This window comes from Mycobacterium sp. IS-836 (assembly GCF_001954275.1).
Lineage (GTDB): Bacteria > Actinomycetota > Actinomycetes > Mycobacteriales > Mycobacteriaceae > Mycobacterium.
This window is the reverse complement of the sequence record NZ_MBEU01000032.1, coordinates 1-57,671: the sequence shown is the minus strand read 5'-3', so window position 1 is coordinate 57,671 and position 57,671 is coordinate 1. Positions and strand designations below refer to the sequence as shown.

50 protein-coding genes and 1 pseudogene (1 of these 51 running past the window's edge) are annotated in these 57,671 nt (G+C 68.1%); 24 read left to right on the top strand and 27 right to left on the bottom strand.

Annotation, left to right across the window (positions count from 1 at the left end):
• Positions 1-2,208: the 3' portion of a bifunctional diguanylate cyclase/phosphodiesterase gene (locus A5747_RS10575; RefSeq protein WP_083700309.1), read on the top strand. Its footprint begins 1,758 nt before the window's first position; 2,208 of the gene's 3,966 nt are visible here — the last part of the coding sequence; the start codon falls outside the window, past its left edge; its stop codon occupies positions 2,206-2,208.
• Between the two features lie 4 nt (positions 2,209-2,212).
• On the opposite strand, the gene A5747_RS10570 is transcribed toward A5747_RS10575, so the two are convergent.
• From A5747_RS10570 to A5747_RS10560, 3 genes are all read right to left on the bottom strand, one after another.
• Complete coding sequence (locus tag A5747_RS10570) at positions 2,213-3,244, bottom strand: LLM class flavin-dependent oxidoreductase (RefSeq protein ID WP_076123783.1); 1,032 nt, start codon at positions 3,242-3,244, stop codon at positions 2,213-2,215.
• Positions 3,245-3,382: 138 nt separating this feature from the next.
• Positions 3,383-4,501 (bottom strand): FAD-binding protein, encoded by a 1,119-nt coding sequence (locus tag A5747_RS10565; RefSeq protein ID WP_076123781.1) that lies wholly within the window; start codon positions 4,499-4,501, stop codon positions 3,383-3,385.
• A complete protein-coding gene (locus A5747_RS10560) occupies positions 4,498-5,325 on the bottom strand; it encodes a uracil-DNA glycosylase (RefSeq protein ID WP_076123779.1) in 828 nt (275 codons plus the stop codon). The genes A5747_RS10565 and A5747_RS10560 overlap by 4 nt, the downstream gene beginning before the upstream one ends.
• 70 nt (positions 5,326-5,395) lie before the next feature.
• Between A5747_RS10560 and A5747_RS10555 the strand changes: the two genes are divergently transcribed.
• Both A5747_RS10555 and A5747_RS10550 read left to right on the top strand, forming a co-directional pair.
• Positions 5,396-6,637, top strand: a complete 1,242-nt coding sequence (locus A5747_RS10555; RefSeq protein WP_076123776.1) for an MFS transporter — start codon at positions 5,396-5,398, stop codon at positions 6,635-6,637.
• Positions 6,638-6,656: 19 nt separating this feature from the next.
• Positions 6,657-8,024, top strand: a complete 1,368-nt coding sequence (locus A5747_RS10550; protein ID WP_076123773.1) for an FAD-binding oxidoreductase — start codon at positions 6,657-6,659, stop codon at positions 8,022-8,024.
• Between the two features lie 84 nt (positions 8,025-8,108).
• On the opposite strand, the gene A5747_RS10545 is transcribed toward A5747_RS10550, so the two are convergent.
• Together A5747_RS10545 and A5747_RS10540 are read right to left on the bottom strand one after the other, a co-directional pair.
• Positions 8,109-8,921, bottom strand: coding sequence for a class I SAM-dependent methyltransferase (locus tag A5747_RS10545; protein WP_198938164.1), 813 nt, complete (start codon positions 8,919-8,921; stop codon positions 8,109-8,111).
• A 2-nt stretch (positions 8,922-8,923) separates the two neighbouring features.
• Positions 8,924-9,394: a GbsR/MarR family transcriptional regulator gene (locus A5747_RS10540; protein ID WP_076123768.1), complete on the bottom strand. Its 471-nt coding sequence runs from the start codon at positions 9,392-9,394 to the stop codon at positions 8,924-8,926.
• Between the two features lie 98 nt (positions 9,395-9,492).
• On the opposite strand from A5747_RS10540, the gene A5747_RS10535 reads away from it, so the two are divergent.
• From A5747_RS10535 to A5747_RS10525, 3 genes are all read left to right on the top strand, one after another.
• Positions 9,493-10,734 carry a cytochrome P450 gene (locus A5747_RS10535; protein WP_076123765.1) on the top strand — a complete coding sequence of 414 codons (1,242 nt, stop codon included), beginning with the start codon at positions 9,493-9,495 and terminating at the stop codon, positions 10,732-10,734.
• On the top strand, positions 10,734-11,309 hold the full coding sequence (locus A5747_RS10530) for a TetR/AcrR family transcriptional regulator (protein ID WP_076123763.1): 576 nt from the start codon (positions 10,734-10,736) through the stop codon (positions 11,307-11,309). The genes A5747_RS10535 and A5747_RS10530 overlap by 1 nt, the downstream gene beginning before the upstream one ends.
• Positions 11,310-11,545: 236 nt before the next feature.
• Positions 11,546-12,091, top strand: a complete 546-nt coding sequence (locus tag A5747_RS10525; RefSeq protein WP_083667217.1) for a PPE family protein — start codon at positions 11,546-11,548, stop codon at positions 12,089-12,091.
• Between the two features lie 12 nt (positions 12,092-12,103).
• Here the strand turns inward: A5747_RS10525 and A5747_RS10520 are convergent, their stop codons facing one another.
• The gene (locus A5747_RS10520) at positions 12,104-13,243 is read right to left on the bottom strand and encodes an acyltransferase (protein WP_076123759.1); all 1,140 of its coding nucleotides are present in this window, start codon (positions 13,241-13,243) and stop codon (positions 12,104-12,106) included.
• Complete coding sequence (locus tag A5747_RS10515) at positions 13,240-14,928, bottom strand: DEAD/DEAH box helicase (RefSeq protein ID WP_076123757.1); 1,689 nt, start codon at positions 14,926-14,928, stop codon at positions 13,240-13,242. Before A5747_RS10515 ends, A5747_RS10520 begins: the two co-directional genes overlap by 4 nt.
• 136 nt (positions 14,929-15,064) lie before the next feature.
• Between A5747_RS10515 and A5747_RS10510 the strand changes: the two genes are divergently transcribed.
• Positions 15,065-15,658, top strand: coding sequence for an LppP/LprE family lipoprotein (locus A5747_RS10510; protein ID WP_076123755.1), 594 nt, complete (start codon positions 15,065-15,067; stop codon positions 15,656-15,658).
• Positions 15,659-15,715: 57 nt separating this feature from the next.
• Positions 15,716-19,120 carry a TM0106 family RecB-like putative nuclease gene (locus A5747_RS10505; protein ID WP_076123753.1) on the top strand — a complete coding sequence of 1,135 codons (3,405 nt, stop codon included), beginning with the start codon at positions 15,716-15,718 and terminating at the stop codon, positions 19,118-19,120.
• On the opposite strand, the gene A5747_RS10500 is transcribed toward A5747_RS10505, so the two are convergent.
• Complete coding sequence (locus tag A5747_RS10500) at positions 19,117-20,955, bottom strand: DHA2 family efflux MFS transporter permease subunit (protein ID WP_076123751.1); 1,839 nt, start codon at positions 20,953-20,955, stop codon at positions 19,117-19,119. The two genes, A5747_RS10505 and A5747_RS10500, sit on opposite strands and share 4 nt — an antisense overlap.
• Before the next feature lie 251 nt (positions 20,956-21,206).
• On the opposite strand from A5747_RS10500, the gene A5747_RS10495 reads away from it, so the two are divergent.
• The 3 genes from A5747_RS10495 (at position 21,207) to A5747_RS10485 (ending at position 26,742) form a co-directional block, all read left to right on the top strand.
• The gene (locus A5747_RS10495) at positions 21,207-21,974 is read left to right on the top strand and encodes a hypothetical protein (protein ID WP_369805050.1); all 768 of its coding nucleotides are present in this window, start codon (positions 21,207-21,209) and stop codon (positions 21,972-21,974) included.
• A gap of 173 nt (positions 21,975-22,147) precedes the next feature.
• Positions 22,148-25,837, top strand: coding sequence for a multifunctional oxoglutarate decarboxylase/oxoglutarate dehydrogenase thiamine pyrophosphate-binding subunit/dihydrolipoyllysine-residue succinyltransferase subunit (locus A5747_RS10490; RefSeq protein WP_076123747.1), 3,690 nt, complete (start codon positions 22,148-22,150; stop codon positions 25,835-25,837).
• A gap of 74 nt (positions 25,838-25,911) precedes the next feature.
• The gene (locus tag A5747_RS10485) at positions 25,912-26,742 is read left to right on the top strand and encodes an SDR family oxidoreductase (RefSeq protein WP_076123744.1); all 831 of its coding nucleotides are present in this window, start codon (positions 25,912-25,914) and stop codon (positions 26,740-26,742) included.
• A 3-nt stretch (positions 26,743-26,745) separates the two neighbouring features.
• Here the strand turns inward: A5747_RS10485 and A5747_RS10480 are convergent, their stop codons facing one another.
• From A5747_RS10480 to A5747_RS10470, 3 genes are read right to left on the bottom strand one after another with little or no spacing between them, the layout of a single operon-like run.
• Complete coding sequence (locus A5747_RS10480) at positions 26,746-27,627, bottom strand: glycine betaine ABC transporter substrate-binding protein (protein ID WP_076123742.1); 882 nt, start codon at positions 27,625-27,627, stop codon at positions 26,746-26,748.
• On the bottom strand, positions 27,624-28,814 hold the full coding sequence (locus tag A5747_RS10475) for an NADP-dependent malic enzyme (protein ID WP_076123741.1): 1,191 nt from the start codon (positions 28,812-28,814) through the stop codon (positions 27,624-27,626). Before A5747_RS10475 ends, A5747_RS10480 begins: the two co-directional genes overlap by 4 nt.
• Before the next feature lie 48 nt (positions 28,815-28,862).
• Positions 28,863-29,852 (bottom strand): malate dehydrogenase, encoded by a 990-nt coding sequence (locus tag A5747_RS10470; RefSeq protein ID WP_076123740.1) that lies wholly within the window; start codon positions 29,850-29,852, stop codon positions 28,863-28,865.
• 195 nt (positions 29,853-30,047) lie between these two features.
• On the opposite strand from A5747_RS10470, the gene corA reads away from it, so the two are divergent.
• On the top strand, positions 30,048-31,151 hold the full coding sequence (corA, locus tag A5747_RS10465; RefSeq protein ID WP_076123798.1) for a magnesium/cobalt transporter CorA: 1,104 nt from the start codon (positions 30,048-30,050) through the stop codon (positions 31,149-31,151).
• Between the two features lie 98 nt (positions 31,152-31,249).
• On the opposite strand, the gene A5747_RS10460 is transcribed toward corA, so the two are convergent.
• The 6 genes from A5747_RS10460 to A5747_RS10435 are packed head-to-tail and all read right to left on the bottom strand — an operon-like array spanning position 31,250 to position 36,664.
• On the bottom strand, positions 31,250-31,852 hold the full coding sequence (locus A5747_RS10460; protein ID WP_076123739.1) for a suppressor of fused domain protein: 603 nt from the start codon (positions 31,850-31,852) through the stop codon (positions 31,250-31,252).
• On the bottom strand, positions 31,849-33,018 hold the full coding sequence (locus tag A5747_RS10455) for an ABC transporter ATP-binding protein (protein ID WP_076123738.1): 1,170 nt from the start codon (positions 33,016-33,018) through the stop codon (positions 31,849-31,851). The genes A5747_RS10460 and A5747_RS10455 overlap by 4 nt, the downstream gene beginning before the upstream one ends.
• A 4-nt stretch (positions 33,019-33,022) precedes the next feature.
• A complete protein-coding gene (locus tag A5747_RS10450) occupies positions 33,023-33,847 on the bottom strand; it encodes a carbohydrate ABC transporter permease (protein ID WP_076123737.1) in 825 nt (274 codons plus the stop codon).
• On the bottom strand, positions 33,840-34,679 hold the full coding sequence (locus tag A5747_RS10445; RefSeq protein ID WP_076123796.1) for a carbohydrate ABC transporter permease: 840 nt from the start codon (positions 34,677-34,679) through the stop codon (positions 33,840-33,842). Before A5747_RS10445 ends, A5747_RS10450 begins: the two co-directional genes overlap by 8 nt.
• Before the next feature lie 38 nt (positions 34,680-34,717).
• Positions 34,718-36,118, bottom strand: a complete 1,401-nt coding sequence (locus A5747_RS10440) for an extracellular solute-binding protein (RefSeq protein WP_076123736.1) — start codon at positions 36,116-36,118, stop codon at positions 34,718-34,720.
• A gap of 18 nt (positions 36,119-36,136) precedes the next feature.
• A complete protein-coding gene (locus A5747_RS10435) occupies positions 36,137-36,664 on the bottom strand; it encodes a general stress protein (RefSeq protein ID WP_076123735.1) in 528 nt (175 codons plus the stop codon).
• A 108-nt stretch (positions 36,665-36,772) separates the two neighbouring features.
• On the opposite strand from A5747_RS10435, the gene A5747_RS10430 reads away from it, so the two are divergent.
• The 5 genes from A5747_RS10430 to A5747_RS10410 all read left to right on the top strand — a co-directional run bounded on the left by A5747_RS10430 (position 36,773) and on the right by A5747_RS10410 (position 41,914).
• Positions 36,773-37,345: a DUF4190 domain-containing protein gene (locus A5747_RS10430; protein WP_076123734.1), complete on the top strand. Its 573-nt coding sequence runs from the start codon at positions 36,773-36,775 to the stop codon at positions 37,343-37,345.
• Between the two features lie 62 nt (positions 37,346-37,407).
• Complete coding sequence (locus A5747_RS10425) at positions 37,408-38,718, top strand: magnesium transporter MgtE N-terminal domain-containing protein (protein ID WP_076123733.1); 1,311 nt, start codon at positions 37,408-37,410, stop codon at positions 38,716-38,718.
• On the top strand, positions 38,715-39,257 hold the full coding sequence (locus A5747_RS10420) for a DUF1003 domain-containing protein (RefSeq protein ID WP_076123732.1): 543 nt from the start codon (positions 38,715-38,717) through the stop codon (positions 39,255-39,257). The genes A5747_RS10425 and A5747_RS10420 overlap by 4 nt, the downstream gene beginning before the upstream one ends.
• Positions 39,258-39,384: 127 nt before the next feature.
• Complete coding sequence (locus A5747_RS25235) at positions 39,385-40,722, top strand: lytic transglycosylase domain-containing protein (RefSeq protein ID WP_083700306.1); 1,338 nt, start codon at positions 39,385-39,387, stop codon at positions 40,720-40,722.
• 34 nt (positions 40,723-40,756) lie between these two features.
• Complete coding sequence (locus A5747_RS10410; RefSeq protein ID WP_142245519.1) at positions 40,757-41,914, top strand: Mrp/NBP35 family ATP-binding protein; 1,158 nt, start codon at positions 40,757-40,759, stop codon at positions 41,912-41,914.
• Between the two features lie 4 nt (positions 41,915-41,918).
• On the opposite strand, the gene tatB is transcribed toward A5747_RS10410, so the two are convergent.
• The 4 genes and pseudogenes from tatB to sigE form a co-directional block, all read right to left on the bottom strand.
• Entirely contained in the window at positions 41,919-42,314 is a 396-nt protein-coding gene (tatB, locus tag A5747_RS10405) for a Sec-independent protein translocase protein TatB (protein WP_076123730.1), read from the bottom strand.
• Positions 42,315-43,829 (bottom strand): S1C family serine protease, encoded by a 1,515-nt coding sequence (locus A5747_RS10400; protein ID WP_076123729.1) that lies wholly within the window; start codon positions 43,827-43,829, stop codon positions 42,315-42,317. It abuts the gene before it with no gap.
• A 132-nt stretch (positions 43,830-43,961) separates the two neighbouring features.
• The gene (rseA, locus tag A5747_RS10395; RefSeq protein ID WP_076123728.1) at positions 43,962-44,354 is read right to left on the bottom strand and encodes an anti-sigma E factor RseA; all 393 of its coding nucleotides are present in this window, start codon (positions 44,352-44,354) and stop codon (positions 43,962-43,964) included.
• Positions 44,355-44,481: 127 nt separating this feature from the next.
• Positions 44,482-45,245: pseudogene (sigE, locus tag A5747_RS10390) on the bottom strand (RNA polymerase sigma factor SigE); the annotation flags it as partial.
• Positions 45,246-45,448: 203 nt separating this feature from the next.
• Here sigE and A5747_RS10385 point away from each other — a divergent pair.
• The 6 genes from A5747_RS10385 (at position 45,449) to A5747_RS10360 (ending at position 51,810) form a co-directional block, all read left to right on the top strand.
• Complete coding sequence (locus tag A5747_RS10385) at positions 45,449-46,123, top strand: O-methyltransferase (protein ID WP_076123726.1); 675 nt, start codon at positions 45,449-45,451, stop codon at positions 46,121-46,123.
• An 85-nt stretch (positions 46,124-46,208) separates the two neighbouring features.
• A complete protein-coding gene (locus tag A5747_RS10380) occupies positions 46,209-46,847 on the top strand; it encodes a TetR/AcrR family transcriptional regulator (RefSeq protein WP_076123725.1) in 639 nt (212 codons plus the stop codon).
• Positions 46,837-47,778, top strand: coding sequence for an ABC transporter ATP-binding protein (locus tag A5747_RS10375; RefSeq protein ID WP_076123792.1), 942 nt, complete (start codon positions 46,837-46,839; stop codon positions 47,776-47,778). The genes A5747_RS10380 and A5747_RS10375 overlap by 11 nt, the downstream gene beginning before the upstream one ends.
• Positions 47,775-49,418, top strand: coding sequence for an ABC transporter permease (locus A5747_RS10370; protein ID WP_142245518.1), 1,644 nt, complete (start codon positions 47,775-47,777; stop codon positions 49,416-49,418). Before A5747_RS10375 ends, A5747_RS10370 begins: the two co-directional genes overlap by 4 nt.
• 13 nt (positions 49,419-49,431) lie before the next feature.
• On the top strand, positions 49,432-50,106 hold the full coding sequence (locus tag A5747_RS10365) for an isoprenylcysteine carboxylmethyltransferase family protein (RefSeq protein WP_076123789.1): 675 nt from the start codon (positions 49,432-49,434) through the stop codon (positions 50,104-50,106).
• An 18-nt stretch (positions 50,107-50,124) separates the two neighbouring features.
• Positions 50,125-51,810 carry a CocE/NonD family hydrolase gene (locus A5747_RS10360; RefSeq protein WP_142245517.1) on the top strand — a complete coding sequence of 562 codons (1,686 nt, stop codon included), beginning with the start codon at positions 50,125-50,127 and terminating at the stop codon, positions 51,808-51,810.
• A gap of 1 nt (position 51,811) precedes the next feature.
• On the opposite strand, the gene glgC is transcribed toward A5747_RS10360, so the two are convergent.
• Positions 51,812-53,026 carry a glucose-1-phosphate adenylyltransferase gene (glgC, locus tag A5747_RS10355; RefSeq protein WP_076064043.1) on the bottom strand — a complete coding sequence of 405 codons (1,215 nt, stop codon included), beginning with the start codon at positions 53,024-53,026 and terminating at the stop codon, positions 51,812-51,814.
• 175 nt (positions 53,027-53,201) lie between these two features.
• Between glgC and glgA the strand changes: the two genes are divergently transcribed.
• The gene (gene glgA, locus A5747_RS10350; RefSeq protein WP_076123722.1) at positions 53,202-54,365 is read left to right on the top strand and encodes a glycogen synthase; all 1,164 of its coding nucleotides are present in this window, start codon (positions 53,202-53,204) and stop codon (positions 54,363-54,365) included.
• Between the two features lie 25 nt (positions 54,366-54,390).
• Here the strand turns inward: glgA and A5747_RS10345 are convergent, their stop codons facing one another.
• From A5747_RS10345 to folP, 5 genes are all read right to left on the bottom strand, one after another.
• Positions 54,391-54,558: a DUF3117 domain-containing protein gene (locus tag A5747_RS10345; RefSeq protein ID WP_003406247.1), complete on the bottom strand. Its 168-nt coding sequence runs from the start codon at positions 54,556-54,558 to the stop codon at positions 54,391-54,393.
• Positions 54,559-54,724: 166 nt separating this feature from the next.
• Complete coding sequence (locus A5747_RS10340; RefSeq protein ID WP_076123788.1) at positions 54,725-55,306, bottom strand: DNA-3-methyladenine glycosylase I; 582 nt, start codon at positions 55,304-55,306, stop codon at positions 54,725-54,727.
• A 5-nt stretch (positions 55,307-55,311) separates the two neighbouring features.
• On the bottom strand, positions 55,312-55,680 hold the full coding sequence (locus A5747_RS10335; protein ID WP_076123721.1) for a DivIVA domain-containing protein: 369 nt from the start codon (positions 55,678-55,680) through the stop codon (positions 55,312-55,314).
• A gap of 33 nt (positions 55,681-55,713) precedes the next feature.
• Positions 55,714-56,655 carry a glucosyl-3-phosphoglycerate synthase gene (locus tag A5747_RS10330; protein WP_076123720.1) on the bottom strand — a complete coding sequence of 314 codons (942 nt, stop codon included), beginning with the start codon at positions 56,653-56,655 and terminating at the stop codon, positions 55,714-55,716.
• Entirely contained in the window at positions 56,652-57,527 is an 876-nt protein-coding gene (folP, locus tag A5747_RS10325; RefSeq protein WP_076123787.1) for a dihydropteroate synthase, read from the bottom strand. Before folP ends, A5747_RS10330 begins: the two co-directional genes overlap by 4 nt.
• Positions 57,528-57,671: the final 144 nt, after the last annotated feature.

Genomic DNA, 57,671 nt, shown 5'->3' with positions numbered 1-57,671 from the left:
AGCGCCGGGCACAGCGTCTTCTCCAAATCCGCGTACGCGGCGTTGAACCTTTTGGCGGCCGCGGTGATTGCCTCTCGCGCGTATCGCGTGCCGGCCGACCGTTTGGGCTGGGCCCTGATCGCGGCCGGCATGGCGGTTTCGGCGCTGGGTGACGTCATCTACGACCTACGCGTGCCGGACGGTCAGTCACCCTCGGTGGCCGACCCGGAGTACGTCCTGTTTTACCCGTTGGTTTATGCCGGGCTCGTCGTAGTCATGCGGGCGCGCCTGACGCGGGTGCCGATCCCGATCCGGCTCGACGCGCTGGTGTGCGGGCTGGCCACCGCCGCGGTGGCCGTGGCGCTGTGGACGGGCCCCATCCACGCGGCCGCGACCCGCGCACCGGCAACCGTACTCATGGGCCTGATCTATCCGTGCGGCGACCTGGTGCTGCTGGCCCTGGTCGCCGGCATGCTGCCGATACTCGGGTGGCGCAACGGATTGCGTTGGGGCCTACTCGTTTTGGGCTTTATCGGTTTCGCTGTCGCGGATACGGCGTATTTATTGCAGACCTCCGAGGGCACATACCGGGTCGGCAGCGCGCTCGACGCCCTCTGGCCCGCAGCGTCGCTACTGGTGGCGACGGCGAGCTGGACCCCGAGGTCGTCCGTGGTGCCGCTACCGCGACGCGGGCTTAGCTACTACGCCATGCCGGTGGCGTGCACGGTCGCGGCGCTTGCGGTCGTCGTCTTGAGTCAGCACTCCCGCCTGGCGGCCACCCTCGCCGCGCTGAGCCTGATCGCGGTCACCGCGCGGTTTTCCGTCACCTTCCGCGACGTCAGCATGCAGGCCGAAAGCCACAAGCTGGCGATGACCGACGAGCTGACGGCGCTGCCCAATCGGCGATCGCTGGCGACGGCCCTCACCGCGCTGGCCGACTCCGTGCGGACGGGACCCCAACCGACAAACTCACCGGAACTCCCTCCGGCACTGAGAACCCCCTCACGCCAAGCGCTTCTGATAGTGAAGCTCTGTGACTTTCACAAGATCACCGGCTCGATCGGCCGCCACTTCGGCGACGAACTGTTGTGCCGCGTAGCGGATCGAATTGAGAAGAGCGTCCGCCGCGAGGACGTGGTTGCCCGCACCGGTGATGACGAGTTTGCGATTCTGCTTGCCGATGGGCCCGACGTCATTGCCGTTCGCGCACAGGCAGGTCGCCTACTCGAGGCGTTGAGCGAGCAGTTCGCGCTGGATCCGATGACCGTGCAAGTCGACGCGTGCATCGCGATCGCGCTGTACCCGGACCACTGCGACCACCCACAGGAGCTGCTGAATCGGGCGGAAACGGCCATCCCGCAAGCCAAGACCGCCAATAGCAAGATCGCGGTGTATGAGCCGGCGTTCGAGCTGTATCGCGACAACGACCCCAACCTGATCGACGAACTACGCGCGGCGCTGTTCGACGGTGACGAACTGACGCTGTATTACCAGCCGAAGATCAATGCGCGCGACGGCAGCGTGCACAGCGTCGAGGCGCTGCTACGCTGGCACCATCCCACCCGCGGATTACTGCTACCCGAGGAATTCCTGCCCGCCGCCGACCGCGCCGGCCTGATGCGAAAGGTGGCCAACCGCACGCTCAATCGCGCCCTCGAACAGATCCGGTCCTGGCGTGGGCAGGGCATCGCGCTCGCCGTCGCCGTCAACCTCTCGACAACGAACCTGCTCGACCTCGACCTGGTCGGCACCATCGAGAGGCTGCTGCAGACTTACGGCCTGCCCCCCGACGCCCTGATCATCGAGATCACCGAGAGTGCGCTCGTCGATTCGGCACGATCCCGAAACACCGTCGCCGAGTTGCAACGCCTCGGCGTTCGCATTTCGATCGACGACTACGGCACCGGGTGGTCGTCGCTGGCACGCCTGCAGGACGTCTCGGTCGACGAGCTGAAACTCGACCGGATATTCGTGGCGCGGCTGGCCCAAGACCCGCGATCGGTCGCCATCGTGCGCTCCACGGTGGCCTTGGCGCGCAGCCTCGGAGCCGACCTGGTCGCCGAGGGAGTCGAAGACGAGATCACGCTCAGCGCGCTGCGGCGGTATGGCTGCACGATCACGCAGGGCTTCGTCCACAGCCCGCCACTGCCCGCACCCGAATTGCGGCGGTGGATCGCCAGCCACGCACCCGGTTCGGATTCGAAATCCGAAGCGGGAGTGAGCGACTGATCGGCTAGAAGAGCTCCTTCGCCAGCAATTCCAGGGTCGCCACGCGCGCCGGCGCGGTCTTGGGATCGGTGCCGCGATGGGCCGAGGCGACCGGGTTGACCATCACCTCGTCGACGCCGAACCGTTCGGCAAGTGCCCGCACCTGTTCGGCGGCCTCTGCGGGCGCACCCAGCACGGCACGCTGCAGGCCGCTTTCCACGATGCGCTGCTGCTGCGGTGTCAGCTCCGCGACTTGAGCTTCCTCGACCAGGGGCACCGGCCCAAGCGGCTGCCCGGTCCGTAGCTTCGCCATCATCTGGAGGTTGGGCAGCATCAACGCCGTTGCCTCGTCGCGTGTTTCGGCGACCGCGGCGTTGACCGTCAGAAACGTCACCGGCTCCGCCGCGAGGTCGCTGGGCCTGAACCGGGAGCGGTAGAGCTCGAGCGCCTCTTCGGTTCCCTTGCCGGAGAAGTGATGGGCGAACACGTACGGCAGCCCCTTGGCGGCGGCCAGATGCGCCGAGTACATCGACGATCCCAGCAGCCACAGTCGCGGTTCGGTGGCGGCGGCCGGGGTGGCCTTCAGCGTGTAGTCCCCGGAACGCAGTGGCACCCGCACTCCGCGCGCACTCATCAGTGCCGCCACGTCGTCGAGGTATTCGGGGAAGTGCTCGATGTCTTCCTCGCCACGGCCGCCGCGCAGGGCATACGACGTCACTGGGTCCGACCCTGGCGCCCTGCCGATGCCCAAGTCGATCCGACCCGGGGCGGCCGCCTCCAGCAGCGCGAACTGCTCGGCCACCGCCAGCGGCGCGTGGTTGGGCAGCATCACGCCACCCGACCCGAGGCGCATCTGTGAGGTCTGCGCGGCCAGGTAGGCGATCAAGACCGGCGGGCTGGTGGCCCCCACCGACGGCATGTTGTGGTGTTCGGCGACCCAGTAGCGGGTGAAACCCAGACGATCGGCGGATTGCGCCAGCGCCACGGTGGCCGCCAGCGCATCGGAGGTCGTCTGGTCGGTGCGCACCGGGACGAGGTCGAGGACGGAAAGTCGCACGATGGCGTCAACGCATGCGGGCCGGCGAACGTTCCCGGCTCAGGGCTGTTGGGTGTGACCACAGGGCGGGATTTTGGCCGATTTGTCGCCCAGGCTGCACACTCAACGCCGTCAGCGGAGATCGTTGACGTCGCACGCTCAGTAGTCCTTGAGGGTGAGCGAGTTCACGATGTTGTCGAAGACGTCCTGCGGGATCGGCGCACCGCCGGGGATGTTGTCGATCACCAGCCACTGGTTGCGCTTGACGTAGTCGTGAAACTCCTTGTGGTAGTTGGCAAAGCCGAGTTCGTAGTCCTCGCCCGCCGCGGCGAGCTCACCCGCCAGGACGTAGGCGCCCAGCAGCGCGACGCTGGTGCCCTGGCCCGACAACGGCGAGCAGCAATACCCGGCGTCGCCGACGAGGGCCACCCTGCCCTTCGACCAGCGGTCCATCTTGATCTGCGCCATCTCGTCGAAGTAGAAGTCCGGAGCGCTCCGCATGTACTCCAGCAGCTGCGGGCGCACCCAGCCGTCGTCGGCCATCCGCCGTTCCAACTCGGCGAGCTGGGCCTCGGTGTCGCGGTAATCGATCCGCAGGTCGGGATCCATGAAGCCGACCATGGCCCGGGCCTCGGAGTTGTCGCGCGCGCTGTAGAGGCCGACCATGGTGGAGTCGCCGTAATGCCACCGCTGCCAGTAGTCGAGGTCCAGGAAGTTGGGCACGGTGAAGATCGCCGCGTGGGTACCCAGCCGCTCGATGAATTGCTCCTCCGGGCCGAAGGCCAGTCGGCGCACGTTGGAGTGCAACCCGTCGGCGCCGATCACCAGGTCGAAGCCGCGCGCGGCGGCGCGCTCGAACGTCACCGCGACCGAGGTGCCGTCGTCCTCCAACGCGACGATGCTGTCGTCGAACAGGTATTCGGTGTTCAGTTGGGTTGCCTCGTAAAGCAATTCGACGAGATCGTCGCGCAGCAGTTCGATGTCGGGGTTGGCGATGAGCCCGCCGGTCGGCGTCGATTCGGTGTCCTGGGACAGCTCGTTGCCGTCGCGGTCGACGACGGACGCGCCCCTGATGCGGGTGCGGCGGTGATCGGCGGCGGCCCGCAGCGCCATGCGTTCGAGCACGCTCAGGGCCGGGCCCCGCACGTCGATGGCCTGACCGCCCGGCCGCAGCCCAGGATGGCGTTCCACCACGGTTACCGAATAGCCATGGTGCGCAAGCCAATACGCCGCGGTCGTGCCGGCCACGCTGGCGCCGGACACCAGAATATCGGTCACTTGATTCCTGCCAGCCTCTTCGCGTGGGTGAAGACGTCGTCGAGCATTACCGGAGTCAACCTACCGGTGAACATGTTTTGCTGGCTGGGGTGGTAGCAGCCGAGCAGACGCACGCCGGACGGCAGCGTCGCGACGGCCCCATGCCCGAACCGCGGTTTGCGCATCCCGGCCACGCCGGGTAGCCGCAGCGCGATCTGCCAGGCGAACCCGCCCAGGGCGACGACGACGCGCACATGGTCGGACACCAAACGCCATTCGGCATCCAGCCAGGGCCAGCAGGCGTCCCGTTCCGCGGTGGTCGGCGCGTTGGCCGGAGGTGCGCAACGCACGGGTGCGGCGATCCGAATTCCGTTGGCCCGCAAGCCGTCCGCGGCGTCGACGCTGGTCGGTGAATTCACCAGCCCGGCGCGATAGAGCGCCGCGTAAAGCTGATCCCCGGACCTGTCGCCGGTGAACATGCGGCCCGTCCGGTTGGCGCCGTGCGCGGCGGGCGCCAGCCCGACGATCAACACCCGCGGGCGTTCGGATCCCCACCCCGGCACCGGGCGCCCCCAATAGGGCTGGTCGGCAAAGGCTCTGCGCTTGATGACGGCGACATCTTCCCGCCAACTGACCAGCCGCGGGCAGGCACGGCACACGCTGACCACCGCATCGAGCTCCGGTATCGAAGCGGCCCGGGCGGCCAGCGCCGAAACCTGCGCGGCGTCGGCGGCCACCGGGGTCCGCGGGGTGGCCGGGTCGCCCGGCCAACCGCTGCCGGGCGCGACGGGAGAGCCGAACGCCTGGCCGGTATTCGGATGGGCGAGCACATGAACATCCTGCATTCACGCGGTGCGACCGAAAAATTCGGTCGCCCTAAATGCGGCTTTGGCATAAATTCAGCCGCGATATCCCATGAAAAGCAGCGGCCCCGCGGTTCTGATCCTGTTCGCCACGCTGATGGCGGCGGCGGGAACCGGCATCTCGATCGTCGCGTTCCCCTGGCTGGCGTTGCAACACAACGGCAGCGGGCGGGCAGCGTCCATCGTGGCGGTGGCGATGACGCTGCCGCTGGTGCTGTCCACGCTGGTCGCAGGCACGGCCGTCGACTCGTTTGGGCGGCGCCGGGTGTCGCTGGTCTCCGATTCGCTGTCCGGCACCGCGGTGGCCGCCGTGCCGCTGATCGCCTGGTTTTTCGGTCCGAGAGCGATCAACGTCGTCGACCTCGCGGTGCTGGCCTTCTTCGCGGCCGCTTTCGACCCGGCGGGGACCACGGCGCGGGAGTCGATGCTGCCCGAGGCCGCCGGCCGGGCGCGCTGGTCGCTGGACCGGACCAACAGCATCTACGAGGCGATTCAGAACCTCGGGTTCATCGTCGGTCCGGGTATCGGCGGTTTGATGATCGCCACGGTCGGGGGCGTCAACACGATGTGGCTCACCGCCGGGTTGTTCGGGTTGTCGATCCTTGCGATCGCGGCGCTGCGGCTCGAGGGTGCCGGCAAGCCACACCACGCGACCCGGCCCACCGGGCTGGTGTCCGGCATCGCCGAGGGGCTGCGATTCGTCTGGAACCTGCGGGTGCTACGGACGCTCGGGGTGATTGACTTGTTCGTCACCGCGCTGTACTTGCCGATGGAAAGCGTGCTGTTTCCAAAGTATTTCGCCGACCGCCACCAACCGGCGCAGCTGGGTTGGGCGTTGATGGCGCTGGCGATGGGTGGCGTGGCGGGCGCGCTCGGCTATGCGGTGCTGTCGAGATTCATGCGGCGACGCGCGGCAGTACTGACCGCGACCCTCACCTTCGGTGCGGCAACGGTCGGAATCGCGTTCCTGCCGCCGTTGCCGGTGATCCTGGCGCTGTGCGCGGTGACCGGCGTGGTCTACGGGCCGATTCAGCCGATCTACAACTATGTGATGCAGACGCGGGCGCCGCATCATCTGCGCGGTCGAGTGGTCGGCGTGATGACGGGGCTGACCTACGCCGCCGGCCCGTTGGGCCTGCTGGTGGCGGGTCCCCTGGCGGACGCCGCCGGACTGAAGGCCACGTTCTTGACGCTGGCGGTGCCCATCCTGTTGATCGGGCTCGTCGCCTGCGGGCTGCCGTCGCTGCGCGAACTGGACCGCGCGGCGGAGTTCGCTGTCGAACCCCGACCTTGAAACGGCCTAGGATCGGGCCGTGAACTCGGATGCGCTGGCCGGCCTGATCGCCGGGCTGCCCGACGGGACCGTCGTCACCGACCCCGCGATTACCGAGGGCTACCGCCAGGACCGCGCCTTCGACCCATCGGCCGGCAAGCCGCTGGCCGTCGTCCGGCCACGCACCACCGAAGAGGTCCAGACGGTGTTGCGCTGGGCCACGACCAACCGGGTGCCGGTGGTGCCGCGGGGAGCCGGCAGCGGGCTGTCGGGCGGAGCGACGGCGCTGGACAACGGGATTGTGCTGTCGACGGAGAAAATGCGCGACATCACCGTCGATCCGGTCACCCGCACCGCGGTATGCCAGCCCGGGCTGTTCAACGCCGAGGTGAAGAAGGCCGCCGCCGAGCACGGCCTGTGGTATCCGCCGGATCCGTCGTCGTTCGAGATCTGCAGCATTGGAGGCAACATCGCGACCAATGCGGGCGGACTGTGCTGCGTGAAGTACGGCGTCACGACCGACTACGTGCTGGGCATGCAGGTGGTGCTCGCCGACGGCACCGCGGTGCGCCTGGGTGGCCCGCGTTTGAAGGACGTAGCCGGCCTCTCACTGTCCAAGCTATTCGTGGGCAGCGAAGGCACGCTGGGCGTCATCACCGAAGTGACGCTGCGGCTGCTGCCCGCCCAGAACGTGTCGAGCGTGGTGGTAGCCACCTTCGCGACGGTGGAGTCGGCGGTGGACGCGGTCCTCGGGGTCGCCGCGCGGCTGCGCCCGTCGATGCTGGAGTTCATGGATTCGGTGGCGATCAACGCCGTCGAGGACACCCTGCGCATGGACCTCGACCGCGGGGCGGCCGCCATGCTGGTGGCCGGCTCCGATGAAAGGGGGCGCGCGGCATCCGACGACGCCGAGGTGATCGCCGCCGTGTTCGCGGAAAACGGTGCAACGGAGGTGTTTTCGACCGACGACCCGGACGAGGGCGAGGCCTTCGTCGCCGCTCGCCGGTTCTGCATCCCGGCGGTGGAGGCCAAGGGCTCGCTGCTGCTCGAAGACGTCGGCGTGCCGCTGCCGGCGCTGGGCAAGCTGGTCACCGGGATCGAGCGCATTGCCGCCGAACGCGAGTTGATGATCTCCGTGATCGCGCATGCCGGCGACGGCAACACCCACCCGCTGATCGTGTACGACCCCGCCGATGCGGCCATGACACAGCGCGCGCACCTCGCATTCGGCGAGATCATGGACCTCGCCGTCGGCCTGGGCGGCACCATCACGGGTGAGCACGGTGTCGGCCGGTTGAAGCGGCCGTGGCTGGACGGCTACCTCGGGCCCGAGGCAATGGAACTCAACCGGCGCATCAAGAAGGCGTTGGACCCGCTTGGCATCCTGAATCCCGGTGCGGCGATTTAGCTTTCGGTGTACCGACTGTGAATCTGGCGACGCGTTCGCGGCGTGTCGCGTCGTGAAATTCACGCTCGGCGGTTGGGGCGGGGCTCAGAACGCGAAGCGGTTCAGCACGTCGTAATTGCCCAGCGGCGTGGCGTTGACCAGCCGCCACAGCAGGCGCAGCGGTGCCGACGGTATGCGCTCGTAGAGCGCCCCCACGGCGGACTGCTCGAGGAAGCGCAGCCGCGGGTTCCAGCGCTCGAGTTCGCGGGCGTCGCGGATGCCCCACTTGGTGATGCCCTTGGTGAGCACCTTGGACAACCGCGGCCCCATCGGCGAGGTCGTGTCGAAGAGGAGCTCGCCGCTGCCGAACCGGTCCGTGAGGCTCTGCAGCAGCATGCGCACCTGGGGCTCGGTGATGTACATGACGAGACCCTCGGCGATCATCAGCATCGGGCGATCCGTCGGTATCTCGCCGAGCCAGTCGTCGGTCACCGACGAGCCGATCATCCGGTAGCCGTCGCGGTCGTCATACAGCTTGCGCCGCAACGCGATCACGTCGGGCTGGTCGACGTCGAACCACCGCACGGTTTCCGGCGGGTGCAGCCGGAACGCCCGGGTGTCCATGCCGCACCCGAGGTGCAGCACGACAGCTTCGGGATGGCGGCGCAAGAAGTCGGCGCTCCAGTCGTCGAACTGTTTGGCGCGCATGGTGACCAGGTACTGATTCGATCCGGGGTGCATGGCGCGGCGCATGCGGGCCCAGTCGTATTCGATGCGGTCCATGGCCTCAGCGGCCGCCGTGTCACCCAGAATCGGTGCTGGCGAACGGCTTTCGTATGCCCGCAGGTACAGCGTGCAGAGGTTCGTCCATTCCACCGACCCCCACCGCACGTCGCGGAAGTCGACTTTGTCCGTCATCGTCATGACTTTCTCTTTCCCTCCCGATATTCGGTCCACATCCGCATCAACTGGTCGCGATAGTCCCGGGTGCAGAACTCGCAGAAATCGCGGAAGTCCTCGACGCGCTCCCGCTGCTCGGCGCGGTCCTCCCCCAGCACCGACAGCGCGAAGTCGGCCGGCTCGATACCCAGACGCATCAGTGATAGCTGCGTTTCCATCACGCTGGTGAACCCGCCCGGCGTGACCCGGTAGAGGTGTTGACGGTTGGGGCTTGGCAACCGCTCGACCATGCCGCCTTCGAGCAGCTGCCGGGCGACGGTACTGATCGAGGCCTTGCTCACCGACAACGCATCGGCCAGCTGGCCCAACGACTGCTGCGGGGGATCGCAGATCAGTAGCCATCCGTATATCCGGCCCATGGTGCGGGTGGCGCCGAGGAGCTCGAAGAACAGCCCCATGCGGTCGACGAACTCGGCCTCTTCCGGTGACATCGCACTCCTCCTTGTTCAGTACGAACTGAACGTACTGTACATGGGTTGCCGCTGACCGGCACGTTGACATCAGCGTTGGAATGCCTTACATATAAGACATGTCGGTTGATCTGTCTCATAACGCACCCGCTGCGTTCCGGCTCGCCACCGCCGACACCTGGCCCAACCCCTGGCCGATGTACCGCGCGCTGCGCGACCACCACCCGGTGCATCACGTCGTCCCCGAAGGCGGACCGGATCGCGACTACTACGTGCTGTCCCGGCACGCCGACGTCTGGGCGGCGGCCCGCGACCACGAGACGTTCTCGTCGGCGCAGGGACTGACGGTCAACTACGACGACCTGGAAATGATTGGGCTGCAGGACAATCCACCTTTCGTCATGCAGGACCCGCCGGTGCACACCGAGTTTCGCAAGCTGGTGTCGCGCGGTTTCACGCCGCGGCAGGTCGAGGCCGTCGAGCCCAAGGTGCACGAGTTCGTCGTCGAGCGCATCGAGAGGCTCCGCTCCGACGGCGGCGGCGACATCGTCACCGAACTGTTCAAGCCGCTGCCGTCGATGGTCGTCGCGCACTATCTCGGCGTGCCCGAGGACGATCGGGCCCAATTCGACGGCTGGACCCAGGCCATCGTCGCGGCGAACACCACCGAAGGCGGCGTCAGCGGCGCGCTGGAAAGCGCAGGCGATGCCGTCGGGTCGATGATGGCCTACTTCACGCGGCTGATCGAACGGCGGCGGACGGAACCCGAGGACGACACCATCTCGCACCTCGTCGCCGCCGGAGTCGGCGCCGACGGCGACATCTCCGGCACGCTGTCGATTCTGGCCTTCACGTTCACGATGGTCACCGGAGGCAACGACACCGTGACGGGGATGTTGGGCGGGTCGATGCCCTTGCTGCACCGGCGCCCCGACCAACGGCGACTTTTGGTCGCCGACCCGGCGCTGATCCCCGACGCGGTGGAAGAACTGCTGCGGCTGACCTCGCCGGTGCAGGGGCTGGCGCGCACGGCCACGCGGGACGCGGCGATCGGCGACACAACCGTCCCGGCCGGCCGCAAAGTGTTGCTGCTCTACGCGTCCGCCAACCACGACGAACGCCAATACGGTTCGGACGCAGGCGAACTCGACGTGACCCGCCGCCCACGCAACATCCTGACTTTCAGCCACGGGGCGCACCACTGCCTGGGCGCGGCGGCGGCGCGGATGCAATCGCGGGTCGCGCTGACCGAACTGCTGGCCCGCTGCCCGGATTTCGAGGTGGACGAGTCCGCAATCGTCTGGTCCGGCGGCAGTTACGTCAGGCGCCCGCTGTCGGTGCCCATCACGGTGAAATCCTGATGCCCGACTGGCTGGCCTCGCACCGCAGCGAGGCGGCGGCGGACCGGATACTCGATGCCGCCGAGGAGCTTTACACGGTGCGCGACCAGGCATCGATCGGCATGAACGAAATTGCCCGTGCCGCAGGCTGTTCCCGCGCGACGCTATACCGGTACTTCGAGAACCGCGACGCCCTGCGCACCGCCTACGTGCACCGCGAGACCCGCCGGCTCAGCCGCGCGATCGCCGACGAGATCGACGGCATCGAGGATCCGCGCGAACGCCTGATTGCGAGCATCACCGCCACGTTGCGGATGGTTCGCGACAGCGCGGCATTGGCGGCGTGGTTCGCCGTCACCCGCCCCCCGATCGGCGGCGAGCTGGCCGAAAAGTCGGAGGTGATCACCGCGTTGGCCGCCGCGTTCGTGAGCTCGCTCGGTCCCGAAGAGCCCGCAGTCGTCGAACGCCGGGCCCGATGGGTGATTCGGGTGATCACGTCGCTGCTGATGTATCCGGGCCGCGACGAGGCGGACGAACGGGCGATGATCGAGGAGTTCGTCGTCCCGATCGTCACGCCGGTCGGCGCCCGTCACTAGTCGTCCACCCACGCGAGGACGCGGCGCCGCGCAACTATACCTATGTCTACTAGGGCTTTTTCGTCCAAACCGCTTTCTTGGGCGGCGCCGCAGCGCTATGTTATGGCCCATCGAGTTGTCGCAGAGCGATCGGTGGGGAGCAGACCAGGAGTCGAAGCGCGGGTGTCCGTGTGCGCACACGACGACGCGCTGCTACCGATAGCCAGCCAGCCGGCGCCACTCAGGAAGGATCGATAGTGACTTACCCGTGTTTGCCGCCCGAAATCAATTCGGCACGGATGCAAACCGGTGCGGGGCCGGGGCCCATGCGCGCGGCCTCATCGGCCTGGAGTGGGCTCGCCGGCGAATTGCGGTCGGCGGCGGACTCGTTTGCGTCGGTGACGTCGAACCTGTCGAGTGAGACGTGGCAGGGACCCGCGGCCGCAGCGATGGCGGCCGCAGCCGCGCCCTATGCCGCGTGGCTGAGCGCGGCGGCCGGGCATACCGAACGGGCCGCCGCCCAGGCCGCGGCAGTGGCGGCCTCGTTCGAGACGGCACACGCCGCCACCGTGCCCACGCCGGCGATCGCGGCCAATCGCGCTCTATTGGTGACGCTGGTGAGCACGAACTTTTTGGGGCTGAACACCCCGGCGATCGCGGCTACCGAATCCCATTACGACGAGATGTGGGCCCAGGACGTGACCGCCATGGCCCATTACCACGCCGGTGCGTCGTCGGCCTGGGCCGGGATGGCTCCGCTCACGCCGCTGCAGGCGAGGCTCCCGCAACTCGTCGCCACCTAATACCTAACCCGGTCAGTCGCGCACCCGGGTGAAACGGTGCAGCAGCCAGGCCAAGGGGATGGTCAGGGCCAGCGTCGCGACGTAGAGATACAGCATCGAGCCGGTGTAGACGTGGGCCCGCACCACATAGTCCATCGCGAACTCCATGGTCACCAGGTGGATAAGGAAGATCTCGTAGGAGATCTCGCCCAGCCACACCATGGGCCGGCTGGCCAGCAGCCGCGCATACAACCCCTGGTTACCGAGGGCCAACGGTGCCACCGCCAACACCGCGATCACGGCGTAGAAGCACGTCTTGTACAGCGCCTCCCCCAACGTTGCCGGTGAGGTGGTGGGCGCCCCCGCGATCGGGGTCGAGACTATGAAGTAGCAGATGACCGCCAGCGGTATTGCCACGAACGCATAGCACCGCACACCCATCCGCTGCAGCACCGTCAGCAGCATGCCGCCCAGGAACCAGGCCAGGTAGGTCGGTAGCCACAGCCGGGCGCCGTCGGGAAACCAGTGATCGGTATGCACCAGGACCAGCCATGCCGGGCTGAGCAACGCCATCGCCGCCAGCGCGCCGACAACCAGCCTCGGCTGCCAGCGCCGCCGCGAGACGAGCACCAGCAGCACGTAGGCCAGCAGGGGCAGCACCACGTAGAAGGCCGCCTCCACCGCCAGGCTCCACATCTGGGTCAGGCCCTGATGCAGGTACTTGCCGAGGTAGCCGTCGGTGTAGATCTGCGTCAGGGTGAGATTGCGCACCAGGCCCGTCCACGAGTGCCCGGGATTCGGTCCCGCCTCCCGGAAGTGGTACAGCACATAGGCAATCAGCACGGTGATGACGTAGGCGGGCATGATGCGCCGAACCCGGTGCCAGGCATAGCGACTCAGCGAGGGCGGCGGGCCATCGGTGGCGGCCGATTTGACCCACGGGCGGAACAGCAGGAAGCCGGACAGCACGAAGAAGATCGGAACGCCGATCTCCATCCGCGAGCCGACCAGACCCCAGTACCCGTGGGTGTACTTGCCGGTGGTGTAGGCGGCGTGGGTGCCGACGACCAGGAGGGCGGCGACCGCGCGGATGCCGGTCAGCGACGCGACTCGGTCCACATGGGCGACCTGCTCGAGCCCGCCCTGGGCGTCCCTCTCCTCGGACAGCGTCATCCGGCGCGTTTCTTGCGTGGTTTGGTCTTGCCGGAGCCTCGATCCGGCCGCAGGTCGATCAGCACGCCCGAGATACGCGTGCGTTCAAGCTTTTTCACGGTCGCCTTCGGCAATCTGGCCGGCAGCTCCACCAGGGAGAAATCCGGGCCGATCGCGATGTGGCCGAAATCGCTGCGGTGCAGTCCGCCCTCGTTGGCGATGGCGCCGACGATCGCGCCGGGGCCGATCTTGTGACGCTTGCCCACGGAGATGCGATAGGTGGCGAAATCCCGTGTCTGCCATGGCTTTTCGCGGCGTTCCCGACGCTCCTGACGCTCGCGCCGCTCGGGCGGCGGTTCGGGTGCCATCAGGAACTCCTCGCCGTCGCGCGACTGCAGGGCCAGCGCGGCGGCGATGTCGGCCATCGGGACGTCATGCTCGCGTTCGTAGTCCTCGACCAGCTTGCGGAACAGCTCGATTTCCGGACCGCCGAGGGCGCGGGTGATGGAATCGCCGAATTTCGCTACGCGCTGCGCGTTGACGTCCTCGACGGTGGGCAGCTCGGTCTCGGTGAGCGTTTGGCGCGTTGCCTTTTCGATCGCCTTCAGCAGGTGGCGTTCGCGCGGCGCGACGAACAACAGCGCGGTTCCCGAACGCCCGGCCCTGCCGGTGCGTCCGATGCGGTGCACGTAGGACTCGGTGTCGTGCGGGATGTCGTAGTTGAGCACATGCGATATCCGCTCCACGTCCAACCCGCGCGCCGCCACATCGGTGGCGACCAGGATGTCGATGCCCTTGGGGCCCCCGTCTCGCAGCGCGGCTATCGTCCGCTCGCGCTGCCCCTGCGGGATGTCGCCGTTGATGGCGGCCGCGGAAAAGCCTCGGGCGCGCAGCTTTTCGGCCACCTCCTCGGTCGCCTGCTTGGTGCGCACGAAGACGATCATCGCCTCGAACGGCTCCACCTCGAGCACCCGGGTGAGCGCGTCCATTTTGCGTGGCCCGGCCACCTGGATGTAGCGCTGCGAAATGTTCTCGGCCGTAGCGGTTTTCGCTTTGGTGGTGACTTCGAACGGATCGTGGAGGTACTTGGCGGTGAGCTTGCGGATCGGGGCCGGCATGGTCGCCGAAAACAGCGCGACCTGTTTGTATTCCGGTGTTTCGGACAGGATGCGCTCGACGTCGTCGGCAAAACCCATGGCGAGCATCTCGTCGGCCTCGTCGAGCACCAGGTAGTCCACCCGCGACAGGTCGAGCGTGCCGCGTTCGAGGTGGTCGATGATGCGGCCTGGCGTTCCCACCACCACGTGCGCGCCGCGCCGCAGTCCGGCCAGTTGCACGCCATAGGACGACCCGCCGTAGATCGACAGCACGTTGATCTTGGGCAGCTGCGCCCCGTAGCGGCTGAACGCCTCGGCCACCTGCAGCGCCAGTTCCCGGGTGGGCGCCAGCACGAGGGCCTGGGTCGCGTTGCTGGTCACGTCGATCTTGGACAGGATCGGGATTGCGAACGCCGCCGTCTTGCCGGTGCCGGTCTGCGCCAGCCCCACCACGTCGGAACCGGCCATCAGCGCCGGAATCGTCGCCGCCTGGATGGCGGTCGGTGTCTCGTAGCCGACGTCGGCGATCGCCCGCAAGACGGAGGGATGGATCTGCAGGTCGGCAAACGTCGTAGAAACAGCCTCGGGCGAGCTGTCGGGGAGGGTCATCGTCCCTGAAGTCTAGTGGTGACCGCGAGCTCAGCAGCGCTGAGCGTGGCGGGTCAGCACCAGATAGCGGCGGTGAGGGCGAGGTCAACCTTGGGCGCGGCATGCCTGCCACACCGTCGAGCCCGATGACGGTACGGTGCGCGATGTGTGGTCGCTACCCTGCCCTGCCGAGCCGCTGTCCGCCCTGTCCGTCGCGGTGGTGCTCGGCGCGGCGTTGACGGGCTGCGGCACGGGCGACTCCACGGTCGCCAAGACCCCGCAGGCAACGACAACCACGCCGGCGGCACCCTCTACCGCACCCGGCCAGGCGCCAGGGGCGACAGCGTCGCCCGGCGGCGCACCGGCCGACCCGTGCGCGGTCAACCTGGCGTCGTCCACCATCGCGAAAGTGGTCTCCGAGTTGCCTCGCGATCCCCGCAGTCAACAGCCCTGGAGCCCGGAGCCGCTTGCCGGCAACTACAACCAGTGCGCCCAGCTGTCGGCGGTGATCATCAAGGCCAACACCAACGCCATCAACCCCACCACCCGGGCGGTGCTGTTCCATCTCGGTCAGTTCATCCCGCAGGGCGTGCCCGACACCTACGGTTTCAACGGCATCGATGCGGCGCAGACCACCGGCGACACCGTCGCGTTGACCTATCCCGGCGGCATCAACGGCTTGAACACCGACGTGCGATTCCACTGGAACGGCAACGGCGTCGAGCTCATCGGGAACACCCCCGGCCACTAGGCAGATCGCTAGCCCGGCACCGCCGGATTGTCGGTCGCCTCACCTACAGTTGCTGCTGTGTTCGTCACCGGCGACAGCATCGTCTACAGCGCATCGGATCTCGCGGCCGCCGCTCGCTGCGAGTACGCATTGCTGCGCGATTTCGACGCGAAGTTGGGCCGCGGCCCCGCCGTCGTCGTGGAGGACGAGCTGCTCGAACGCACGGCCGCGTTGGGCCAGCGGCATGAGCAACGCGAGCTCGACCGCCTGCGCGCGGAGTTCGACGATGCGGTCGCGATCATCGGCCGTCCGGCCTACACGCTCGAAGGGCTGACCGCCGCGGCCGAGGCGACCCGGCGCGCGATCGCGGACCGCGCCCCGGTGGTGTATCAGGCCGCGATGTTCGACGGCCGCTTCGTGGGATTCGCCGACTTCCTGGTCTCCGACGGCGAGCGATATCGCCTCGTCGACACCAAGCTCGCCCGCTCCCCCAAGGTCACCGCGCTGTTGCAACTGGCCGCCTACGCCGACGCGCTGACCAGCATGGGGGTCTCGGTCGCGCCGGACGCCGAACTGCGGCTGGGCGATGGGTCTGTCGTGCGCTATCGCATATGCGATCTGATCCCCGTCTACCGGTCCCAGCGCGCCCTGCTGCAACGCCTGCTCGACGAGCACTACGCCGCGGGCACCGCGGTGCGCTGGGAAGACGAACGGGTGCGGGCATGCTTTCGTTGCCCGCTGTGCGAAGAACAAGTGCGCGCCACCGACGACCTCCTGTTGGTTGCCGGCATGCGAGTAAGCCAGCGGGACAAGCTCATTGACGCCGGCGTCACCACGGTCGCCGAGCTGGCCGAGCACCGCGGGCCGGTGCCCGACCTGGCGCCCGGCGCGCTGGCCAAGTTGACCGCCCAGGCCAAACTGCAAGTCCTGCAACGCGACACCGGCATACCGCGATTCGAGATCGCCGATCCCCAGCCACTGGCGCTGTTGCCCGAGCCCGACCCCGGCGATCTGTTCTTCGACTTCGAGGGCGATCCGCTGTGGACCACCGACGGGCACGACTGGGGTCTGGAATACCTCTTCGGAGTCCTGGAAGCCGGGCCCACCGGCACGTTCCGGCCGCTGTGGGCGCACACCCGGGTCGACGAACGCAAGGCACTGACCGATTTTCTGGCGATGGTGGCCAAGCGCCGCAAGCGTCGCCCCAACATGCACATCTACCACTACGCGCCGTATGAGAAGACCGCGCTGCTGCGGCTGTCCGGGCGGTACGGAGTCGGCGAGGACGAGGTCGACGAGCTACTGCGCAGCGGGACGTTGGTCGACCTGTATCCATTGGTGCGCAAAAGCATTCGGGTGGGCGCTGAATCGTTTGGCCTGAAGGCGCTGGAGCCCCTCTACATGGGTGCGCAGCTGCGCTCCGGAGATGTCACCACAGCCGCGGATTCGATCACGTCCTATGCCCGGTACTGCGAGCTGCACGACGCCGGCCGCGTCGACGAAGCCGCAACCGTGCTCAAGGAGATCGAGGACTACAACCACTACGACTGCCGGTCGACACAGGAACTGCGCAACTGGCTACTCGTACGCGCGTGGGAAGCCGGCGTCACACCCGTTGGCGCGCAACCCGTTCCCGACGGCGCCGCCGTCGAAGACCACGACCAGTTGGCGGTGGCTTTGTCGGCATTCGCCGGCGACGCCGCCGTCGGCGACCGCACCCCGGAGCAGACCGCGGTCGCGCTGGTCGCCGCCGCACGCGGCTACCACCGGCGCGAGGACAAGCCGTTCTGGTGGGCGCATTTCGACCGGTTGAACTTCCCGGTCGAGGAGTGGGCGGACAACACCGACGTCTTCGTCGCCGACCACGCGGCGGTGGACGTCGACTGGCACCTGCCCCCTCGCGCGCGAAAACAGCAACGACGAGTCCGGCTGCGCGGCGAGCTCGCACGCGGCGACCTGATGACCAATGTCTTCGCCCTCTACGACGCCCCGGCCCCGCCGGGCATGACCGACAACCCCGACCGACGGGCGGCCGGGCGGGCCGAGGTCGTCGAGGCCGACGATCCCGCGCTGCCCACCGAAGTGGTCATCCTCGAGCGAGTGGGCAATGACGGCAACACCTTTCACCAACTGCCCTTCGCGCTCACCCCCGGCCCACCTGTTCCCACCGTGGCGCTGCGCGAATCGATCGAATCGAGCGCCGCCACGGTGGCCGCCGGGCTGCCGCGACTGCCGCGCACCGCGATGATCGACGTCCTGCTGCGCCGCGCGCCCCGAACCCGCAGCGGCGCCCCGCTTCCGCGTGGCAACGACACCGCCGCCGACATCACCGCGGCGGCGCTGGACTTGGACGCGTCGTACCTCGCGGTCCACGGGCCGCCGGGGACCGGCAAGACGTACACCGCCGCCCAGGTGATCAAGCACTTGGTGACGCACCATTCCTGGCGCGTCGGCGTGGTGGCGCAATCGCACGCCACGGTGGAGAACCTGCTGGACGCCGCGATCGACGCCGGGCTGGAGCCCACCCGGGTCGCCAAGAAGCGCTATGACCGCCACGCCCCGCGCTGGCAGGAGATCGACAGCGGCGACTATGCGGCCTTCGTCGCCAGCTCCGCGGGATGCGTGATCGGCGGCACCGCATGGGATTTCGCCAATCCCGCTCGGGTCCCCCATGGCGGCCTGGATCTGCTGGTCATCGACGAGGCGGGCCAGTTCTGTTTGGCCAACACCATCGCCGTGGCACCGGCGGCCGCCAACTTGCTGCTCCTCGGCGACCCGCAGCAGCTGCCCCAGGTCAGCGAGGGCACGCATCCGGAGCCGGTCGACACGTCGGCGCTCGATTGGCTGGTCGACGGCCATCGCACGCTGCCCGACGAACGCGGCTACTTCCTGGACCGCTCGTACCGGATGCACCCGGCGGTCTGCGCCGCGGTCTCGGCGCTGTCCTATGAGGGCAGGCTGCATTCCCACGCCGAGCAAACCGCCGCGCGGCGGCTGGAGGGATATCAGCCCGGCGTCCATGTGCTTCCCGTTGCCCACCAAGGAAACTCGATCGAAAGCCGCGAGGAGGCCGACGCGATCCTCGCCGAGATCCAGCGTCTGCTCGGGGCCGCGTGGACCGACGAGCGCGGCACCAGGCCGCTGAGCGCCGCCGATGTGCTGGTGCTCGCGCCGTACAACGCCCAGGTGGCGCTGGTGCGCCGGCGGCTGGCGTCGGCCGGTATGGGAGCGGTCCGGGTCGGAACCGTTGACAAGTTCCAGGGCGGGCAGGCGCCGGTGGTCTTCATCTCGATGACGGCCTCATCCGTCGACGAAGTGCCGCGCGGAATCTCGTTCCTGCTCAACAGGAATCGGCTCAACGTCGCCGTCAGTCGGGCACAGTACGCGGCTGTGATCGTGCGCTCGGAGCAGCTGACCGAGTACCTGCCCGGCACGCCCTCCGGCCTGATCGACTTGGGCGCGTTTCTGGCCCTGACGGGCTAGCGACCGGACGAATGCCGACCGTAGCCAGTGGGGTCGTCGTCCCGATCGGGACGGTAGTGCTGTCGTCGCGGGGCCTCGCCGGCGGACTCGAACGGCCCGGACTCGAATGGCGCAAACTCGGCGACGGGACGGAAGCTGCGTCCGATGTCGACATGAGAGCCGTTGTGCGCGAAGCCGATAGGTTGTGCGCGCGGCGCAGCTATCGGCGCCTCCGGCGCGGGCGTGATGCCCGGTTCGCGGCGAAGGATGAACTCGACGTAGTCGTCGTCATCGTCGTCGTAGTCGTGGTCGATGAGGTCCTCATCGGCCAGTGCCGGCGACGCGAAACCGGCCAGGAACAGCGCGGCAACGATCCCGAACAACGCGATGAACGCGGGCAGCAGCAGCGATTGCGACATCGCGGCGGAGAACGGCTCGCGGAGGAAGCCGGGCAGCTGCAGGGTGATGGCACCCTCCGAGGCATCACCGGTGGTTGCCCGCGCGGGCATCTGGGCACTGATCCGCCACGTCATGAATGCGGCCATCGCGGCGCTGCCGAGCACCGCGCCGAGCTGGCGCACCGAGTTGTATACGGCGGAGCCCGCGCCGGCCAGATGCCCCGGCAGGTTGCGCGTCGCGGTGGCGGTCAACGGCGACCACACGAACGCGCTGCCGATGCCGATGACGCCGAACGGCAACAGCAGCCGCCAGATCGGCGTGTCTGGGGTCATCTCGAACACCAGCCACGTCAGCCCGATCGCCACCATCGAAAAGCCGAAGCCGAGCACGGGCCGCGGGTGATATCGGTCGACCATCACGCCCGCGAACGGCGCCAGCACGCCGTTGGCGATCGCCACCGGCGCGATCACCAACGCCGAGCGCGTGGGCGAGAGCCCGCACACCGCCTGCGTGTAGAACATCAGCGGCAGCATCGTGGCCGTCGACGCGAACGCGATGACGGCCGCCCCGGCGTTGCAGAGGCTGAAGTCGCGGTCGGCGAAGATGTCCAGCGGTATCAGCGGCTCGCGCGTGTTGACGGCCTGCCAGTAGACGAAGACCGACATGCATCCGACACCGGCGACGATCGTCGCCCAGATCCACGGTTGCCATCCCGCGGCCTGGCCCTCCTGCAGGCCGAAGACGATCAGGAACATGCCGATCCCGGACAGCGCGACACCGATCAGGTCGAATCGATGCGCCTCGGTCGGCAACGCGGGCACCAGCCACAGCGCCATGCCCAGCCCGATGACCCCGATCGGGACGTTGACGAAGAAAATCCACTCCCACCCCAGGCCGCCGACCAGCACTCCGCCGGCCAGCGGGCCCACCAGCGTGGCGACGCCCGCGGTGGCGCCCCAAAGGCTGACCGCGACACCGCGCCGCTCCGGCGGGAAGATCCGGGTGATCGCCGACAAGGTCTGCGGGGTGAGCACCCCGGCGCCGATGCCCTGCACCACGCGGGCGGTGATCAGCATGGCGACGCTGCCGGACAGCCCGCACCACAGCGACGCCGCCGTGAACAACGCAAGACCGGCCAGGTAGAGGTTTTTGGTGCCGAACCGGTCCCCGAGCCGGCCGGCGACCAGCAACACCACCGCATAACCCAGCAGATAGGCGCTGGTCACCCAGACCACGGAGGCGTACCCGGTGTGTAAGTCGGCCATGATGGTCGGGTTGGCGACCGCGACGATGGTCGAGTCGACCATGATCATGAAAAAGCCGATCATCATCGCCCAGAGCGCGTTCCACGGGTTGGCGTTTGACGGGAGCGTAAATTTCCAGCCCCCAGTGGGCCTGGCACGACGAGGCCCCGCGCGCCGGGTTTCCCCGGCCCACCTGGGCGACGCCGTGGTCATGCCCCTCACCTCGCTTCAGCTCCCGACGATGCTCTCCGGTCTATTCGGGCCCTGCATGCCCGAACTGCTCGACCGGCGTGCCCCATGAGCGGGGTGCTACACCCTGTATCCAGCGTGCATTATTCCGCGCGAGGCAATTAGCGGCAGCCGCGGATCGAATGCCGGGCGAAAAAGGCGCGCTTTTCGGCCCGGCCCGTGTGCAGCAAAATGCGCGTTAGCCTGAAAGGACGCAATAGGTCAGGGAGTTGGTCTTGAAAAGATCCGAGAGAAGGTCCGAGCGCGGGTTTGCGCCGGATGCGTTGCCCGCCGCGGGGGGCGGTCGGCCCAAGGCATCCGCACGGGCATTGGCGCAGGTCATCGAGCGTAGCTCCCGGCTCCAGGGCCCGGCCGCGACGGCCTATGTGGCCCGGCTACGGCGGGCCCACCCCGGTGCCAGCCCGGCCGAGATCGTCGCCAAGCTGGAAAAGCGCTACCTGGCCGCGCTGACGGCCAGCGGCGCTGCGGTGGGTTCCGCGGCCACATTCCCCGGGGTCGGGACGCTGACAGCGATGACCGCCGGCGCCGGCGAAACGGTGTTCTTCCTCGAGGCCACCGCGGTGTTCGTGCTGGCGAACGCCGTGGTGTACGGCATCCCGGCCGACCACCGCGAACGGCGCCGCGCGCTGGTGCTTTCCGTGCTGGTCGGAGACGACAGCAGGCGCGCCATCGGCGAGTTGATCGGACCCGGGCGCACCAACGGTGGCTGGCTGGCGGAGGGCATGGCCACGCTGCCGCTGCCGACGTTGTCGCGGTTGAACACCCGGATGCTCGGATATTTCGTCAAGCGGTACACCGTGCGGCGTGGCGCGCTCATGTTCGGCAAGATGCTGCCGGTCGGCATCGGCGCCGCGGTCGGCGGCGCCGGCAATCGCATGGTGGGCAAGAAGATCGTCCGCAACGCCCGTCAGGCATTCGGCGCCCCGCCGGCGCGCTGGCCGGCCCCCCTGCGCGTGCTGCCGCCCGTCCACGAAGCCGGCTAGCCGCCAAGCCTGGATGGTCCGTCTGTCGAATTGCCGGGGAAGCGATAGCCTTTATGGGTCGGAAACGTCGAGGAGCGCCGCGGGTGTGAAGTGACGGGTCAACCGAGGCGCGAGAAGTCGCAGGCGCCGCGCAATGCGCTTGCAAAACAAAGGAATTGAGGCGAACAGCGGCCGTGAGCAACATAAGTTCACCATTCGGGCAAAACGAATGGCTGGTCGAGGAAATGTACCGCAAGTTCCGCGACGACCCGTCGTCGGTGGACCCGAGCTGGCATGAGTTCCTGGTCGACTACAACCCCGAGCCCGCCTCCGACACACCCCCGAGCGCCCCCGCCGACGGGCAGGCCGCCCCCGAACCAAAGACCGCTGCGCCAGAAGCCAAGCCGGCTGTGCCAGCAGCCAAGCCCACGCCACCCGCGGGCAATGGCGCCGCCGTGGCCGCGGCACCGGCCAAGGCCCCTACTCCCCCACCGGCCGAGGGCGACGAGTTGCAGGTACTGCGCGGCGCCGCCGCGGCCGTCGTCAAGAACATGTCCGCGTCCTTGGACGTGCCGACGGCGACCAGCGTGCGGGCCGTTCCGGCCAAGCTGATGATCGACAACCGGATCGTCATCAACAACCAGCTCAAGCGCAATCGCGGCGGCAAGATCTCCTTCACCCACTTGCTGGGCTATGCGCTGGTGCAAGCGATCAAGAGTTTCCCGAACATGAATCGCCACTACGCCGAGGTCGACGGCAAACCCACCGCGGTCACGCCCGCCCACACCAACCTGGGCCTGGCGATCGACCTGCAGGGCAAGGACGGCAAGCGCTCGTTGGTGGTCGCCGGCATCAAGGGTTGCGAAAACATGCGGTTCGCGGAGTTCGTCTCCGCCTACGAGGACATCGTGCGGCGTGCCCGCGACGGCAAGCTCACCGCCGAAGACTTTGCGGGAGTGACGATTTCGTTGACCAACCCCGGCACCATCGGCACGGTGCACTCGGTGCCCCGGCTGATGTCCGGGCAGGGCGCCATCATCGGCGTCGGCGCGATGGAATACCCCGCTGAGTTTCAGGGCGCCAGCGAGGAACGCATCGCCGAGCTGGGTATCGGCAAGCTGATCACGCTGACTTCGACGTATGACCACCGCATCATCCAGGGCGCGGAATCCGGCGACTTCTTGCGCACCATTCACGAGATGCTGCTCTCGGATGCCTTCTGGGACGAGATCTTTCGCGAGCTGAGCATCCCGTATCTGCCGATCCGGTGGAGCACCGACAACCCCGACTCGATCGTCGACAAGAACGCCCGCGTCATGGAGTTGATCGCGGCCTACCGCAACCGCGGGCATCTGATGGCCGACATCGACCCGCTGCGGTTGGACGGCAGCCGGTTCCGCAGCCACCCCGACCTCGAGGTGCTGACCCACGACCTGACGCTGTGGGACCTCGACCGGGTGTTCAAGGTCAACGGCTTCGCCGGGGCCGAGTACAAGAAGCTGCGCGACATCCTGGGCCTGCTGCGCGACGCCTACTGCCGCCACATCGGCGTGGAGTACACCCACATCCTCGAGCCCGAGCAGCAGGCATGGCTCGAAGAGCGGGTCGAGACCAAACACGTCAAACCGACTGTGGCCGAACAGAAATACATCCTGAGCAAGCTCAACGCGGCAGAGGCTTTCGAAACCTTCCTGCAGACAAAGTACGTCGGGCAGAAGCGATTCTCGCTGGAGGGCGCCGAAAGCGTCATCCCGATGATGGACGCGGCCATCGACCAGTGCGCCGAGCACGGCCTGGACGAAGTGGTCATCGGGATGCCGCACCGCGGCCGGCTCAACGTGCTGGCCAACATCGTCGGCAAGCCGTACTCGCAGATCTTTTCCGAGTTCGAGGGCAACCTGAACCCGTCGCAGGCGCACGGCTCCGGCGACGTCAAGTACCACCTCGGCGCCACCGGCGTGTACCTACAGATGTTCGGCGACAACGACATTCAGGTGTCGCTGACCGCCAACCCGTCGCACCTGGAGGCCGTCGACCCGGTGCTGGAAGGCCTGGTCCGCGCCAAGGAGGACCTGCTGGACAAGGGCGACAGCGAAGACGGCTTCTCGGTGGTGCCGATGATGCTGCACGGGGACGCCGCCTTCGCCGGCCAGGGCGTGGTCGCCGAGACACTGAACATGGCCCTACTGCCCGGTTATCGCGTGGGCGGCACCATCCACATCATCGTCAACAACCAGATCGGCTTCACGACCGCGCCGGAGTACTCCAGGTCCAGCGAGTACTGCACCGACGTCGCCAAGATGATCGGGGCGCCGATCTTCCACGTCAACGGCGACGACCCCGAAGCGTGCGCCTGGGTGGCGCGGCTGGCCGTGGACTTCCGGCAGAAGTTCAAGAAGGACGTCGTCATCGACATGCTCTGCTACCGGCGGCGCGGCCACAACGAGGGCGACGACCCGTCGATGACCAACCCGATCATGTACGACGTCGTCGACACCAGGCGCGGCGCGCGCAAGAGCTACACCGAGGCCCTGATCGGCCGCGGCGACATCTCGATGAAGGAGGCCGAGGACGCGCTGCGCGACTACCAGGGCCAGCTGGAGCGGGTCTTCAACGAGGTCCGCGATCTGGAGAAGCACGGCGTGCAGCCGAGCGCCTCGGTCGAGGCCGACCAGATCGTCCCCGCGGGGCTGTCCACCGCCGTGGACAAGTCGCTGCTGGCCCGCATCGGCGACGCGTTCCTGGCGGTACCGGAGGGCTTCTCCGTGCACCCGCGCGTGCAGCCGGTGCTCGAGAAACGCCGCGAGATGGCCTACGAGGGCAAGATCGACTGGGCCTTCGGCGAGCTGCTGGCTTTGGGGTCGCTGGTGGCCGAGGGAAAGCTGGTGCGGCTGTCCGGTCAGGACACCCGGCGGGGCACTTTCTCCCAACGGCATTCGGTGATCATCGATCGCTACACCGGCAAGGAATTCACGCCGTTGCAGCTGCTGGCGACCAACCTCGACGGCAGCCCGACCGGCGGCAAGTTCCTGGTCTACGACTCTCCCCTGTCCGAGTACGCCGCCGTCGGTTTCGAGTACGGCTACACCGTCGGCAACCCCGACGCCGTGGTCCTGTGGGAGGCGCAGTTCGGCGACTTCGTCAACGGCGCGCAGTCGATCATCGACGAGTTCATCAGCTCCGGGGAGGCCAAGTGGGGCCAGTTGTCCAACGTGGTGCTGCTGCTGCCGCACGGCCACGAGGGGCAGGGACCCGACCACACCTCCGCCCGGATCGAACGCTTCCTGCAACTGTGGGCGGAGGGTTCGATGACGATCGCGATGCCCTCGACGCCGTCGAACTACTTCCACCTGTTGCGCCGGCACGCGCTCGACGGCATCCAGCGTCCGCTGATCGTGTTCACGCCGAAGTCGATGCTGCGCAACAAGGCCGCGGTCAGCGACATCAAGGACTTCACCGAGATCAAGTTCCGCTCGGTGCTGGAGGAACCCACCTACGAGGACGGCGTCGGCGACCGCGGCAAGGTCCGGCGGATCCTGCTGACCAGCGGGAAGATCTACTACGAGCTGGTCGCGCGCAAGGCCAAGGACAACCGCGACGACGTCGCGATCGTGCGCATCGAGCAGCTGGCGCCGCTGCCGAAACGCCGGCTGGGCGAGACCCTCGACCGCTACCCGAACGCCGGCGAGTTCTTCTGGGTGCAGGAGGAGCCGGCCAACCAGGGCGCCTGGCCGCGGTTCGGCCTGGAGCTGCCCGAGTTGCTGCCGAACAAGCTGACCGGCATCAAGCGCATCTCCCGCCGGGCGATGTCGGCCCCGTCGTCCGGGTCGTCGAAGGTGCATGCCGTCGAGCAGCAGGAGATCATCGACACCGCGTTCGGCTGACCCGTTCGCACCCGAAGAGAGCGATACCCCGGGTACCGGTTAACCTCAACGGGAGCCGACACGAGGAGGTGCTCATGCAGGGATTCGCCGGCAAGGTCGCGGTGGTGACCGGCGCGGGTTCGGGTATTGGGCAGGCGCTGGCCATCGAGCTGGGACGTTCGGGTGCCAAGCTGGCGATCAGCGACGTCGACACCGAGGGACTGGCGCACACCGAGGAGCAGCTGAAGGCGATCGGCGCGCAGGTCAAATCCGACCGGCTCGACGTGACCGAACGCGAGGCCTTCGTGGCCTACGCCGAGGCGGTCAACGAGCACTTCGGCAAGGTCAACCAGATCTACAACAACGCCGGCATCGCCTTCACCGGTGACATCGAAATCAGTCAGTTCAAGGACATCGAACGGGTGATGGACGTCGACTTCTGGGGAGTCGTCAACGGCACCAAGGCATTTCTGCCATACGTGATCGCGTCCGGGGACGGCCACGTCGTCAACGTCTCGAGCGTGTTCGGGTTGTTCTCGGTGCCGGGCCAGGCGGCCTACAACGCGGCCAAGTTCGCCGTCCGCGGCTTCACCGAGGCGCTGCGACAGGAGATGATCCTGGCTCGCCACCCGGTGGCGGTGACGACGGTGCACCCCGGCGGCATCAAGACCGCGATCGCGCGCAACGCCACCGCGGCCGAGGGCCTCGACCGCGACGACCTGGCCAAGCTGTTCGACAAGCGGCTGGCCCGGACCAGCCCGGAACGCGCGGCGAAGATCATCCTCGACGCGGTCCGCAAGAAGAAGGCCCGGGTGCTCGTCGGCACGGACGCCAAGCTCCTGGACGTCATGGTGCGGGTCGCGGGCCCGTACTACCAGCAGGTCTTCGGGCCCGTCCTGGGCCGGTTGATGCCGCCCAAGCGCTGACGCTCAGCGGCCCAGCGGGTGTTCGGCCAACCACCCGCCGGCCACCGCACGCGGGTCGGCGCCGCCGTCCACCTGCCGGCGCATGTCGGCCAGGGCCGCGGTGTCCAGCACGCCGGCCACTTCGTTGATCGCGAGCAATTGCCGGTCTTTGAGCGCGTTGCGGCGATACAACGGCACCACGTTCTCGGCCTGGATCAGTGCGGGCTTGCGGTCGGCCAGCGCGACGAGGTCGCCGGGAATGGCCGGGTCGGCGGTGGTGGTCCATCCCGCGGTCAGCTGCCCGGCCCGCACCGCGGCGAACATCGTTGTGTCATCCGGGAATTCGCGTGGCGCGGGAAGCCGGCACGTGCCGACCGACGCGGGCGCATGGCGGCCGGCGACGATGCCGAGACTCAGCCCGTCGCAGTGTTTAGCCAGTGCGCTCAGGTCCGCGCTGAGATCGGTTCCGGCCCAAGCCTTCGCGGTGGATTGACTCACCAGCAGCACGGGTTTGTCCTCGGCGGCGGTGGTGTAGTCGCCCGCCAAGACGCCCTCGGGCAACGCCGCGATCATCGCTCGGTAGACGGCCGCGTCGGAGAGCACCGCGGCGCCGGGCTGCAGGGTCCGCAGCACCTCACCGGTCAACGCGGGGACGATCGTGACCGCGCCGGAGTCCAGTCGCGCCATCGGGTCGTCGGCGGTCTCGGTTCGCGCGCCGAAGCCGTAGGAATGCAAGGCGGCGGCGTAGACGGCGGCCAGCAGCACCGACTGGGAGTCGCGGCCGGATCCGACCACCAACTCCGGCGCGGGGCGGTGGTCCTGGGTGTGGGTCGCGCAGCCGGCCGCCCAGAGAACCACAGCGAGTGCGGCGGCGATCAGCGGCGCCACCGGCCGGCTAGTTCTCACCCCGGGCTGTCAGCGGCGGCGGCCACCGCGGCCGAAACCGCCTCCCCGACACGCAGATCCAGCGGACTCGGGACGATCCGGTCGGGCGCCAGGTCGTCGCTGACCACCGAGAAGATCGCCTCGGCCGCGGCGATCTTCATGCTCTCGGTGATCCGGCGAGCGCCGGCGTCCAGCGCGCCGCGGAACAGGCCGGGGAAGGCCAGCACGTTGTTGATCTGGTTGGGGAAGTCGCTGCGGCCGGTGGCCACCACCGCCGCGTACCTGGCGGCGACGTCGGGGTGAATTTCCGGGTCGGGATTCGACAGCGCGAACACGATCCCGCCGGGCGCCATGGTGGCGATCAGTTCCTCGGGAACCACACCCGCGGACAGCCCGAGGAACACGTCGGCCCCGTCGAGCGCTTCGACCATGCCGCCGGTGAGACCGTCGGGATTGGTGCATCGCGCCAGATCGGCCTTGACGACGTTCATGTCGTCGCGGCCGGTGTGCAGGATGCCGCGCGAGTCGAGCACTGTGATGTCCGAAACCCCCGTTGCGAGAAGAAGTTTCGAGCAGGCCACGCCGGCCGCCCCCGCGCCCGATACCACCACGCGCAGGGTCGACATGTCGCGGCCCAGCACCTTGCTGGCGCCCATCAGCGCCGCGAGCACGACGATCGCCGTGCCGTGTTGGTCGTCGTGCATCACCGGGCAATCCAGCGCTTCCACGGCGCGGCGTTCGATCTCGAAGCAGCGGGGCGCGGAGATGTCCTCCAGGTTCACCGCGCCGAACGTCGGGCGCAGTCGCACCAGGGTGTCGATGATCTCGTCGGGGTCCTTGGTGTCCAGCACGATCGGGATCGCGTCCAGCCCGGCGAACTCCTTGAACAGCCCGCATTTGCCTTCCATCACCGGCAGCGACGCGGCCGGTCCGATGTCACCGAGGCCCAGTACCGCGCTGCCGTCGCTGACAACGGCCACCAGTCGGCTCGCCCACGTGTAGCGCGACGCCAGGGTGTGGTCGGCGGCGATCGCACGACTGACTTGCGCGACGCCCGGGGTGTAGGCGATCGACAGCGCGCGCTGCGTGTCCAACGGAGTCGTCAGGCCTACGGAAAGCTTGCCGCCTACATGTGCCTCGAAGATGTCCGCGTCGGTGATGACGCCGTCCTCGGAGCGAGTCTGTATCGATTCAAGCAATTCGGACACGGGCCCAGGGTACTGACTACCCGTTAGTAGGCCTAATTGGGATCCGGGTCAGATCAGACCGAGCTCGGTGACCGCCTTGCGCTCGTCGACCAGTTCGGCAGTGGTCTTGTCGATACGGCTTTGAGAGAACTCGTCGATCTCGAGGCCCTGCACGATCGACCAGTCGCCGTCTTTGGTGGTCACCGGGAAGGACGACACGATGCCCTCGGGCACGCCGTAGGCGCCGTCGGAGAAGACCGCCATGGAGACCCAGTCACCGTCCGGGCTGCCCAACAGCCAGGAGCGGGCGGCGTCGACGGTCGCCGACGCGGCCGAGGCCGCCGACGAGGCTCCGCGGGCGTCGATGATCGCCGCGCCGCGCTTGGCGACGGTGGGTATGAAGTCGTTCTCGATCCAGTTCTGGTCGTTGACGACCTCGGCGGCGTTCTTGCCATTGACCTCGGCGTGGAAGATGTCGGGGTACTGGGTGGCCGAGTGGTTGCCCCAGATGGTCATCTTCTTGATGTCCGTGACGGCCGCGCCGGTCTTCTTGGCCAGCTGCGAGATCGCGCGGTTGTGGTCGAGGCGGGTCAGCGCGGAGAAGCGCTCCTTCGGGATGTCGGGTGCGTTGCTGAGCGCGATCAGCGCGTTGGTGTTGGCCGGGTTGCCGGTGACGCCGATGCGGACGTCGTCGGCGGCAACCGAGTTGAGCGCCTTGCCCTGCGCGGTGAAGATCGCGCCGTTGGCCTCCAGCAGGTCGCTGCGCTCCATGCCCGGTCCGCGCGGACGCGCGCCGACGAGCAGCGCCAGGTTCACGCCGTCGAAGATCTTGTTCGGGTCCGCGCCGATTTCGACGCCCGCCAGCAGTGGGAACGCGCAGTCGTCGAGTTCCATCACGACACCCTCGAGCGCCTTGAGCGCCGGCTCGATTTCGAGCAGCCGCAGCTCGATCGGGCGCTCGGGCCCCAGCAGCGAACCGCTGGCCAGGCGGAACAACAGGCTGTAGCCGATCTGGCCGGCGGCGCCGGTGACGGCGACCTTCAGAGGACTTGCACTCACTTCTGGTACTCCTATGGAGAAAGTCGGTTTGTAGGTATTTCGGTCCGCGTCGAAACTAGCGCACCCCCGCGCGGCGCCAGTCATGCACCCGCGGCTGCCAGGCACTTTTCCCGCCTTGTCTTCCTGCCTTGTCGTGCCCGGACGCGTAGCATTGACCACCGCTCGCCCAGGCCTGCGCAGTGATTGGAGGTTGAGGTGTTCCAGGGATTCGACGCGTTGCCGGAAGCGCTGAGACCGATCGCGAAGCCGCGACCGACACCGCAGCACGCGCACCCCGAGCCCCGGCCCGCCGAGCCCCTGGTCGACTGCGGCGTCTACGTCGAAGGGCACCGGATAGCGGGCAAGTACAGCTACACCGCCGCGCTGGACAAGGTCCGCGAAATCGAAGTCACCGGCCAGTCGGCGTTCGTCTGGATCGGGCTGTATGAGCCCGACCAGACCCACATGCAGGAGATCGCCGACGTTTTCGGGCTGCACCCGTTGGCGGTCGAGGACGCGGTGTGTGCCCAGCAGCGACCCAAGCTGGAGCGATACGACGACACGATGTTCCTGGTCTTGAAGACGGTCAACTACGTGCCGCACGACTCGGTGGTGCTGGCGCGCGAGATCGTCGAAACCGGCGAGGTGATGATCTTCGTCGGCAAGAACTTCGTGATCACCGTCCGCCACGGCGAGCACGGCGGCTTGTCGGACGTGCGCAAGCGATTGGATGCCGAGCCCGAGCATCTGCAGTTGGGTCCCTTCGCGGTGATGCACGCCATCGCCGACCACGTCGTGGATCACTATCTCGAGGTGACCGCGCTGATGGAGACCGACATCGACAGCATCGAGGTCGTCGCGTTCGCCCCGGGCAGCAAGCTCGATGTCGAGCCGATCTATCTGCTCAAACGGGAGGTCGTCGAGCTGCGCCGGTCCGTGAACCCGCTGTCCGCCGCGTTCCAGCGCATGCAGACCGAGGGTAAGGACCTGATCTCGAAGGAAGTCCGGCGCTACATGCGCGATGTCATCGACCACCAGACCGCGGCCGCGGATCAGATCGCCAGCTACGACGACATGCTCAACTCGCTGGTGCAGGCGGCGTTGGCCCGGGTCGGCATGCAGCAGAACAACGACATGCGCAAGATGGCCGCCTGGGCCGGTATTTTGGCGGTGCCCACGATGGTCGCCGCGATCTACGGGATGAATTTTCATTTCATGCCCGAGCTGAACTGGACGTGGGGTTATCCGGCCATCATGGCCTTGATGATCGTCTCCTGCCTGGTCCTGTACTTCCAATTCCGCAGGAACAACTGGCTTTAGCTGCTTAGTGCCCCGCACCACTCCGTCGAGTGTGCATCCAGGGCCGCGAGTGTGCGTCCAGGTCGCCGTGGGCGCACACTCGATGAAGCACCAGGCGATCAGTTGGGTTGTGCCGCAGGGCGATTCGGATCCAGCACATTCACGCCGTCGTTCTGCCAGGCCTGCCGCATGGCCTCGGCGCCTTTGAGCCGCACCCAGGCCGCTTCGGTCGCGGTGATGGGGGTCGCCGACAAGAAGTTGACCGGGTCACGCGGCGGCTCCAGCGACAGATCCGGAATGTCGCTGCGGCCCAACAACACCGCGGTGAACGGCGCGCGCCCCGAGGGTCGCGCCCACAGCGGCGAGCCCAGGTCGATCAGCGCGTCGGCGGCCAGTATCACGCCGTCGACGGCGGGCGTGGCAGCAAGGATGGCCAGGCTGCGGGCGATGCCGGTGACCGGACCGGGATCTTGCAGCCGCAGCACGATCTCGGCACGTGGGCCACGCAGTTGGTCGACGAGGATTTCGGTCGGGTCGCGCATCGGGTGGCGTGAACAGCCCAGCGACACATAGTGCATCAATCCGTCGCCCCGGAACCGCAACACCTCGATGGTTTCGGTGCCCAGAAAAGTCACGCTCGCCGTATCGGGCTCGGACTCGATCCCGGCTTCGGCGAAGTAGCGGCGCAGGTGCGCGCGCACGTGGTCCAGATGCTGTGTCACTCGGGTGGGATGGTCAGGTTGACCCCGGAGTCCGCATCGAAGACCGCGAGTTTGGTGGTGTCGAACGCCAACTCGATCGAACCCCCGATGGCCGCCTTCGACTCCGCGGGAACCCTTGCCACGAACTGGTTTTCGTGCATTTCGCCCTGCGCCTCCAGCTCGTCCAGCTGAGCCGCGTGCACGGCCGGGCCGGTGGTGGTGAAGTACAGGTATTTGTCGGCGCCCAGCGATTCGACCAAGTCGACCTTGACCTCGAAGGTCAGCGCCCGGATGCGTTGGTAGGCGTCGATCAGCGCGGCATCGGCCAGATGCTCGGGTCGCACCCCGACGATGACGTTCTCCGGGGTCGGGTGCCCCGCGATCACCTCCAAGACCTCCGGCGCCAGCATGACCTCGCCGAAGGGCAGGGTCAGTCCCGTCGGCGTCAGGGTGGCGGGGAAGAAATTCATCGCCGGCGAGCCGATGAAGCCCGCGACGAACAGGTTGGCCGGGCGCTCGTAGAGCTCGTCGGGGGTGCCGATCTGCTGGGCGACACCGCCGTGCATCACCACCACGCGGTCTCCCAGCGTCATCGCCTCGGTCTGGTCGTGGGTGACGTAGACGGTGGTGGTGCCCAGCTTGCGCTGCAGTCGGGCGATCTCGCCGCGCATCTGCACCCGCAGCTTGGCGTCCAGGTTGGACAGCGGCTCGTCCATCAGGAAAGCCTTGGGGTGGCGCACAATTGCCCGGCCCATCGCGACGCGCTGCCGTTGCCCACCCGACAACTGGGACGGCTTGCGGTCCAGGAGGTCGGTCAGGTCAAGGGTTTTGGCGGTCTCGGAGACCTTCCGCGCGATCTCGGGCTTCTTCATCTTCGCCAGCGTCAGCGGGAAGGCGATGTTCTGCCGCACGGTCATGTGCGGGTAGAGCGCATAGGACTGGAACACCATTGCGATGTCGCGGTCCTTGGGCGCTTTTTCGTTCACCCGCTCGCCGTCGATGCGCAACTCGCCCGACGAGATATCCTCAAGCCCGGCAATCATATTCAGCGTCGTCGTCTTGCCGCAGCCCGAAGGCCCGACCAGAATCAGGAATTCGCCGTCGGCGATGGTGACGTTCAGGTCCTGAACCGCTATTGCCCCGTCGGCGTACGTCTTGTTCACGTGCTCCAGCACAATCTCGGCCATCGCGCTATCCCTTCACAGCGCCAGAGGTCAACCCGGCGACAATCCGTCGTTGGAAGATTAGAACAAAGACGATGATCGGGATCGTGATCACGACGGCGCCTGCCGCGATCGATCCGGTCGGTTCCTCGAACTGTGAACTGCCGCCGAAGTTCACGATCGCCACCGGCGCGGTGATCGCCGCCTTGGTGGCGGTCAGCGACAGCGCCAGCAGCAGGTCGTTCCACGCGAAGATGAACACCAGGATCGCCGCGGTCACCAGTCCGGGCGCCGCCAGCGGGACGATGACCTTGCGGAAAGCCTGCCCCGGCGTCGCGCCGTCCATCTTGGCCGCCTTCTCGAGATCCCAGGGCACCTCCCGGAAGAACGCCGACAGCGTGTAAATGGCAAGGGGCAACGCGAAAGTGATGTAGGGCAGGATCAGCCCCGGCCAGGTATCGAACAGGCCGAGGAAGCGCTCGATGTTGAACAACGGCGTGACCAAGGAGATCGCCGGGAACATGGTGATCAACAGCGCGGCGCCGACGAGCGCACGCTTGCCGGGAAAGTTCAACCGGGCAATCGCGTAGGCCGCCATCGCACCCAGCACGACCGCGATCGTGGTGGTGATCAATCCGATCCCGATGGAGTTGATCAGTGCCGAACTGAAGAAGTCGCCCCGGAAGATGCCGCGATAGTTGGCCAACGTCACCGACGACGGAATCAGCTTGCCGTCCTTGACCGTTGACGTCGGTTTGAGCGACAGGCCGAGAATCCACAGCACCGGAAGCAGCGCGTACACCACAACGACCGCGTCGACGACGGCCCACACGGCGGTGCGCCGCCTATCCATTGACTTCACCGCCCGGTGCCGCGGCGCCGAAGACCTTGATATAGACGAGCGCGATGACGCCCGCGCAAATGAAGATCAGCACACTGATCGCCGAGCCGATGCCCACGTTGAAGCCTTTGAAGAGGTTGTCGTAGCCCAGGATTGACACCGACCCGGTGTTGTTGGCGCCGTTGGTCAACACGTAGATGTTGTCGAAAATGCGGAAGGCGTCCAGGGTACGGAAGAGCAGCGCCACCACGACCGCGGGTTTGATGATCGGCAGGGTGATCCTGGTCAGTCGCCGCCACGCGCCCGCGCCGTCGACCTGGGCCGCCTTCAGCAGATCCTCGGGTACCAGGGCCAGGCCGGCCAGCAACAGCAGCGATAGGAACGGCGTGGTCTTCCAGACCTCGGCAATGACGACGATGCCCAACGACGGGATGCGCTCGGTCAGCGGCGCACTACCCTGCGGCAGCAGGTTGGCCAGATATCCGGTGCCCGGCGTCCAGGCGTAGTACCAGCTGTACGACGCGACCACCGTGACGACGCCGTACGGGATGAGCACCGCGGTGCGCACCACGCCCTTGCCGACCAGCGTGCGGTGCATCACCAGCGCCAGCGCCAGGCCCAGCACGAACTCGATCGACACCGACACCACCGTGATCGCGAGCGTCACGGCGAGCGCCGTCCACCAGTACCGGTCGCTCAAGATCGTTTGGTAGTTGCCCAGGCCAATGAACGCGGTGTCGTTGGGGGTGGCCAGGTTGTTGCGCTGCAGGCTCAGCCAGATCGCGTAGCCGATCGGATAGGCGGTCACCGCAACCATGAGCACCGTCGCGGGTGCGACGAGCATGAACGCAAGTCGCCGTTCCGAGGTCGCGACAGGAGGGGTCACGGCAGCAGCCCCTTCCCGTCGATGGCCTTCTGCACCTGGGCGGTGAGCCGGTCGGCCGTGGCGTCCGGGTCGATCTCGGTGATGGGGCTCAGCGTCGACGCGAGCCGGATGGCCACGGCCTGGTAGGCCGGCGTCGCGGGGCGGACCGCAGCATCGGTGAGCTGCTGGCGAATGACGGTGTACATCGGGTACTTGGCCTGGAACTGCGGATCGGAGTACAGCGAGGTCCGCACGGCGGGCAGGCCGCCCGCGATCGCGACGTACTTCTGGCTCTGCAGGCTGCGCAGGCAGCGGACGGCTTGGAACGCCTCGGCGCGGTGACGGGTGGTGCTGGCCACCGCCAGGTTGAGCCCGCCGATCGTCACCCGGGCCGGCCTGCCCGGCGCGACGCCGGGGTAGGGCGCGAAACCGAACACCTTCTGGCTGGCGTCGTAGGCGATGCGGAATTGCTCATCGTTGGGCACGAACGCGCCGACGCCGTTGACGGTGCCGGCCAGCTCGGGATTCCGGTTGAGCGGAAGGAAGTCCACACCGCCCTTCACCGCGTTCTCCAGCATGGACGGCAGCACGAAAGGCCAGTTGACTTCGAGTGCGGCCTTACCCTGTTCGACCGCCAACCGCGCCGTGGCCTCATCGGTGCGGGTGATTGACGGATCGGCGCCGGGCGCGGTGGCCACCGACTTGAGAATGCGCAGCGCGTTGACGGTGGCGGCGCGGTGGGCGGGCGTGTCGGTCAGGGTGACCTGTCGGCCGTCCTCGGAGAGCACCTGACCGCCGCCGCTCACCAGCAGCGTGTTGAACCACACCACCAGCCCTTCGGCCTCGTTGGCCTGCACCGCGATCCAGCTGGGCTGGCCCGCCGCGCGCAGCCGGGCCGCCTCGGCCACCATGTCACTCCAATCGCTCGGTGGCCGCTTGACCAAATCCGGCCTGTACCAAAGCAATTGGGTGTTGGTAGCCATGGGTGCGGCATAGAGCCTGTGTTTCCACCGGGCCGTCGCGAGCGGCCCCGGCAGGGTATCGGCGGCCGCATCGGTCTCGGCCCGCCCGGCCGGGTCGTCGGAGAGCGGCAGCGCCCAGCCCGCCTCGGCGAACTCCGCGGTCCAGATGACGTCCAGCGCCATCACGTCGAGGCTGCGGTCGCGACCGGTCAGCCGGCGGGCCAGCTGCAAGCGCTGCTCGCCGGGCGCCCGGGCCAGGCTTATCTGTGCGATGGCGAACCGGCCGCCGAGTTCTTCGGTACAGCGATGAGCCACATCGGCGAACGTCCCGCCGTCGGTGGCCGGCGTATAGAAGCTGATCACCAGCCGATGCCCGGCGGAGCCGCAGGCCGACACCGATGCGATCGACAACGCCGCCAGCACGATTGCGCCCAATGCGCGCCCGCGACGACTCACTGAATCAGCCTCCGCGCGTCAGATAGCCAGGCGCGCCAGCAGATCCCGCGCTTTCTCTGCGTTCTGGGGATCGCAGAGCACGTCGTAGCGGCCGGCCACCAATTGCATCGTCGAGCTGAAATCCCTTGTGCCGCGGGCCATTGAATAGGGAACCGCCGAGGTGATCAACCCGAAGAACACGCCGGCGACCAAGCCGGTGGCCAGCGCGGCCCATGGATTCGGGCTGAAGAAGCCGAGGACCAACCCGATGAACAGTCCGAGCCAGGCGCCGCTGAGCACGCCGCCGCCGAGCACCTTGGGCCAAGTGAGCCGGCCGGTGACGCGCTCGACCTGCATGAGATCGACGCCGACGATGGTCACCTGCTGGACCGGGAACTGCTGGTCGGATAGGTAGTCGACGGCGCGCTGCGCCTCGGCGTAGGTGGGGTAGGACCCGACCGGCCAGCCCTTGGGGGGAGTAGGCAATCCGGGCACACCACGCCGTCCGGCGCCGGGGCCGGAGGGCGTCGCGCCGGGAACCTGCCCGGGCTGGAATGGATTAGTCATCGCCGCTCATTCTCCTCCGGCCTGGAAACGGCTGCATCCCTGACCCTCCCACCCTATCGACCGATTGTGGCCGCGCCCTCCACCAGCGTGGCGGTTAGATTGATCGGCATGACAGCTCCCGGCGGCGGCGAAGACGCCCACGACGACGCGGCGCGTCCGCCGCCGAGTGGCGAGCAACCGCCTTGGCAACCTCCCTGGGATGCGCCGGTACCGCCGCCCGCGGCCGACTACCCACCGCCCTATCCGCCGCCGAGCTACCCGCCCGGCTATCCGGGCGGCTATCCGCCCCCCGCCTACGGGCCGCAGGGGCCGCCGCAGTTTGGTCCCGCCGGCTATGGGCCGCCGCCGGAATACCCGCCTCCGGACTATCCGCCGCCGGGCTATCCCGCGCCGGGCTACCCCCCACCCGGCTATCCCCCACCGGGCTATCAGGGCTATGGGCCGCAGCCGGAGATGCAGCTTGGGATGAACGGTCTGGCGATCGCCTCGCTGATCTCGTCGTTCACCGGCGTGTTCTGCTGCATCGGCGGGATCGTCGCCATCGTGCTGGGCGCGATCGCACTGGGCCAGATCAAGCGGACTCACCAAGACGGCTACGCGCTGGCGGTCGCCGGCATAGTGATCGGCGTCGCCACCCTGATCGTCACCTTGATCGTCGCGATCTTCGCGATGCAGCGTTAGCGGCGCGCGGGGCGCTGACACCGCGGCTGCCTTGCGGCCAGCGGCTGCCTAGGCTCTGTTGCATGGGATCGGTCAACCGGGTGTACGCCGCGCGGCTCGCGCGAATGTTGGTGCTGGGTCCACTCGGTGAGAACTTCGGGCGCGTCCGCGATGTCGTGATCAGCATCAGCATCGTGCGTCAGCAACCGCGGGTGCTGGGGCTGGTCGTCGACCTGGCCACCCGGCGCAGCATCTTCATTCCGATCCTGCGGGTCGCCGCGATCGAACCCAACGCGGTGACCCTCAACACCGGCAACGTATCCCTGCGTCACTTCGAGCAACGGCCGGGCGAGGTCCTGGTGATAGGCCAGGTGCTCGACACCCCGGTCAAGGTCAACGACCCGGAGCTGCCGGAGCTGGCCGGCGTCGACGTCGTCGTCACCGACCTGGGAATCGAGCAGACCCGAACCCGGGACTGGATGGTGCACCGGGTGGCCGTTCGCGGCCAACGACGGCTGGGACGGCGCGGCCCCGTGCACGTCGTGGACTGGCAGAGCGTGCAGGGACTGACCCCGTCGGCACTGGCGTTGCCGGGTCAGGGGGTGGCCCAGCTGCTTGAGCAATTCGACGGGCGAAAGCCGGTCGATGTGGCCGATACGATCCGCGGGCTGCCACCCAAGCGGCGCTACGAGGTGCTGCGGGCGCTCGACGACGACCGGCTGGCCGATGTTCTGCAGGAGCTCCCTGAACTGGATCAGGCCGACGTGCTGTCGCAGCTGGGCACCGACCGATCGGCAGATGTGCTGGAGGAGATGGACCCGGACGACGCCGCCGACCTGCTCGGCGTGCTGAATCCAACCGACGCCGAGATGTTGCTGACCCGGATGGACCCCGACGAATCCGAACCGGTGCGAAGGCTGCTGACGCACTCCCCCGACACCGCGGGCGGCCTGATGACCTCGGACCCCGTCGTGCTGACACCGGACACGTCGGTCGCCGAGGCGCTGGCCCGGGTCCGCGATCCCGACCTCACCGCCGCGCTGTCGTCGATGGTGTTCGTGGCGCGCCCGCCGACGGCCACCCCGACCGGACGCTATCTGGGCTGCATTTCGTTGCAGCGACTGCTGCGGGAGGCGCCGGCGGAGTTGGTCGGCGGGATCGTCGACAGCGACCTGCTCACCCTGACGCCGGAAACCCCCCTGGGCGCGGTGACCCGCTACCTCGCCGCCTACAACCTGGTATGCGGACCGGTGCTCGACGACCAGAACCATCTGCTGGGCGCGGTAACCGTGGACGACCTGCTCGATCACCTGCTGCCGCACGACTGGCGCGTCGACGTGCAGCAGCTGGACAGCGCCGGTCGTATCGAACAACGACTGGGAGGATCCGCGTGAGCAGATCCACGGCACCGCGAAGGCTGTATACCCCGCGGACATCGCGCAGGTATTCGCCGCGGCTGGACCCCGAGACCGTCGGCCAGATCACCGAGTCCATCGCGCGGTTCTTCGGCACCGGCCGCTACCTGCTGATTCAAACCATCATCGTGATCGGGTGGATCGTGCTGAACGTATCCGCCGCCTCCCTGCGCTGGGACCCATACCCGTTCATCCTGCTTAACCTGGCTTTCTCCACCCAGGCCGCCTACGCGGCACCGCTGATTCTGCTCGCGCAGAACCGGCAGGAGAACCGCGACCGGGTGGCGCTCGAAGAGGACCGCCGTCGCGCCGCGCAAACCAAGGCCGACACCGAGTATCTGGCGCGGGAGCTGGCCGCGCTGCGCCTGGCTGTTGGCGAGGTGGTGACCCGCGAGTACCTGCGTCACGAGCTCGAGGATCTCCGCACCCTGCTAACCGATCTACAGCGGGAAACCACGGACGACGGGACCGCGCAGGCGCGCGATGACCTGGAGCGGGCCGCCAAGAAATCAAGATGAATCGCAAATCAACCATTGCGCCACTCCCGTAACGGGAGTTATGTAGGGTGACAAGTTCACGAGGCTAAGAAGAGGTTTCCGGCAGCTCACATACTCATCCGGCAGCTCACATACTTAGGACGGTCGAGTGCGCATAGGGGGACGCTGGGGTGCACGCCCGGCCGCCGCGGCGGCCGCGAATCGGGCAGCCGGCGTAACGCGGACACCGGCATTCGGGGTAGCCGTGATTACTCCGTTGGTGTTAGCCGGGGCGGTTGGCGCGGCGGCTCCGCCGTTGCACGGCAAGGGCCCAATCCCGTCCGTGCATGCCGTCGTAAGCCCGGTAGCTGCGGTTTCCCCCGCTGTGCCTGACCTGTCCGGCCCGGCCGTCATCGCGATCGAGCATGCGCCGACCGCCTTCCATGTCGCCGCGGGCGCCGCCTCGGCGCCGCCGCCGCCGAGGATCGTGAATGCGCCCGGCGCGCTGGGCATCCCGACGATCGCGCTGACGGCCTACCGCAGTGCCGAACAGAAGATGGCCGCCGAGGCCCCCGGCTGCGGCATCAGCTGGAACCTGCTGGCCGGGATCGGGCGCATCGAGTCGGGCCACGCCGGCGGCGGCGCCGTCGACGCGCGCGGTACCGCGGTCGTTCCGATATACGGACCCGCTCTTGACGGCACGCTGCCCGGCAACGAGGTCATCCTGCAGAGCAGCGTCGGCAACCGCCCGACCTACGCCCGCGCGATGGGACCGATGCAGTTCCTGCCCGGCACCTGGGCCCGCTACGCCTCGGACGGCAAGGGCGATGGCACCGCCGACCCGCAGAACCTGTTCGACGCCACGCTCGCGGCCGCCCGCTACCTGTGCAGCGGCGGGCTCAACCTGCGCGACCCGGCGCAGGTGATGTCCGCGATCCTGCGCTACAACAACTCGATGCCCTACGCCCAGAACGTGCTGGGCTGGGCGGCGGCCTACGCGACCGGCGTCGTCCCGGTCGACCTGCCGCCGATCACCGGTCCGCCGCCGCCGCTCGGCGACGCGCACGACGAGCACCCGGAGGGGCTGGGCCCCAACCTGCCGATGAACATCAACGGCCTGCCCATCGACGATCCGCTGGCGCGGATGCCGCTGATCGATTTCGGCCCGCAGCAGCCTCTCGGCCAGCCACCGATGTTCCCGTGGCAGTCGCCCAACACCGGGGCACCGGCGCAGACACGACAGCCCGGCTGCACGCTGATCTGCATCGGCCCGCAAAGCTCGCCGCAAGCCGGACCGCAGTTCGGCCCGCCGGCTCCCCCACCGGCACCGCCACCGCCGCTAGCCCCACCGCCGCTAGCCCCACCGCCGCCCGATGCCGTCCCGCCGGCCGCGCCGCCGGTGGCCGGCCCCGCCGCGGCTTCGCCGAGCGCCTCGGCGTCACCCAGGCCGGCCGGCCCGGTGTCGAACGCTGCGGGCAACCAGCCGGCAGCGGCCCCGGCGGCCTGACCCTCGGCCGACCGGCCGCCTACACTCGGCGGTGATGTCCCGTCATGACCCCGCCGGTTCGCAAGCCGACCTGAGCGCAACCATCCGCACCGCCCTGAGCAAGGTGATCGACCCCGAATTGCGGCGTCCCATCACCGAACTCGGGATGGTCAAGAGCATCGACGTCGCCCCCGACGGCGGCGTGCACGTGACGATCTACCTGACCATCGCCGGCTGCCCGAAGAAGAGCGAAATCAGCGAGCGGGTAACCGAGGCCGTCGCCGACGTTCCCGGCACCGGCGCGGTGAAGGTCAGCCTGGACGTGATGAGCGACGAACAGCGCACCGAGCTGCGCAAGCAGTTGCGTGGCGATGCCCGCGAGCCCGTCATCCCGTTCGCCCAGCCGAGCTCCACGACCCGGGTCTACGCCGTCGCGTCCGGCAAGGGCGGCGTTGGCAAGTCGACCGTCACGGTGAACCTCGCCGCGGCGATGGCCGCGCGCGGCCTGGCGGTGGGCGTGCTCGACGCGGATATCCACGGCCATTCCATCCCGCGGATGATGGGCACCACCGCCCGGCCCACCCAGGTCGAGTCGATGATCCTGCCGCCGATCGCCCACGAGGTGAAGGTCATCTCGATCGCGCAGTTCACCGAGGGAAACACGCCGGTGGTCTGGCGGGGGCCCATGCTGCACCGCGCGCTGCAACAGTTCCTGGCCGACGTCTACTGGGGCGATCTGGACGTGCTGCTGCTGGACCTGCCGCCGGGCACCGGCGACATCGCCATCTCGGTGGCCCAGCTGATCCCGAACGCCGAGATTCTGGTGGTCACCACGCCCCAGCTGGCCGCGGCCGAGGTCGCCGAGCGGGCCGGCAGCATCGCGCTGCAGACCCGTCAGCGCATCGCCGGCGTCGTGGAAGACATGTCGGGCCTGATGCTGCCGGACGGCTCGACGCTGCAGGTCTTCGGCGAGGGGGGCGGCCAGCAGGTCGCCGAACGCCTGTCGCGGGCCACCGGCGCCGACGTGCCGCTGCTGGGCCAGATCCCGCTAGACCCCGCGCTGGTCGCCGCCGGTGACGCCGGGCTGCCGATCGTGCTGAGCGCGCCCGACTCGCCGGTGGGCAAGGCGCTGCGCGGTGTCGCCGACGGCTTGTCGACGCGGCGGCGCGGCCTGGCCGGAGTGTCGCTGGGCCTCGATCCGACCAAGCGCTGACTACTCAGGTCGCGTCGGTGTCGAACGGCGTGTGGCCGGGGGCCTGCGGCTGCGCCGCCGGCGAGGAAGGCTCCGCCGGCTTCGCGGGGACGCCGTTGACCGGCCGGTCGAAATTGCCGGTGAGGAAGGAGTCGTCGCCGTCGAGCAGGTGTTTGGTCAGCGCGGCGCGGGGTGTCATGCCGCGTAGTCTCTGCAGCTCGCTCAGCGGGGCACGCAGATCGTCGAACTCGGGTCCGAGGTCCTGGCGCAGCTGGCTCGTCATGCCGCTGAAGTAGTCCCGGGCCTGGCGCAGCGCGTTCGACGTCCACCGGATGGCGCCCGGCAATCGCTCCGGCCCAAGGATCACCAGCCCGACCACCACGAGGACCAGGATGTGCTCCCAGCTGAGGTTCGCGAACACCTAGCCGTTATCCCCGTCCGGTTTCACGGTCAGCGTGACGTGCCGACCGTCGCGGACCACCTCGACCGGGGAGTCCTGCCCGACGTTGAGCTGCCTCACCGCGACGACGAACTCGTCGGCGTCGGCGACCTTGCGGTTGCCGACCTTGACGATCACGTCGTTCTCCAGGATCCCGCCCTTCTGCGCGGGGCTGCCCGCCTTCACGTTGGCGACCTGGGCGCCGGACGCGATCGCGTTGCTGACCGACCGGGTGCTGACCCCGAGCGTCGGATGCACGATCTTGCCGTCCTTGATCAGCGTCTGGGCGACTTCTCTGGCCTCGTCGATCGGGATCGCAAAGCCCAGCCCACTTGCGCTGTCCGACAACGACTTTCCGGCGGTGTCGATGCCGATCACCTGGGAATCCATGTCGATCAGTGGGCCGCCGGAGTTGCCGTGGTTGATCGAGGCGTCGGTCTGGATGGCGTCGATGACGGTGTCGGTGTCGGAGCCCTCCCCCGACAACGGGACGGGACGGTGCAGTGCGCTCACGATGCCGTGAGTCACGGTGCTGCGCAGCCCCAGCGGCGAACCCGCGGCAAGGACCTCGTCGCCGACGCGAACCTTGTCCGAATCGCCGAGCCGGGCCACAGTCAGGTTGTCGACGTTGTCGACCTTGAGGACGGCCAGGTCGGTCTTGGGGTCGCGCCCGACGAGGTTGGCGGGCACTTCCTTGCCGTCGTTGAACACCACCGTGGTCTTGAACTGGCTCGGGTTGTTGGCCGCCTCGGAAATCACGTGGTTGTTGGTGACGATGTAGCCACGACCGTCGATGACGACGCCGGAACCCTGCATGCCCTCCTGGTCGCTCTTCGACTCGATGGTCACCACCGAATCAGCGGTCGCGGCGGCCACCTTCGCGAATCGGCCCGCCGGTCCTTCGTTGTTGCCTGGGGTCGACAGCGTCACCTTCGAGGTGGTGAACGCCTCGACGACTTCGGCCGTCTTGCGGCCGATCACCCCGCCGATCAGCCCAATCACCAGCGCAATCAGCAGCAGCACGGCCAGCGCCAAGTAGGACACCCGGCCGCCGAACAGTACGTCGCGCACACCCAGCTTGCCGCCGTAACCGAGCGCGGAGTGCGGTGCCGGCGGGGTGACCGCCGGGGTCCCCAGCGCCGCCGCGGCCGCGGGGTCCCGCCACGGATCGTCGAGCTCGTCCGGGCCGGCACCGTCCGTCTCGGCGGTCAGCGCACCGGCGTCGACAGGATGGCGTTGCAGCGACTCGCCGACCCCGACGGGGCGGCTGAACGCCTCCTCCAGAACGGGGTCGGCCGGTTGATCGTGCGGCGAAAACTCGGACTGTTCCCGGTACTTCTGCGGGCGCACGCGCTCCGCGACGAAGGACCCCTGCTGCCCCGCGGGGCGACCGAACGCCTGCCGCGAGGCGGGGTCGACTGGTGGCCGGGAGATGGGGCGCGGCGCGAGGCGGTTGCCGCCGTTACTGCCGCTGTCGTTGCCTTGGTCGGAGGTCACGTGATCCTCTTAAATCCTCGTCTGAGCGCTCGAAAACCGCCTAATACAGGGCCCTTTACCGGGCGAGCACCAGGCACGGCATTGTCCGTGTCCACCCTAGTATCCACGGTTTTCCGATTACGGGGACTCAAGCTAGGAGCGCTTGCGCCGGTTGCGCGCGTCGCGGTCGGCGAATCCGTCGGGCAGCCGGGAGGTGTCATCGGGCGAACTGTGCGGAATATCCGCCAGCATTCCGAGCAACCCGCTGGGGATACGGATCGGCTGCGAGTCGCGCAGTGCGGCACGCGCCCGGCTCTGATCTTCGACCTCGGCCGCGCATTGCGGGCAAAGCGAGAGGTGATGGGCGGCCCGCAGATGGGCGTTCATCCGCAGTTCGCCGTCGACGAAAGCCGCGATCGCCTCGACGGACAAATGCTCGGTCGAGCCGAACCGGCGCGGCGCGCCGACGGGCGCATCGCTTTGGGAGGCGAATTGGGCGGGGAGCCAGGAGAACGCGCGGCGGAACACATGTCCTCGCTCGGACATCACCAGCTCCTTTCGCTGCTACGTACCCCTCGAATGTAGCGCGACGAAGCGCCGAACACCCGCCTCGAGACCCCAACGCTGCACTATTGTCACCGCGCGTGAGCCGACTCGCGCAGCGGATGACCCGCCGTATTACGCCGACTTGGTGTGCAGCGCACCGCCGTTTTCGTGGTGCGCCGCCAGGTAGTCGCGCAGCGCCTGACGCCCGCGGTGGATGCGGCTGCGCACGGTGCCCAGCTTGACGCCCAGGGTGGCACCGATCTCCTCGTAGGACAGACCTTCGATGTCACACAGCACCACCGCGGCACGAAACTCCGGTGGCAGCGAATCCAGGGCGGCCTGCAGGTCGGGGCCGAGCCGCGAGTCGTGGTAGATCTGCTCGGGGTTCGGTTCGTCGGCGGGAACCCGGTCGTAGTCCTCGGGCAACGCTTCCATCCGGATGCGGGCGCGCCGGCGGACCATGTCGAGGAACAAGTTGGTGGTGATGCGGTGCAACCAGCCCTCGAAGGTTCCGGGCTGGTAGTTCTGCACCGACCGGAAGACGCGGATGAACGTCTCCTGCGTCAGGTCCTCGGCGTCATGCTGGTTGCCCGACAGCCGGTAGGCCAGCCGGTAGACGCGGTCGGCGTGCTGGCGCACCAGCTCGTCCCACGACGGCATGGTTGCCTTGTCCCCGGTCGCATCGAACACCGCCGTTCCCTGCAACGCGTCGGGCGTTTCCACCCACTCGTCGTCTCGGCACTCCTGCGCGTGAGACATGCTGCTCGGGCTCAAAAGCGTGGTGATGATTGGGTCCTCCGGGTTCGCCCTGGCGTCAGGGTCTGATAATTCGTCAGCGGCAACGCGAACTCGCCACTGTGTATTCCCGGTCCAGTACCCGCCGCGTTCCATAGGCAAACCGTCGCGCATCGGCGTATGCGCGACATAGGAGCACACTGAGGTTTGGCTGAGAAACCATATCGTTACCTGCGATACGCAGGGCGTATCCACCGCGCAGTGAGTTTCGTTGCGCCGCGGCTTCCGGGCGTGTCGGCGTGGTCGGGCTCAGGCGCGCCTGACCTACTGCACCGCGAATCCGGCATACGCTGCCGGTCATGGACGGTACCGATAACGGCGCGGTGGCCCCCGGCCATGCGGCCCCCAGCCGAGCCGAGGCACTTTCCGCGCACGCCGAGGGGTCGATATCGGAAGACGCGATCCTGGCGGGCGCCCGCGAGCGCGCGATGGACATCGGCGCCGGGGCGGTCACGCCCGCGGTGGGTGCGCTGCTGAGCCTGCTGGCCAAGCTCAGCGGCGGCAAGGCCGTCGCCGAAGTGGGCACCGGCGCTGGGGTCAGCGGACTCTGGCTGCTGTCGGGCATGAGCGACGACGGCGTCTTGACCACGATCGACATCGAGCCCGAGTACGTTCGCCTCGCCAAGCAGGCCTTCGCCGAAGCCGGCATCGGGCCGTCGCGCACCAGGCTGATCAGCGGCCGCGCCCAAGAGGTCCTCACCCGGCTCGCCGACCAGTCGTATGACCTGGTGTTCGTCGACGCCCACCCGATCGACCAGCCCGACTACGTCGTCGAGGGCGTGCGGTTGCTCCGATCCGGCGGTGTCATCGTGGTGCACCGGGCCGGGCTGGGCGGGCGCGCCGGCGATCCCGCGGCGCGCGACGCCGAGGTCGTCGCGGTCCGCGAGGCGGCCCGGTTGATCGCCGAGGACGAGCGGCTCACTCCCGCGCTGGTGCCCCTCGGCGACGGCGTGCTGGCCGCGGTCCGGGACTGACCGGCGCGCGTCGCTGATTTCTTTACGGATTCCTAACGGCGTGCCTCATTGACGTCGGACTGAACGCGTGTTTAGTGTACTGAACATGCGTTCAGTCGACCTGACCGCAGCCGCCCGGATCCGCGACGCGGCGATCGAGCAGTTCGGTCAGCGCGGCTTCGACGTCGGGCTGCGGGCCATCGCCGAGGCCGCGGGGGTTAGCGCCGCGCTGGTCATCCATCACTTCGGCTCGAAGGACGGCCTGCGCAAGGCGTGCGACGAATACATCGCCGAAGAGATCCGCGACACCAAGTCGGAGACGATCAGGTCGAACGACCCGGCCACCTGGTTCGCGCGGCTCGCCGAGATCGAGGAATTCGCCCCGATGACGGCCTACCTGGTGCGCAGCATGCAGACCGGCGGCGACCTCGCGAAGGTGTTGTGGCAGAGGATGATTGAGAACGCCGAACAATACATGGAAGAGGGCGTGCGAGCCGGGACGATCAAACCCAGCCGCGATCCGAAGGCCAGGGCCAAGTATCTCGGCATCACCGGCGGCGGGGCCCTCCTGCTCTACATCCAAATGCACGACACGCCAACCGATCTGCGTGCGGTCCTCCGGGACTACGCGCGGGACATGATTCTGCCGGCCCTCGAGATCTACACCGAGGGCCTGATGGTCGACCGCACCATGTACGACGCATTTCTGGCCGCAAATGATCAAGGAGAATCACATGGCAGCTGAAAACACCGCACCCATCGAAATCCGGGATCTGACAAAGAATTTCGGAGCCGTGCGAGCGCTGGACGGCCTGAACTTGACGGTGCGCGCGGGAGAGGTGCACGGGTTCCTCGGACCCAACGGCGCCGGGAAGTCCACCACCATCCGCATCCTGCTGGGCCTGGTGAAGGCCGACGGCGGAACCGTACGGCTGCTGGGCGGCGACCCGTGGACCGATGCCGTCGAGTTGCATCGCCAGATCGCCTACGTGCCGGGCGATGTCACGCTGTGGCCCTCACTGACCGGCGGCGAGACGATCGACCTGCTGGCCCGAATGCGCGGCGGCATCGATGACAAACGCCGCGACGAGCTGATCGAGCGCTTCGACCTCGACCCGCACAAGAAGGCGCGCACGTACTCGAAGGGCAACCGACAAAAGGTCTCCCTGATTTCGGCCTTCTCGTCGCGGGCCGGTCTGCTGCTTTTGGACGAACCCAGCAGCGGGCTGGACCCGTTGATGGAGAACGTATTTCAGCAGTGCGTCGCCGAGGCCCGAGACCGAGGTGTGACGGTTTTGCTGTCCAGCCACATCCTGGCCGAAACCGAGGCGCTGTGCGAACGGGTGACCATCATTCGGGCCGGCAGGACCATCGAGAGCGGTTCGCTGGACTCGATGCGTCATCTCAGCCGTACCTCGATCAAGGCCGAAATGACCGGCGATCCCGGCGATCTCACTCGGATCAAAGGTGTCGAAGACATCAGCTTCGACGGCAACACGTTGCGTGCCCAGGTCGACAGCGAAAGCCTGGGGGAACTCATCCGGGTGCTCGGCGACGCCGGCGTGCGCAGCCTCGTCAGTCAGCCACCGACCCTAGAAGAGCTCTTCCTGCGCCACTACGACACGGCCGGCGACGGTCAGCGTGAGCGCAGCGGAAGGAAGGTTTCGGCGCTATGAGCACCGCGGTTCTGGATCGGCCGCGCCCTCCGGCGCACCATGGGCCGCAACGCAGTTCGAATTTCTCCGGGACGCTTGGGATGCTGCGCCTGTATTTGCGCCGCGACCGGATCTCGTTGCCGCTGTGGGTGCTGCTGCTGTCGCTTCCCTTGGCGACGGTGTACGTCGGCAGCATCGAAAAGGTCTACCCCACCCAGGCCGGCCGCGCCGGATTTGCGGCCTCCATCATGGCCAGCCCGGCCCAGCGCGCGCTCTACGGGCAGATCTACAACGACAGCCTTGGCGCAGTTGGCATTTGGAAAGCGGGCATGTTCCATGTGCTGATCGCGGTGGCCGTCATCCTCACGGTGATCCGGCACACCCGCGCCGACGAGGAGACCGGCCGGACCGAGCTGATGGACTCGACGTCCGTCGGCCGCTACGCCAGCCTCACCGCGGCACTGATGTTGTCTTTCGGGGCCTCGATCGCGACCGGCGCGATCGGCGCGGCGGGATTGCTCAGCACCGACGTCCCGCAGGGCGGATCATTGGCTTTCGGGGCGGCGCTGGCCGGCTCCGGCGTGGTCTTCACCGCCGTCGCGGGGGTGGCCGCGCAGCTGTCGCCGAGCGCGCGATTCGCCCGCGGTGTGGCGTTCACGGCGTTGGCGGCGGCGTTCACGCTGCGCGCGATCGGCGATGCCGGCTCCGGCACGCTGTCGTGGCTCTCGCCGCTGGGCTGGTCGCTGCAGGTTCGGCCGTATGCGGGCGAGCGCTGGTGGGTGCTGCTGCTGCACCTGGCGACGGCGGCCGTGCTCACGGTGGTGGCGTATCGGCTGCTGGCGGGCCGTGACGTCGGCGCCGGGCTCGTCGCCGAACGCGCCGGCCCCGGTAGGGCCGCGCCGGTGCTGGGCAACGTCTTCGGGCTGGCGTGGCGGCTGGACCGCGGCGCCCTAGTCCTATGGACCGTGGGCCTGTGCCTGTATGGGCTGGTGATGGGCAGCGTGGTGCACGGCATCGGCGACCAACTGGGCGACAGCACCGTCGCGCGCGACATCGTCGCGCGGATGGGCGGCACCAGCGTCTTGGAGGAGGCGTTCATCGCGGTGGCGTTCGCGATGCTGGGCATGGCGGCTTCCGCCTTCGCCGTCTCGCTCACCTTGCGGCTACACCAGGAGGAATCCGCCCAGCGAGCCGAGACCACCCTGGCCGGCGCGGTCTCGCGGACCCGTTGGCTGGCCAGCCATTTGATCGCCGCGCTGGCCGGCTCCGCATTCGCGATGCTGGCCTGCGGCGTGGTGGCCGGACTCGTGTACGGCACCGCGGCCGGCGACGTCGGCGGCAAGTTGGCGACCGTCGTCGCGACCGCGGCGGTACAACTGCCCGCGGTCTGGCTGCTGTCCGCCGTAACGCTCGCATTGTTCGGCATCGCACCGCGATTCACGCCGGTGGCGTGGGGCGTGCTGGTCGGATTCGTCGCCCTGTACCTGATCGGTTCGCTGGCGGGGTTCGGGCAGTGGGTGCTCGATCTCGAACCGTTCGCCCACATTCCGCGGATCGGCAGCGACTTCACCGCAGTGCCGCTGCTGTGGCTGCTGGCCATCGACGCGGCACTGATCATCGTGGGAGCCATCGCTTTTCGACGGCGTGATCTACGGCAGTAGGAAGGACACAATCGTGAAAACCGCTGTTAAGTTGGGGGTTTCGAGCCTCATCGGGCTCGCAGTCGTGGGCCTTATCCTGTTCTATCCGGCGGGCACGTTCGACTATTGGCAGGCGTGGGTTTTCATCGCCATCTTCACGATCGCGACGCTCGTCCCGAGCGTGTATCTGGCTCGGACGAACCCGGCGGCCCTGCAGCGGCGCATGCATGGCGGGCCGCTGGCCGAGGGCAGGACGGTCCAGAAGTTCGTCATCATTGTGGCCTTTCTGGCGCTCTTCGGGATGATGGCGATCAGCGCACTCGACCACCGGATGGGGTGGTCGTCCGTGCCCGCCGTGGTGTGTGTGATCGGCGACGTCCTGGTGGTGACGGGGCTGATCATCGCGATGGCGGTGGTCATCCAGAACAGTTACGCGGCCGCCACCGTGCGGGTGGAGGAGGGCCAGAAGCTGGCCTCCCGCGGCCTGTACAAGCTGGTGCGACACCCGATGTACTCCGGGAATGTGATCTTGATGGTGGGCATCCCCCTGTCGCTGGGCTCCTACTGGGGGCTGTTGGGTCTGACGGTCGGTCTGCTGGCGCTTGTCCTTCGCATCCTCGACGAGGAAAAGCTGCTCACCCAGCAATTGGCCGGATACCGCGAGTACACGCAGCGGGTGCGCTATCGGTTGATACCGAATGTGTGGTAACGGGCCTATGGTATGGCCGTGGCCCGCAATCCGGCACCTGCACTCGACCGGCCGTGGCGGCGTTCTGGCGCCCTGCGGTATGCGCTGGGCCGGCTGCGCGGCATCGCCAGACCGCCGGTAACCGTCACCGATCCACCGCGAGACCTCGTCGTCGACACCGACGTCGAGGTGTCGACCCGTGACGGAACAGTGCTGCGGATCAACGTCTTCCGGCATTCCGACGTCACCCGCCCGGTCATCCTCAGCATCCACCCGTACGGCAAGGACAATCTGCCGAAGCGGCGGGGCAAAAAGTGGACGTTCTCCATGCAGTACCGGATGCTGCGCCAGCCGATGCCGGTGCGCTTCTCGGCCCTGACGGGCTGGGAGGCACCCGACCCGAGTTGGTGGACCGCGCAGGGCTTCACCGTCGTCAACGCCGACTCGCGCGGCTGCGGCCATTCCGACGGCACCGGAAACGTGCTCTCGCGCCGGGAAGCCGAGGACACCTACGACCTCGTGCAGTGGATCGCCGACCAGCCGTGGTGCGACGGCAACGTCGTGATGCTCGGCGTCTCGTACTTGGCCATCAGCCAGTACGCCGTCGCCGCGCTGCGGCCGCCCGCGCTGCGGGCGATCTGTCCGTGGGAAGGGTTCACGGACGCGTATCGCGACCTGACCTACCCGGGCGGTGTGCGGGAGTGCGGCTTCACCCGGATGTGGTCGCGCAACCTGTCCCGCGATACGCGGCAGACCTATGCCCTCGTCTCGATGCAGGACGAGCATCCCCTGCGCGACGATTTCTGGCGCTCGCTGGCGCCAGACCTGTCGGCCATCACGGTTCCAATGCTGGTCTGCGGCAGCTTTTCCGACAACAACCTGCACTCGCGCGGCTCGGTCCGGGCCTTCATGCAGGTGGGCTCCGCCCACGCCCGCCTCTACACCCATCGCGGCGGCAAGTGGGCGACGTTCTACTCCGAGGACGCACGGGCCGAGCAGCTGAACTTCTTCCGCGGCGTGCTGGACGGCGCGTCCGCTTCGCGCAGTGTTCGCCTCGAGGTGCGCGAGGATCGTGACACCATCGCCGCAGTGCGCGAAGAAGCCGACTGGCCGCTCGCCCGAACCCGTTGGCGGCCTTTATATCTGGGCGCTGCTGGGGCGCTGGCATCGGAGCAGCCGGCCGAGGCTGGCCGGGTCGAGTTCGAAACGCTTTCCCGCGCAGCAGCATTCAGCTACACCTTCCCCGTCCAGACCGAGCTGACCGGTCCGATGGTCGCGCGGTTGTGGGTAGAACTGGACGGCTGCGTTGACGCGAACCTGTTCGTCGGCGTGGAGAAGTGGCGGGACGGGCGGTTCGTCGAATTCGAGGGGTCCTACGGCTACGGCCGTGACCGCGTCACCACGGGCTGGCAGCGCGTCGCGCTGCGGGCCCTGGACCCCGAGCTGTCGCGGCCGTGGGAGCCGGTCGCGACATGCGCGGAGCCGCAGCCGCTGTCGGCCGGCGAGGTGGTCGCCGTCGATGTCGCGCTGGGCCCGTCGGCGACGCTGTTCCACGCGGGCGAGCAGCTGCGGCTGGTGGTCGCGGGGCGCTGGCTGTGGCCGCGCAACCCGCTGATCGGTCAGATGCCGGCGGCCTACCGGAACTCACCGCGCGGTCGGGTCACCCTGCACTGGGGGCCGAATTATGACGCGCATCTGCTGGTCCCGGAGATCCCCGGACAGTGAGCTAAACCCAGACGCCCTTGCCGACCGCGACCACGCCGCCGGCGCTGATCGCGAACCGCTCGCGGTCCTTTTCCAGGTCGACGCCGACCATCTCGCCGGGCCCGATGACGACGTTCTTGTCCAGGATCGCGTGGCGCACCACGGCGCCGCGCCCGACCCGGGTGCCCGGCATGATCACGCTGCCCTCGACGATCGCGCCGTCGTCGACCACGACGTTCGATGACAACACCGAGTTGCGCACCGAGGCCGCCGAGATGATGCTGCCGGCGCCGACGACCGACTCCTGCGCCGAGCCGCCGTTGACGAACTTCGCGGGCGCCAGGTTCTCCGTCGCCCCGCGGATGGGCCAGCGCCGGTTGTACAGATTGAACACCGGGTGCACCGACACCAGGTCCATGTGCGCGTCGTAGAACGCGTCCAGCGTCCCGACGTCCCGCCAATAGGCCCGGTCCCGGTCGGTGGCCCCGGGCACCTCGTTGTCGGAGAAGTCGTACACCGCGGCTATCCCGTCGTCCACCAGCCGCGGGACGATGTCGCCACCCATGTCGTGGTCCGAGTGGTCGTCGTCGGCGTCGGCGCGAATCGCGTCGATGAGCACCTTGGTGGTGAAGATGTAATTGCCCATCGACACGAACGTCGTGTCCGGATCATCCGGAGTTCCCGGCGGGTCCAGCGGCTTTTCCACGAAGGCGCGGATCCGGCCGGAGTCGTCGGCGTCGATGCAGCCGAACGCGGTGGCCTCGGCGCGCGGTACCCGGATGCCGGCCACGGTTGCGCCGGCGCCGCTGTCGATGTGGAACCGCACCATCTGCTCGGGATCCATCCGGTACACGTGATCGGCGCCGAAAACCACTATGTAGTCCGGGTCTTCGTCGTAGATCAGGTTGAGCGACTGATAGATCGCGTCGGCGGAGCCGGTGTACCAGCGCGGGCCCAGGCGCTGCTGCGCCGGCACGGGGGTGATGTACTCGCCGGCCAGGCCCGACAGCCGCCAGTTCTGCGATATGTGGCGGTCCAGTGAATGCGACTTGTATTGGGTGAGAACGCAGACCCTCAGATAGCGGGCGTTGACGAGATTGGAGAGTACGAAGTCGATCAGCCGGTAGGCGCCACCGAAGGGGACCGCGGGTTTGGCCCTGTCCGCGGTCAGCGGATACAGCCGCTTGCCTTCGCCGCCGGCCAGGACAACACCCAGCACGTGTGGCGCTTCCCTCATGGTTCCAAACCTAACGGCAGCCGCGCAGTGCTGCCAGGGGCAACGCCCTAGCCCTCCCGATCGGGCAGGCCCTGACGGGCTGTCCGTCAAGGTATTTGGCTCGGCTGGACGCCGCGGCGACAGATCGTCCCGCCCGACTCGCGGATGGTGCCGTCGGCGAACTACGGTGCGGAGTATGCGGGTGGCGATGATGACGCGGGAGTACCCACCGGAGGTCTACGGCGGGGCCGGCGTACACGTCACCGAGCTTGTCGCACAACTGCGCCGGCTGTGCGCGGTCGACGTGCACTGCATGGGCGCGCCGCGTCCCGATGCCCTCGCGTATCAGCCCGACCCGCGGATCCACGGCGCCAACGCCGCCCTGTCCACCCTGTCCGCCGACCTCTTGATGGCCAATGCGGCATCGGCGGCCACCGTCGTGCATTCGCACACGTGGTACACCGGCCTGGCCGGGCATCTGGCCGCGCTGCTCTACGACATCCCGCACGTGCTGACCGCGCATTCGCTCGAGCCGCTGCGGCCGTGGAAGGCCGAACAGCTCGGCGGCGGCTATCGGGTGTCGACGTGGGTGGAACACACCGCGGTGCTGGCCGCCGACGCGGTGATCGCGGTCAGCTCCGGCATGCGTGAGGACGTGCTGCGGGTCTACCCGACGCTGGATCCCAGCCTGGTACATGTCATTCGGAGCGGGGTCGACACCGACGTGTGGTATCCGGCCGGGCCGGGGCGCATTGGGTCGGTGCTGGCCGACCTCGGCGTCGACCCGAGCCGCCCCAGCGTTGCGTTCGTCGGGCGGATCACCCGGCAGAAGGGCGTGTCTCACCTGCTGGCGGCCGCGCACCGCTTCAGCCCCGACGTGCAGTTGGTGCTGTGCGCCGGAGCTCCCGACACCCCGGAGATCGCCGACGAGATTCGCTCGGCCGTGGCCGCTTTGGCCCGCACTCGCACCGGGGTGTTCTGGATCCGGGAAATGCTGCCCCTCGGGCAGCTACGCGAAATACTTTCGGCGGCAACTGTTTTCGTGTGTCCGTCGGTCTACGAGCCATTGGGCATCGTGAACCTGGAGGCGATGGCCTGCGGTACCGCCGTGGTTGCGTCCGACGTCGGCGGGATACCCGAGGTGGTCGTCGACGGGGTCACCGGATCGCTGGTGCATTACGACCCCGACGACGCAGACAGTTACCAGGCCGGGTTGGCCGAAGCCGTCAATGCGTTGGTCGCCGACCCGGAACGGGCGGAGCGCTACGGCCGCGCGGGGCGCCAGCGCTGCATCGAGGAATTTTCCTGGGCCCGCGTCGCCGAGCAAACGCTGGACATCTACCGGAAGGTGGGTGCGTGACTCCGCCCGGCAGACCGTAGCGGGTCTAGCTGGTGACGCCCTTGAGTTCGTCGCCCAGAGCGGCGGCTTCGTCGGGCGTCAACTCGACGACAAGGCGGCCACCACCCTCAAGTGGTACCCGCATTACGATGCCGCGCCCCTCCTTGGTTGCTTCCAGAGGACCGTCGCCGGTCCGGGGCTTCATCGCCGCCATCGAATGCTCCCTCCAAGTTCGAGCTGACCCGCCTTCGCGGACCGGGTCGGCGCCGAGCACGCCCCGCCAGTGGATTTCCAGCCATACCCGACATTGAACTGCCAAATCACTCCCCCATTGTTCCCTATTCGGGTCGGCAGTTACACAAAGACCCGGCTCTCGCGCCTCACTGGACTTGCGCGGGCACCCAGCAAGCACGGATATGGTCGTCCACCATGCCGGTCGCCTGCATCAGCGCATAGGCGGTGGTCGGCCCGACGAAGCGGAACCCGCGGCGTTTGAGCTCGCGCGCCATGGCCTTCGATTCGTCGCTGGCCGAGGGGATTTCAGACGCGTCGGCGGGCCGGGGTCGCCGCGGCGGCGCGAACGACCAGAGCAGCTCGGAAAGGTCGTCGGGAGAGCCGAGCTCGGCCGCGGCGCGGGCGTTGGCGATCGTCGCGTCGATCTTGGCGCGGTTTCGGACGATCCCGGCGTCGGCCATCAGCCGCTCCACGTCGGCTTCGGTGTAGCGGGCGACCTTCTCGACGTCGAACCCGGAGAAGGCGCGCCGAAAATTGTCCCGTTTGCGCAGGATGATCAGCCACGACAGGCCGCTCTGGAAGGCTTCCAGGCTCATCCGTTCGAACAACGCCACCCCGTCGCGGGTTGGGCGGCCCCATTCCTGGTCGTGGTAGTCGCGGTACAGCTCGAAGTCGGCTCCGGGTCGAAGGTCCGCCCAGCCGCAGCGAACCAGATCCTGATCACTCAAGTCGCTCACACAGTGTCCTGACGATCCTCGCCGTCGTCGGGTTCCACCGCATCGCCCTCGGCCTGTTTCTCGACGACCTCGGCGGCCGGTGCGGGGTGGGCGGCGGCCAGCTGCCCGCGCAACGCCTCCAGCTCGCGGGCCAGCCGATCGAGCACCCAGTCCACCTCGCTGGTCTTGTAGCCGCGCAACGCCTGCGTGAATTTGACGGCGTCGACGTCGGCGCCCGTGACGCCGTAGGCGGGCAGCACCGTCGCGGTCGTCCCGCGCGGCAGCGGCGGCAGCTGCTCACCGCGGCCGAACAGCAGGCTGGCGGCGCCGAACAGCACGATCGCCACCAGCACCAGCACGACCAGGTAGAGCAGAATCAACGCCACGGGAACGATATTGCCCTATCCCGCCGACACCGATCAGCGTGGCCGCAACACATTCATCGGCGGGCGGTCCACCAGCGACACCGGCGAGGTCTGCCGCGTGTAGCCGTCGCCGTCGGCGAAGAACTGGGTCAACCCGGCCCCGGAGTCGGGCAGGCCGCACCTCGCGAACAGGGTCGCGATCACCTGCCGGCTCATCGCACCCAGCTCCGAGAGCGGCCGATTGCGATGCGCCCGCACGCCGAGATTGACCTGAGCGATCGCGTCCAGGCCCAAGCGGTCGAAGGTGTCGACCAGCAGGCCGATCTCCACGCCGTATCCCGGTGCGAAGGGCAGCGACATCAGCAGCTCCCGGCTGGCCGCGTACTCGCCGCCGAGGGGCTGCAGCACGCAGCCCAGCTCCGGTCGCAAGGCCGCCAACAGCGGCCGGGCCACCAGCTCGGTGACCCGCCCGCCCCCGGTGGCCCCGGCATCGCCACTGGAATCGCCGACCTTGAGTGGCCGCCGGTAGAAGCTCTTGACCAGGTGGACGCCGTCACCGGTGAGCAGCGGGCCGACCAGCCATGGCACGAACATCGGGTGCGGGTTGATCAGGTCGGAGTCGACGAACACCACGATGTCGCCGCTGGTGGCCGCGAGCGAACGCCACAGCGCCTCGCCTTTGCCGGGCCGCGTCGGGATCTCGGGCAGGGCCTGTTCGCGGCTGACGACGCGGGCGCCGGCGGCGATGGCGCGGATCTCGGTGTCATCCGTCGAGCCGGAGTCCAGCACGATCAGCTCGTCGACCAAACCATCGACCAGCGGCGAGATGCTGTCGATCACCGATTCGATGGTTTCTTCCTCGTTGAGCGCGGGCAGCACCACCGAAATCGTCCGCCCCGCCTTGGCTTCTTCCAACTCGGCGACGGTCCAGCGCGGGCGGTTCCAGAGCAGTCTGTGGCCGGTGAGATCGCCGGCGATCAGCTCCGATGCGGTCATGCGAGCCCCCTCACGGTGCGCGCCGGCTGGCGCAGGCCCTGGATCGAGGCCACCATTTCCAGCACCCGGCGGGTGGCCGCGACCTCGTGCACCCGAAACATCCGGACGCCGGCCGCCGCCGCCAACGCGGTGGCCGCCAGCGTCCCCTCGAGCCGTTCGGTCAGGTCCACACCCAAAGTCTCCCCGACGAAATCCTTGTTGCTCAAAGCGAGCAGGACGGGCCATCCGGTCTTAACAAGATCGCCAACGTGGCGCAATAAGGCCAGCCCGTGGAAGGTGTTCTTGCCGAAATCGTGGGTCGGATCGATCAGCACCCGGTCGCGGGCCACACCGGCCGCGACGGCCCGCTCGGCGGCCTCGGTGACCTGGCGAATCACGTCGTCGACCACGCCCCGGGTGGTGGTGCCGTAGCTCACCCGGAACGGACGCGTGCGCGGCAGCGCCCCGCCGGTGTGCGAACAGACCAGCCCAGCATCGAACTCCGCGGCCACCTCGGCCAGGGCGGGGTCGTGGCCGCCCCAGGTGTCGTTGATCAGGTCCGCGCCGGCCGCGCAGGCCACCTTCGCCACCTCCGAACGCCAGGTGTCCACGCTGATCAGCTGGTCGGGGTAGGCGTCGCGCAGCCATTCGACGAACGGCACCAGCCGGGCGATCTCGGTGTCGGCGTCGACGTCGTCGCCCGGGCCGGCTTTGACGCCGCCGACGTCGATGACGTCCGCGCCCTCCTCGACGGCCCGGTGTGCGGCGGCCCTGGCCGCGTCGTCGCTGAAGGCCGCACCCTTGTCGTAGAACGAGTCCGGCGTGCGATTGACGATCGCCATGATGAGCGGGCGATCGGCGGCGACCGGTCGGCCGCACAACGTTGACTGCACACGTACATGGTGCCTGGCCTTGCTCGCGAGCGTGCGGCCCGCCGCCCACACCCCCCCCAACGCGCGGCGGGCCGCACGTTCGGGCGTAAAACCGAGCGGAGCCTTACGGTCGCTTACCCGCCGCGAGGTGCGGGTATTAGAGGG

Coding starts and splice junctions, on each gene's coding strand:
- A5747_RS10560 (WP_076123779.1), bottom strand. CDS start 5,325: ATGCAGGATGTTCATGTGCTCGCCCATCCGAATACCGGCCAGGCGTTC.
- A5747_RS10555 (WP_076123776.1), top strand. CDS start 5,396: ATGAAAAGCAGCGGCCCCGCGGTTCTGATCCTGTTCGCCACGCTGATG.
- A5747_RS10545 (WP_198938164.1), bottom strand. CDS start 8,921: ATGACGGACAAAGTCGACTTCCGCGACGTGCGGTGGGGGTCGGTGGAA.
- A5747_RS10540 (WP_076123768.1), bottom strand. CDS start 9,394: ATGTCACCGGAAGAGGCCGAGTTCGTCGACCGCATGGGGCTGTTCTTC.
- A5747_RS10535 (WP_076123765.1), top strand. CDS start 9,493: ATGTCGGTTGATCTGTCTCATAACGCACCCGCTGCGTTCCGGCTCGCC.
- A5747_RS10530 (WP_076123763.1), top strand. CDS start 10,734: ATGCCCGACTGGCTGGCCTCGCACCGCAGCGAGGCGGCGGCGGACCGG.
- A5747_RS10520 (WP_076123759.1), bottom strand. CDS start 13,243: ATGACGCTGTCCGAGGAGAGGGACGCCCAGGGCGGGCTCGAGCAGGTC.
- A5747_RS10515 (WP_076123757.1), bottom strand. CDS start 14,928: ATGACCCTCCCCGACAGCTCGCCCGAGGCTGTTTCTACGACGTTTGCC.
- A5747_RS10500 (WP_076123751.1), bottom strand. CDS start 20,955: ATGACCACGGCGTCGCCCAGGTGGGCCGGGGAAACCCGGCGCGCGGGG.
- A5747_RS10485 (WP_076123744.1), top strand. CDS start 25,912: ATGCAGGGATTCGCCGGCAAGGTCGCGGTGGTGACCGGCGCGGGTTCG.
- A5747_RS10455 (WP_076123738.1), bottom strand. CDS start 33,018: ATGGCCGAGATTGTGCTGGAGCACGTGAACAAGACGTACGCCGACGGG.
- A5747_RS10450 (WP_076123737.1), bottom strand. CDS start 33,847: ATGGATAGGCGGCGCACCGCCGTGTGGGCCGTCGTCGACGCGGTCGTT.
- A5747_RS10445 (WP_076123796.1), bottom strand. CDS start 34,679: ATGCTCGTCGCACCCGCGACGGTGCTCATGGTTGCGGTGACCGCCTAT.
- A5747_RS10435 (WP_076123735.1), bottom strand. CDS start 36,664: ATGACTAATCCATTCCAGCCCGGGCAGGTTCCCGGCGCGACGCCCTCC.
- A5747_RS10430 (WP_076123734.1), top strand. CDS start 36,773: ATGACAGCTCCCGGCGGCGGCGAAGACGCCCACGACGACGCGGCGCGT.
- A5747_RS10425 (WP_076123733.1), top strand. CDS start 37,408: ATGGGATCGGTCAACCGGGTGTACGCCGCGCGGCTCGCGCGAATGTTG.
- A5747_RS10410 (WP_142245519.1), top strand. CDS start 40,757: ATGTCCCGTCATGACCCCGCCGGTTCGCAAGCCGACCTGAGCGCAACC.
- rseA (WP_076123728.1), bottom strand. CDS start 44,354: ATGTCCGAGCGAGGACATGTGTTCCGCCGCGCGTTCTCCTGGCTCCCC.
- A5747_RS10385 (WP_076123726.1), top strand. CDS start 45,449: ATGGACGGTACCGATAACGGCGCGGTGGCCCCCGGCCATGCGGCCCCC.
- A5747_RS10380 (WP_076123725.1), top strand. CDS start 46,209: ATGCGTTCAGTCGACCTGACCGCAGCCGCCCGGATCCGCGACGCGGCG.
- A5747_RS10375 (WP_076123792.1), top strand. CDS start 46,837: ATGGCAGCTGAAAACACCGCACCCATCGAAATCCGGGATCTGACAAAG.
- A5747_RS10370 (WP_142245518.1), top strand. CDS start 47,775: ATGAGCACCGCGGTTCTGGATCGGCCGCGCCCTCCGGCGCACCATGGG.
- glgC (WP_076064043.1), bottom strand. CDS start 53,026: ATGAGGGAAGCGCCACACGTGCTGGGTGTTGTCCTGGCCGGCGGCGAA.
- glgA (WP_076123722.1), top strand. CDS start 53,202: ATGCGGGTGGCGATGATGACGCGGGAGTACCCACCGGAGGTCTACGGC.
- A5747_RS10345 (WP_003406247.1), bottom strand. CDS start 54,558: ATGGCGGCGATGAAGCCCCGGACCGGCGACGGTCCTCTGGAAGCAACC.
- A5747_RS10330 (WP_076123720.1), bottom strand. CDS start 56,655: ATGACCGCATCGGAGCTGATCGCCGGCGATCTCACCGGCCACAGACTG.